Raw genomic sequence first — 56,988 nt, forward strand, 5'->3', positions numbered from 1 at the left:
CTGATTTAAATTTTAAACCGGCATTCAAGATAAACACACGAACTTTCGACTTGGATCGAAACCCACCATCCCCAAAATTTAGCTCATACAAGGATGGGTAGAGGCGCTAGCCGAAACCCATCAAAAACACCATCGACTACGCCAAATCCAATTCAGTATAGATGCCGCCCGCCCAATTTGCCGGGAGAATGCCGCGTTTGACGAAATCATGAAATGAAGAATGTCGTATCTGATTTATCGGGGCATTTCGTTTGATGGGTTTCACTTCGCTCTACCCATCCTACTGTCGGCAATTGACTCGCCCCCGGTCATTGGATAAGCCCTGTCGGTTGTCTCCTATCAGTCGAAACCCGCCATCCCCAAAATTCAGCGCGGCTCTATAACGACATCGGCGTAACTCACCGTTTATGTTACTCCTCCCGGTCCACCAAGCTCGGGCAGGCGGTAGCAGTATAGGCGGGTGCGGCGAGGATCGGCGAGTTCGACGACGGTTTCTGGCGGCCAATCCGGAATCGGGAACGATGAGGAAACGAACAGGCTGCCGGGGCGCATTTCGGCGCGGACTTTGCCGCCGATTTGGATCATCACGGCCGGGGACAGAAAGGCGTAACCCAAGTCGTATTCGGCCAAGGATTGTTGCCAGAGATTGCAACGTTGGACCGCGACATTGGACTGATGTCGGCAGCGCCAGCGGGCCAGCAGCCAGGGCAGTGGCGCTCGCTCCCAGGCGGCAATCCTCAGTTTGGGACACTGCCGCGCCAGCGGCAGCGCGACGCTACCGACGCCCGCGCCGATTTCGACGCAGGTTTTCGCCCCCTCTGTTTTTGCAATGTCCGCCAGCGCCAGCGCCACGGCCGGCGAGGACAAGAACAGCGGCACGTCGCCGCGAAACGTCCCCCAAAACACCAGCAGCATGACCAAAAATCCGGCCAAGTACCAGACCGGCGACAATTGTAGAGTCGTAGCGAGTACCAGCGCCGGCAGGAAGACCAAATGGATAGGCAACCACCACTTGGGTTGGCGAAGCAGGCGGGAGAATAGCCCGGCGGCGCCGGCCTGGATCAGTAACAGCCAGCCTAGCGGTTGCGGCCAATAGCGATTTAACGAAGCGGTCAGGACGAGTGCGGCGGCTTGGCAGGCCAGAGCTTTGAGCCATTGCATTGCGACCTACTTCAGCCGGATTTCGCGTGGAAAGTCAGGACGGGAACGACGCTTTGTCGAAATTGGGTGTTGTTCTTCGGCACGAAGCTTCATTTTCCGGGGCGATGCAGCGGCGTCATAACGGGTGGCCCTAAAAATCCGTTGCAATACACGGTTCGGCGCCGGAACGTCTTCGATCCCGGCTGAAGTCGCTTCGCCCCTCTTTTCATACTTCGGGACGAAAATCCGTTCGGCCGTCAGGAAGTCGGCCCGATCTTGGTATTTTGCTGTATCGCCGGAGATACATTTTGCAAGGCCGGCAGGTCCTCCGCGCCGTCGTGCAGCACCTGGTTTTCGGTCTTCTTGTTCATAACGATGATCGAAATACGCCGATTCATCGGATCGGTCGGGTCTTGCACGTTGTAGGAAATACTCGATGCCAGCCCCACCACCCGCAGTACCTTCTCCTCGCCCAGCCCCCCTTGGGTCAGCTCCCGGCGCGCCACGTTGGCCCGATCGCTGGACAGCTCCCAGTTGGAATAGCCGCTCCGGTTGCTGGGAAACGGCAAGGCGTCGGTGTGACCGTTGATCGTCACCTTATTGGGCAGTTCGTTGATCACCGGCGCCAATTCGCGCAGGATGGCCTGAGCATAGGTTTCAATCCCGGAACTGGCCAGCTTGAACATCGGCCGGTTTTGGGCATCGATGATCTGGATTTTCAGGCCTTCCGGCGTGGTTTCCAGTTTGATTTGATCCTTGTATTCGGCCAGTTTGGCGTTGGCATCCAGCATGGATTCGATTTTTTCCTGCAATTTTTCCAGCTTTTGCTTTTCCTGTTCCTCGGCCAGTTTTTCGATGTCCTCGGGCGAAGGCGGCGCCGGCGGTGGCGGCTTGTCCTCGCCCATGTGAACCTGACCGACATCCTTGGAGGCCAAATCCGAGCCGCCGGCCTTGATGATGTTGGCGCGGTCGCCGACGCCGGAACCGCTCATCGCCACGCCGAACGGGTTTTGGAAATACTCGGAAATCCCTTTCTTGGTGGCTTCGTCGGTCGAACCCAGCAACCACATCAACAAGAAAAACGCCATCATCGCCGTCACGAAGTCGGCATAGGCGATTTTCCAGGCGCCGCCGTGGTGGCCGCCGTGACCGCCTTTCTTGACCTTCTTGATGATTATCGGTTGTTCGGCCATCGCGGATTACCCTTTACTTGCCGGCTTTCAAGGCCGCTTCGAGTTCGGCAAAGTCGGGCCGAGAGTGGTGCGGAATCGTGGTCCGCATAAATTCGACGGTCATGGCCGGCGACGTGCCTTTCGCGCAATTCAGCAAGCCCTTCTGGGTGCATTTGTAGGCATTGCTCTCTTCTTCCAGGCGGGCTTCCATGACCGACGCCACCGGGCCGATAAAGCCGTAAGACACCAAGATACCGAGAAAGGTACCGACCAAGGCCGCCGCGATCAATTTACCCAGCTCGGCCGGCGGAATACCGACCGACTCCATCGTATGCACCACCCCCATCACCGCCGCGACGATACCGAAGGCCGGCATGCCGTCGCCGACTTTTTGGACGGCCTTGATCGGTTCGTTGCCTTCGGCATGATGGACTTCGATCTCGGCATCCATGATGTCCTCGAGCTGATTGACGTCGACGCCGGTCAGGATCAAGCGCAGTTTGTCGCAAATGAATTCCATCAAATGATGGTCGTGGACGATTTTTTCGCCGAAGATCGAGCTGCCTTCCGGATCGTCCACGACTTTTTCCAGGGATAACAAGCCTTCCTTACGGGCTTTTTGACTCAGCGCGTTAAAGCTCATCAGCAGCTCCATGTAATATTCCTTGGTATAGGTGCTGCCCTTCAAGGTGGCGGTACCGCCGGCCATGGCCGCCTTGCTGACCGTCAGCGAGTTGCTGGCCAGGAAGGCGCCAAACGCCGAACCGACGATGATCAACACCTCGACCGGCTGCCACAGCACCCCGAGATGTCCGCCGGCCATCAAGAAACCACCCAGTACGCAGCCCAGGATGATTACATAACCAATGATTACGAACATTGTTGCCCCTAAAAGTTAACTAGAACATTCAAGCGATGGATTTTGCCGGCTACGCGTTGGCCTCGCCCCGCTAAACCGATGGCGCCGGCAGCGGTTCGACCGGTTTCAACACCAATTTGCTGAGGGCCGGCAACACCACGAAGGTGCAGGTCATGATCCAAAAAATGCCTATCGTGATGACCAAACCCATGCTGGCGATGCCTTGATGCGGCGAAAACGCCAGACCGATGAAGCTGGAAATCGTCGTCAACGCACCGTAGAACATGCCGCGGGCGGTACTGGACTGATAAATGTTTTGCTCCTCGGACAAGGAGTGGTGCAGTTTCTCGACCATGTGTATTCCGTTATCGACACCCAAGCCCATTAATAAAGGCAGCGCGATGATATTGGCGAAGTTGATCGGCGTGCCGGTAAACACGGTGGTCGCCATCGTGAACAAGCCGGCCAAGACCAGCGGCGCCATGACCAGCAGCGTATCGACGATGCTGCGCCGAATAAACAATAGCAGCAACGCGATGGCGGTCAATGCGATGATGATGGCTTCCTGGAACGAAGCGATCACGGCCTTCATCGACTCCCAATACATCACCGGCAGGTCGGTGGCGTCGGGCGCGACGGCCTGCACGTCGGTGATAAAGGTTTGCAAAGCGTCGAGATCGTTCAAGTCTTCCTTCGGGAAAATCTGAATCCGGTACAGCCCATCCTTGCTCAGCCAGCGTTCGCCGATTTCCGGCGGAATGCTGGCCATCGTCACCGATTCGGCGTGAAAGCCGGTCAGCAACTGGTTCATCACGGTCGGCAAGGTCCCCAGCAGCGATGTCTGAATTTTTTCGATAAACACGCCCCGATCGGGCTGCAAGCGGGCATCCAGCTCGACCAACACGTCTTGCAACTCGCTTTTAAAGGTTTTTAGCGACTCGATTTCGGCGGGTTTGGTCTTCTTCGGCAAATTGGCGTCGATCGCCGCAATCATTCGCTTGATGGCCGGCAGCGGATCGGAGCCGACTTTCAATTGCGGAAAAGATTGGCTTTGCGGCCCCAAGGTCAGCACCATGTCGTCGATGATCGCCAATTTATCGTCCTGATCCTCCGGCACGAAATCGAACAGACTGACGGTCTTGTCGACGGTTTTCAGCGCGGTCAATTTCTTTTGCATGTCGCGGGCCTCGGCTTCGTTCTTGGCCAGCACGGTCAGCGTCATCGGCGAGGTATCGCGCTCCTTCATCAAATCCTTAAAGGCGATGACCGATTCGGTATTCGGGTCGCGCAAATTCAAGGGATTGAAATCGGTCTGCACCTGGAAGACGAAATAAATCGCGGCCGCCGCCAGAACCAGCGTCGCGAACGCGATAGGCTTGGCGTAATGCAGCGTAAAGGTTGCCAAGCTGGCGGACAGCTTGGAGGCGCCGGGTTGTTCGCCGTGCAGATCGTGGAACGGCGGCGCCGGAATGACTTTCAGCAAGACCGGCAAGACCGTCAGCGTCACGAACAAACAGATGAACAAACTGGTACCGGCCAACAAACCCAATTCCGAGATGCCTTGGTAGTCGGTCGGAATAAAGGCGTACAAACCGATCGAGGTCGTGCCGGCGCACAGCATCAGCGACGGACTGGTCGCCAGCAGCGCCGAGCGTATCGCCTGGGTCTTGTCCTTGCCGTGCAGGTCCAGATTGTCGCGGTAGCGCAGGCAGAAATGGATCGCGTATTCAACGCCCAAGCCGATGTTCGACACCGCGAAGGCCACCGAAATCAGGTTGAGTTGCTTGACCGCGACCGACGCGAACAATCCGCAAAACACCATGCCCAAGGCCAGCGTCGCCAGCGTCGCCAACATCAGCAGCCAGGAGCGGTAAGCCACCAGCAAGATGCCGCACACCAACACCACCGAGAAGATGCTGGCCGTGAACGTGCCTTCGCTCATGCCGGCCATTTCGTCGTGTTCCAGGCCGACTTCGCCGGTGATCCAAACCTTGACCTTGGGCAGATTGGGGTCCTGGATCTTGTCTACCGCCCGGCGTATCGTGTTGATGGCCGGCTCGACCGGCAGAATCTGGCTGAAATCGAATTTAGGCGTAACGAAGATGAAGGCCTTGTCCGATTGCTCTTCGCTGATCTTGTTTTCGGCGATCAATTTTTGCCAGGACAGCAGGTCGGTTTCGCCGTTCAGGGTTTTGTGCAGAGAGTTGCTGACCTTGTCGATCAATGAAACCAGGTCGATGGGCACTTCCTCGGTCTTGGTTTCGGCGTTCAGCGCGTCCTCGAAAATCGAGAAAAACCCGGTCAGGCTGGGATCGGTGGAAATTCGGCCGATGAAGGGCTGGGCCTGGGCCAAGGTGACCGAAAAATCCTGTAGCTTGTCGGTATCCAGATAGAGCAAGCCGTTGCGTTGGAAAAACGCGTTTTCGTCGGGCCGGTAAACCTTGGTGAAATGCTCGGTGTCGGACCGCAATTGACGCGCCAAACGCGCGGCGGCGGCCTTGGTCAATTCCGGGCTGGTGGACTCGACCACCAGCAGCATCGTATGAATTTCCTGACCGAAGGCCTTCTCGAAATTGCGGCGATTTTGCTGAAACCGCGACTCCGGCGCGATCAACTCGGCGGTATCGGTATTCACGCTCAAATGCGTGCTGGTGTATTCGATCGCGCAATAGGCCAACAGCACCGCCACCGTCAACAGCAGCCCCGGCGAATACATCAGCCAATTGCCCCAGCGGAACACCGCGTTGCGCAAACCTTGTTCCCAGTTCATATTCAAGCGCTCACCACGGTTTCGATCAGGTACAAGGTATAACCGACGTAAACGGCCAGCAACAAGCCGCCCTCGACCCGGTTGATACGACCCGAGCCGCGTTTGCCGGCGTAACCGAGCGCGAACAGCGACAACGTTAGCAAAGCCATGACCGGCCAATCGCGATTGACGATTTCGACCGGAATCGCCATCGGATGAATCGCGCCGGCCAAGCCGACCACGGCCAGGGTATTGAACAAGTTGGACCCTATGATGTTGCCGACCGCCAAGTCGTGCTCGCCCTTGCGAGCCGCGACGATAGACGAGGCCAACTCCGGCAGCGAAGTGCCGACCGCGACGATGGTCAAGCCGATAATCAAATCGCTGACGCCCAAATCGTGGGCGATCGACACCGCGCCCCACACCAGCAAGCGCGAACTGATCACCAACAAAATCAAACCGCTGACCAACCAAATCATGGCTTGAGCAAACGACATCCGGTGTTCGTCCAACTCGTCTTCGATTTCGCTTTCCAACACATCGGCCTGCCGGGATGGGTCCTTGGCGCTTTGCCACACCATCCAGCCCATCACCGCCGCGAATACCGCCAATTCCAGGAAGGCATCGCTACGCGACATGTCGCCGTCGTAAAGCTGGCCGAACGCAAACAAGGTCACGCAGAACAGAATCGGCAATTCCTTCTTGATGATTTGCGACTGAACCACGATGGGACTGATCAACGCGGTCACGCCCAAAATCAACGCAATGTTGGTGATGTTGGAACCGTAGGCGTTACCCAGCGCGATGCCCGGATTGCCTTGCAAGGCCGATAAGGCCGACACGCTCAGTTCCGGCGCCGAGGTGCCGAAGCCGATAACGACCATGCCGATCAGCAACGGCGACATGCCCCAAAACCTCGCCAGCGCCGCCGCGCCTTCCACGAACAAATCGGCGCTCCAAACCAATACGATCAGCCCGATGACTATCATCAACAACGGCAAAGCCATAAACTACCCTTATAAAGCAAACATTAAAACCAAGGACACGACCGATCAATCGACGGTCCAGTTGACCCAGCCGCCATAGGCGGTGGCGATGACGACGATACCGAACACGATCCGGTACCAAGCGAAAATGATGAAATCGTGGTGACTGATGTAACGCAGCAAGCCCTTCACCGCCAGCAGGGCGCTGAAAAACGCCGCGATCATGCCGACGCCGATCAAGGCCACGTCGCCGTCGGTTTTCAGCAAGTCGCGAAATTTGTAGAGTTTGTAGGCGCTGGCCGCGGTCAAGGTCGGAATCGCCAGAAAAAACGAAAACTCGGTCGCCGCCTTGCGCGACAAACCGAACAACAAACCGCCGATAATGGTCGCGCCGGACCGGGATGTGCCGGGAATCAACGCAAAGGCTTGGGCCAAACCCAGCTTCAACGCATCCAGCGGCCTAAGCTCGTCGACGCTCTCGACCCTCACCTTATGTTCGCGCTTCTCGGCCCAAATGATGACCAGGGCGCCGACGATAAAGGCCAACGCCACCGGCACCGGCCGGAACAACACCGCCTCGATTTGCTTGCCGAACAACAAGCCCAGCACCGCCAGCGGCATAAAGGCGATCGCCAGGTTCAACACGAATTTCTGCGAAGTTCGCTCGGTCGCCAGACCGGCGAATACCGAAACGATCTTAGCTCGATATTCCCAGCAAATGGCCAGGATGGCGCCCACCTGAATCACGATCGTGAACAGTTTGGCCTTGTCGTCGTTAAAGTCCAGCAGATCGCCGGCCAAAATCAAATGGCCGGTACTGGAAATCGGTAGAAATTCGGTCAACCCTTCGACGACGCCGAGAATCAGGGATTTGATGAGCAGGGTAATGTCCATGGTTTAATCAGGCTCCGCGCCTTGTCGACGCTAGAAAGGCTATCAGCATGTGGAAGGGATGTATCGAAAGACGACAAACGACTTTAAAAAAGCCACGCAAATGCGGCGGAATTATAGTCGAAAACTCCGCGGCGAGTCAGCACGGCTGCTCCGCCGCGCCGGCCGTGCGTTTCCAGATTTGGCGACCCGGTGGACCCGAGCGGCGAATTCGCGGTGCCGCGACTTTGCGCGGCGCCCGCCGATCTGCCAGAATGCGGCGTCGGCCGCTTCCGAGGCAATCCATGAACGCTACCCGCGAATACCCGCCGCTGATCGCCGCCTTGCTGAATCCGGCGATGTACCCGCATCCGGTCAAACGGGTAGCGATTCTGGAAACCCATATCTCGTGGGTCGTTCTGGCCGGGCGCTACGCCTATAAAATCAAGAAGCCGGTCGATTTCGGATTCTTGAATTTCACCGACTTGGCGCAACGCGAGTTTTTCTGCCGAGAAGAGTTGCGCCTGAACCGACGCCTGGCGAAATCGCTTTACTTGGACGTGGTGACGCTGGGCGGCACGCCGGGAAACCCCGGCTTTGGCCTGAGCCCAACGGTGGAATACGCGGTAAAGATGCGCCGCTTCGGCACCGGCAGACTATTGGATGAGTTGCTGAATCAAAATCGGCTCACGCCGACGCACATCGATCATCTAGCCGACATCATCGCCCAATTCCACGACGGCCTGCCGCCCGCGCCGGCAACATCCGCATTCGGCACGCCGGACGCCGTCGCCGGGCCAGCCCGGCAGAATTTCCAACAGTTGGCCGAAACGGCGGCGGGCCGGGAATTCGCCGATCTAACCCAGCTGGCGGCCGCCAGCGCGGCCGAATTCGCCGCCGACGCCGCGCTGTGGCCGCGCCGCCGCCAAGCCGGCCGGATTCGCGAATGTCACGGCGACCTGCATCTGGGCAATATCGTGTTGCTGCGCGACCGGCCGGTCGCCTTCGACGGCATTGAATTCGCCCCCGAACTGCGCTGGATAGACACGATCAACGACAGCGCGTTTTTGGTTATGGACTTGCTGCATCGCGGCCGCGCCGATCTGGCCTACCGGTTTCTGAACCGCTACCTGGAAACCGGCGGCGATTACCCCGGCTTGGCCGTGCTGCGTTTTTACTTAAGCTACCGGGCCACGGTGCGCGCCAAAATCGCCGCGTTCCGCGCAGAACCAAGCGGCGACCCGATCCACCAGTCCGAATGCCACGCCTACCTTAAGTTGGCCGAAGCCAGTCTGCGGCGGCGGCGGCCGGTACTGCTGATCACGCACGGCCTGCCGGGCTGCGGTAAGACCGCGATTTCGCAGCTGTTACTGGAAGGTTTCGGCCTGATCCGGCTGCGGTCCGATGTCGAGCGCAAACGCCTGTTCGGCTTAAGTCCCACCCAGGCCAGCGGTTCCGGGCTCGACGCCGGCCTGTACGCGGCCGAAGCCGGCCGGCAAACATACGTCAAACTTGCCGACACGGCCGGCGCGTTGCTGCGGCTGGGCTACCCGGTCATCGTCGACGCCGCATTTTTGAAACTGGAGCAACGCCGAGCGTTTCGCGATCTGGCCGCCGAACTCGGCGCCGCCTTCATGATCGTTGCGGTGACGGCGGAAACCAGCCTGGCGCGCAGCCGCATCGAACGGCGCCTGACAACAGGCGGCGACGCTTCCGAAGCCGATCCGACGGTGCTGGCCCATCTCAGCGCCTCCGCCGAGGCCCTGACCGACACCGAGCTCGAACATACGCTGGTCTGCCGCAACGACACCACCCCACCACAGCTCCCCGAAACCTTATCCGCCAGGCTGCGGACTTTACTGAACCCGGAGGCGACCCAACCATGAAAGCCATGATTTTCGACCGTCCCGGCCTGCCGCTCCGGGCCGCCGAGCGGGATATTCCGGAATGCGGCGCCGAACAAGTGTTATTGAAAGTCAGCGCTTGCGGCGTTTGCCGCACCGATCTGCATATCGTCGACGGCGAACTGACCGAGCCGAAACCGGGATTGATCCCCGGCCACGAAATCGTCGGCCGGGTCGTTGCCAAGGGCGCCAGCGTAGAACGTTTCGCGATCGGCCAGCGCCTGGGCGTGCCGTGGCTGGGCCAGACCTGCGGCCACTGTCGGTATTGCCTCGGCGGACGGGAAAATCTGTGCGACCAGGCTCGCTTCACCGGATACACACTGGACGGCGGCTATGCGCAATACGCGGTGGCCGACCAGCATTATTGCTTCGCGCTGCCGGACGATTACAGCGACGCCGAAGCCGCGCCGTTGTTGTGCGCCGGCTTGATCGGTTACCGGGCGCTGGTCGCGGCCGGCGATGCCGAAACGGTCGGCATTTACGGCTTCGGAGCCGCCGCCCACATCATCAGCCAGGTGATGGTCTGGCAGGGCCGCAGCTTGTTTGCGTTCACCAAGCCCGGCGACGACGCGGGCCAGCGCTTTGCCCGGCAATTGGGCGCGTCCTGGACCGGCGACTCGAATAGCGCGCCGCCGCGCGCCATGGACGCGGCCATCCTGTTCGCGCCGGTCGGCGCGTTACTACCACAAGCCCTGGCACATACGGTCAAGGGCGGCCGGGTGGTTTGCGCGGGCATCCATATGAGCGAGATCCCGGCGTTTCCGTATTCGATCTTGTGGGGCGAACGCAGCATTCAGTCGATCGCCAACCTGACCCGCCAGGACGGCGAGGCATTTTTCGAGATCGCGCCGCGCGCCGGCGTACGCACCAGCGTGGAAACCTTTGCGCTCGGCGATGCGAACCTAGCGTTGGCTAGCTTGAGAGCCGGATGCATTCAAGGCGCGGCGGTATTGACGATGCCGGATTGAACCGTTTCAACCAATCACGGCCTATAAACCAGCTATTCCCGACTTCGCCGAAATTTTCGTTTGGCGCTTGGCTAAGCGCGATTTCCGGGTAAATTAGCGGCCGGATAACCGCATTTCCTAGCAAGGGCCAACTTTGCTAAAATCACGCTCCCGCCTTCACGATAATAACTATTACTATTCAAGAGCCATGAACAAAAAGAAAATCATCATTTTCGCCGCCTGCCTCGCGGGCTTGCTGGCGATCCAAATCAAATTCTTCCTGCCCTTTATGTACGATATCGCCGCATCCGACCTGTTCTTGGTCGAAAGCAAGGACGCCGCCAACCCGATGCCGGTCAGCAACGATATGACCGCGGTAGCCTTTGCGCACTGCAACAACTACATCAAGGCCGACGCGGACGAAGATCAGAATTTTAATTTCGCCGGCCAACCCACCAACGTCTGGAGCTTGGGCAATTACGAATACATCGTCAACGCCGATGTCGAGATCAGCGGCAAGGACACCGCTCCGGTACTGCGTCACTACGCTTGCCGCATTCAATACACCAAGGGCGACGATACCTCCGACGCGGCCGACATCGAAAACTGGTCCTTGGACGGCATCAGCGGCTTGAAGGACTAAAACGTCGGTCTGGCCGCAATCCCCCCGCTTTAACCGTTTGCCCGACATTAAACCGGGCGAACGGTTGTTCAAGCTCCCCAACGACGGCGTTCGCCGTCAATCGATCCGCTTTAAGCCGACCCGCATCCGCCGATAGCTAAGCGGATAGTCGGAAATTACGTCGGCCCTTGCCAAAACGGCCGTCCGGCCGGTTCGACCGGAACAGTCCGCATAACCGACGAATAGAGACAGCGGCTCCGCTAACCGAAGTAGGCGGCGCTTAAACTGCTGCCGCCACTTGGAATCTCGGCTTAAGCCTTATTCAACGGCGGCTACCATCCGTGTCAACGAAACGGGTTCCCCAACCATCCCCAGCCGAATCCGCAAGACTCGACCGAGCGGCCGGGACCCGCTAAAAGTTGATCGTGATGGTGCCGCGTACCATGCGCGGCTCGACCGGATGCTTCAAAATGCCGGTGCCCGGATTATTGTAGGGATAGTTGTAATCGTAGGCGTAGGCGATGTCGTTGCTTTGCGAGCCGAGCAGGTTGAACACGTCGATTTCCAATTTATATTGCTTGCGCTTGATACCGGCGCCGAGATTGACGATGTTGGTATCGCCGGCCCAAAAGGTGCCGGACTCGTCCAGCGGTACGTGGCCGAAGTGGCGGAAGCGAAGCGTGCCGAACAAGCCGGTGCTGCCGGTCGGATCTTCGACGGTAATCCCGGTGCTAATCACCCGGCCAACCGAGTTGGGGACGAAGTTGTCGGTCGCGCCGTCCGGCCGCTCGGCGAAACGGGCCGTGGTCAACGCATAGTCGGCGTCCAGCGTCAGCCAATCGGTCGGCTTGTAGTAGTTGGTCCACTCGATACCATAGCGGTGCGACTTGCCGTTGACCTCGGTAGTGCCTTCGTCGCCGACGAACACCAGCTCCTGGCTGGACTCCAGCCACCACAACGCGAAGGTGCTGTTCAAGCCGGGAATGAAATTGCTGCGGATGCCGGCCTCGCCGCCGCGCGACCACGCCGCCGGCGTAATCCGCGCCGAGGAACCCGATAGCAAGGCGCCGCTGGTCGGCTCGTAATTGAGCGTCGTGCCTCTGGCATCGTTGGAATGGTAGCCGTAACCGATATTGAAGAAATACTCAGTGTTGTACCAGGGACCGATCACCAAGCTGAGTTTCGGGCTGATCATCGCCTTGCCGCGACTGCCGGAGTTGGCGGCGGCCACGTTGGCCGAACCGCTGCCGGTATCCAACACCTCGACGTCGTTATTGATGAAATCGCCGCGCAGGCCGGCAATCGTTCGCACTTTATCGTGCCAGTGGGTCGTGTTCTTGAAATAAGTGCCTATCGTGGTCACGCCGACATTACTTTTGCTGACGGTATTGACGATTTGGCGCGCTTCGGTTTCGTACAAGCCCAGGCCCATGATCTGATCGTTACGGAATTGCAAGCCGACGCTGTTATCCATATCGAAGCCGAACCATTTGTTGTAACGGGTATGTTCGAAATGACCGCCGGTCTGCACCCGGCGCTCGGTTTGCAGGATTTGATCGCCGCCGGGACCGCGTGTGAAACCGCTGAAGTTGGAATACAAATTCAAGTCGGTGTACAACACGTACAGATTGGCATCGTTTTTCCAGTCGCTGCCTTGGTTCCAAAAACTGCTGGAAACGCTGTAACGGTTGGTTTCGCCGCCGTCGGTCGGGTCCATGCTGCCGTAGAGTCCGATGCCGCCGTTGTCGACCGCCGCCTGCGGAATCTGGTTGGTCGCGGTCCAACTGTTCGAATACGCCTTGGCGTTCAAGGCCAGCCCCCAATCTTCGCCGCCCAATGAATAGCGCAGTTGGCCGTTGAATTTCTTGGAATCTTCCGGCACCTGCCAGACGCCGTTGTAAAGGTTGAACTCGCCGGCATACAGCAAGTCGCCGTCGCCCAGCTTCATCGAGTCGGCGACCAAGGTCCGATAGTAATCGTACTGGCCGGCGGTGAATTTCAATATGCCTTGCGACAATTTATCCATCGTGTACATCTTGGCGTAACCGGCCGCCGAGAAGTCGCCGACTTCCGCGTAGTAAGGCCCCTTGCCGTATTCGACTTTCTTAACCAACTCGGGAATGATGCTGTTGATGTCCATATAGCCCTGACCGTGGGCGTGGGTGGTCATGTTCATCGGGATACCGTCCACATAGGTCGTGAAGTCGGTGCCGTGGTCCAGGTTGAATCCGCGCAGAAAATATTGATTGGCCTTACCGGAACCGCTGTGCTGGGTGGCGACCGCCCCGGGTATGACTTCGACCAGCTCGCCGTTACGGGACAACGGACGATGCTCGAATTGTTTTTGGCTGACCTCGCCCTGCGAGGCCGATCCGGCAATGCCGATCAAATCCTTGGCGCGGCCGGGTTCCTCGACCTCGACGGCTTCCATCTCTTCAATCTTCTCCTGTTTGGCCTTGGCTTTGCGTTTGGCCGGCTCGGCGCGCGCCGGCACAGCCTCAGCGGTTTGCACGGTCTGGTCCGGTTCCGCCGCGAAGCCGAGCTCGGCAAGACCCAATCCTAAAACCAACTCCAGTCCGATGGCCAAACGGGTTGTTCCTAATTTTCTGTTGTAACACTTCATGTCAGCTCCGTGCATATTGCCGAGAATGTAGATTTGACGCCGGCCAATCCTGACCGGCGCGATGGGTGGCGCATGGCGCCAATGATTGCGAATGCTTCATCGTCTTCCTCAAGTGTCGAAAATTTCGTTATTTTTATGGTTTTGGTGTTGACCTTGGCCGGAACCGGCCAGAGTTTGGCTAACGCGAGCGGCGACTTGTCGAAAATGAGCCGGCGCGAACGAAACTGGGAAACCATCGATACGACGCGCTTCGGGACTACGAGAAGCTAGGTCCGGCGCGGTCGCGAAACGCAGCGATGGGACAGGCAGGAGATCGACAGGGCGATACCGGCTATCGGAAAATGTTACGAAGGTAAGGCCGCCGGATACGGCAAGCATTGCGCGAAAACAGTGGTTTTCGGCGGGAAAAAGCGGGAAGGTATCTAACGGGGCAAAAACGAAGCGAGCGGAAACGACGGGCAAGGCAGGCGGCGAAGTCAGGCCGACGCCGTTACTCAGCAGCGATTTGCCTGGCGTGTGATTAATGCTCGGAAAAAAATGCTTGAAGCGGATATGAGCGGAACCGCCGTCGTCCGGCGCAATCAGGGCTAAACCCGATTCGGGCCGCCCGCCACCGTCGGCGGTTTCGGCTAATCCGCGACGGAGTTCGCAATCCGCCACCGCTTGAGCCATGCCGCGCCGCGCCGATGCCGACACCGCCTCCGACACGCGTTCGACCGATTGCCAAGCCGGGAGATGCCCGGCCTCGAAGCCCTCGATTGCCAAGCTTTCGGCCGCGAAAGCAGGCGGTGCGGCTTTTGCGAGCGCTATGTTCGAGAAACAGGCCGTCAGCAGAAAGGCAGCAACCAGCACCGCCAGCTTGGCGACCAGGAAGCCGGCGCCGTGCAGCAGCAGGGTCGCCAACATGAAACCTGCGGTATAGGACAATAAGCTTGCCGAAGCCGAAATTTCCTGGCCGTGCGCAAGCCCGTGGAAAAAAGCGAAAAACGCCACGATGGCCAGATTGACAGTCGTGCCGTAACTGACCCGCCGCCCAATCAACACCGCAAATACCCCGCAGGACAGCAAAATCAGCCCTTCCATGCTGGGAATCGCCAACCCGGCCGCGCCGGCCAAACCGCCTAAACTCATCACGCCGACGAAGGCCAGCGGCAACATCCAGACGGCGCGGCCGCGTAGTTGCGCGGCCCAGACACCGACGGCCAGCATCGTCACCAAATGATCCCAACCCTTCCAGGGGTGGTTGAAGCCGCTGCTCCAGCCGCCGATGTCGGCGCCGGCGAATGGCCCCGCCCAAAACCCCAAGCCCACCGCCGACAACAAGCCCAACGCCAACCAACGCGCGAGCACGGGTCGCTGACGATAGGCGGCGGTTATGCGAGTAGTGGGCGACATCGGAGATACTCTGGGAGTGGTTAGGGCTTAAAAAATATTTGTAGGATGAATTGACAATCTATCATACGGCAGATCATACTGCTTTCCGAATATGAATTTTAAAAAAAACATCCTATCGCTACGGTAATCGAATGTTGCTGCTCGATTTACGCGCCACCAAAACTGTATCGCCTTCAACTATGCGGATGGAAATGGGTGTGGGTTTGCCCGTGATGGCTATGTTGATGCTGCACGGCCGCCAGTTTGACCGGCACCAAGTTCAGCGCGCTATGCCTAACGCCGGTTTCGGCGGAAAGTTTGTCGGCGAAACTGCGGATGCGCTGGGTCAAGCCGCGCAAAAACAAAGTCTCCAGGCAATCGTCGTGGTCCAGATGGACGTGCATCGACGACACCACCAAATCGTGGGCCTCGTGTTGATGACTGGTCAGGCGTTCGGACAAATTCCGCTCGTGATGGTTGTAAACGTAGGAAAGCGTCGCGATGCTGTAGATGGCTTCGTCTTCGATCAGGCGCTTGGTTTCGATTTCCTTGCGCAACAAATCACGCACGGCTTCCGAGCGGTTGGAGTAACCCCGAGCGCTTATCCATTGGTCGAATTCAACGGCCAATTCGTCGCTCAAAGAAATGGTAAATCGTTCCAAGACCGGCTCCTGTCGTTATTGTTATCGGAAACGCCCGATTATAACCCAAGCCGACCGGCGCCCGATCTGCAACCGGAAACACGCCGGCCTTGTCTCGTCAACGGAGCCTGAATGTCCTCCGGCCCCTACACTCACGATCATTTCAGCAAGATCTTGATTCGCGGCCAGGCGGCGATTGCACTGCTATTGCTGCTGCTACTGCCCGCCGCCAACTTTTTTTATCCCACCGCTTACAGCCTGAAGGCCGGCCTGCACGGCGTCTGCGCGATATTGGCAGTCGTCGCCGGCACCTATCTGACCCACCGCGCGCTGCCGCTGGTCCGAGGACTGCCTGTCGATCAGACCTCGCTGCGGTATTGGCTGCTGACCGCGACACTGCTAAATCTGGCAGGCGCGATTAGCGGCAACTGGATCTACATGCGCTATCGCGGCCAGCACGGTCCGCGCGACTGGATATTGCAACAGGTGCCGGCCTTCCACAACGTGTTGATGGAATTCAAGGAATTCGTTTCGCTGTTTCCATTTCCGCTAATGTTGTCGGCCACCTTTCTGTTGTATTACTACGGCCTGCCGAACGCGCTACGCCGCGACGTCGCCCGCTTTGTCGGCGTGACGATCTTGGTGTCCTGGAGTTTTCTGCTGCTGGGTTTCGCGGCCGGCCTAATCCTGGCGAAACTCCGCTTCGTTTGACCTTTACGAGCCGACCATGACAGACTCCACCGAAAACCGAACCTCATATTCCGGCCCGGCCGTCGCCGCCAGCCTGTCCTTGCTGCTGGCTTTTTTAACCTTGATGATCACCCACCACATCTCGCGCCTGACGCCAACGCTGGATAAATGGGTGCACGGTTACGGCTACTGGATACCCGGCTCTCGCGGCAGCGGACCGGACGGCAGTATAGGCTCCTATTCCGGCAAGGAAACCCTGGCCCTCGGGGTCTGGCTAGGCAGCTGGCTGATTCTGCATTTTCTGTGGCGCAGACAGGACCTCGCCCTGCAAGCGTGGACGCGCCTGTTCGTAATTGGCTTGGCCATGATCACCCTCGGCTTCTTTCATCCGCTCGCCGATCCCATCGTGTTGTTTATCGCCAGCTGGTTCGGCCTTCCTTAACCGCCATGCGGACAAAACTCATGCTTCGCTACACGCTTGCCGCCATCCTCGGCCTAGCAATCAATACCGCCAGCCAGGCCGAAGGTATCCTGCTGAAATCCGATCCCAAGAACGGCGCCGAAATCGGCGAGTTCGACGGCACCGTCAAATTTTGGTTTAGCGGCAATGTTGGCGGTCGCTCGCCCTCGGTCGTTGTCGTCGATAGCAACGGCCAGCGGGTCGACAACGGCGATGCCCGCTTGGTTCTCGGCGAACGGCATCGATTAACCGCCACCACCAAGCCCTTGCCGCCCGGCCCTTACGCGATGCGTTATCGGGTGATTACCGAAGACGGCCTGATCGTCAGCGGCGTGTCGAAATTCGTGATCGCCGCAACCCCATCCGCCCCGGAGAAACATCCATGAATCGCGCTCGACTGATTTTCGGTCTCATCCTGTGCGCGGGCGGCATCGAACAAGCCGCGGCGTCGGTGCCGCTCGGCGGCAACCGCAAGGGTGCCGGCGGCAGTTACGACCTGTACGGCTGCATGCTCAGCAACGATTACTACGTCGTCAATTTTGCCGCCTATCAGTTCGACCCGACCCAGGCCAAGGACAGCAAGGCCTTACCTCAAGCTGAATGCGTGGACATTCCGGCGACCGGCAAGACCCAGCTCAGCGTCGACTTGCTAGACCTGGACGTCCGCAAGAAACCGGTAGCCTTGAAAATTCTACGCGAGGACGGCCAAATCATCGCCGAGCTACCAATGACGGTCGCCAAGCAAGGCGTGCTGACCACCACCGTGGATTTCAAAACCCCCGGCAAATACCAAGCGATACTCAGTGTCGACGACACCGATCTAAATACCGCGCCCGAGGTCGGCGCGCTGCACATGCCGCTGACGGTCGGACTAGCCGTGGAAAGCACCGGCCCCGCTAGCCGCCTATCCGTTCTGATCGGCGCCGTCGGCATAGCCATTGCCGGCGCGGCCTATTTTGTGCCGCGCCTATTAAAACCTCGTCCGGCCGATTCGACCGGCTGACCCGCACTCATCATCCGGCCGACAAGGGTACCGCGAAAACCCGCTACGGCAGGGACATCCACCGCTTATCCAACCGTCACAGGAATCGACGATGAAAACCCTGATTTTTCCACTGAGCTTGGTCGCCGCCTCGGCCTTGCTGGTCGGCTGCGCCCATCGCCACGACGAACAGAGCTCCGAGCAAATCCAACAAAACTTCGTACCCGGCCTCGGCGAATTCATGGCCCAGACCGCCGCCCGCCACGCCAAACTCTGGTTTGCCGGCCAAGCCCGAAACTGGCCGCTGGCCGCCTACGAAGTGGAGGAACTGCACGAAGGTTTGGAAGATGCCGGCCGCTATCACCCGAGCCACAAACAGATCAAGGAGCCGATTCCAAGCCTGATTGCCGCGCATATGGATCAACCGTTAGCCAAACTGGAGCAGGCTATCGCCGCGCGGGACCCGCAAGCATTTATCGAAAATTACGATAAGCTGACCGAAGCCTGTAATAGCTGCCACCGGCAAACCGAGTTCGGTTTCAACGTGGTCGTCCGTTCCACAAGCAATCCGTTTACCAATCAGGCGTTCGGCACGTCCGAGTAATGACGAAGGTGGCGCCCTGCGTGGCGCTATCCCCCAAACGCTTTCTACCTCAAACCTGCCCGTTCAAGACAAGAATGCTAATCTCCGCCGGGCCCGGCAACACCTAAACAATAAAAAGCCGTCAGTCCAACGGACTTGACGGCTCAATACCAGGCATCGACCGAACATCGCTCGATGCCAAAAACTCCCTTTTATTGGTATTTCGGCAGATTCGCGAAACCTTCCTTGGCAGTCTTCAGCTCTTGTTCGGCGCCGGCGAAATCGGATTTCTTCACCAGCTCCCTGGACTTTTTCAGCTTGAGTACCACTTTGTCGCGTTCGAATTCGAATTTGTAGTTGGCGCTCAGTTCGCTGGCAATTTCAGACGCATCCTTGATATGGGTCGCGATTTCTTGAGCATTCCCGGAAGGTAGCGCGTCCAATGCCGCCTGAATTTTCACATCGACTTCTTTCAAAATCTCGGGGATCGGTTTTTTTACTTCTTTCGCGAACGTCGAGCCGGTAAAGCCCAATAGAGAGAAAAACAGCGCGAAGGCAACAAACATTTTTTGAAACGACATGGGGGTCTAAACCTCTAAATATAACTGACTGATAATTAAAATTATTGTTTCGGATACATCATTAATTACGCACTTACCTAAATACTCCTTTTTTATCAAACGTAAAAAATGGCGAATGGAACTCTCCGCTAACGATCTAACGCGCCATCGGCCTTGCTTGCCGATACTTTCGCACTAAATGACCGAAGCAATGCCCGGTCGCGACGCCAACAACCAGCAAGATCAACGTCGCCAGCGCAAAGCCCCCTGAATACGCGACGGCGTCGGCATCCAGCCACATGTCATAGGCATGCAAGTAACCGTGCAGCACTGCCACCAGCTCGACGCTCAACAGTCCGACGCCCACCGGCACTCTCGCGCCCAAAACCAACAACAAGCCCAGAATCGATATCGAAGCGACCATGACCGCTTCTGCAAAGGGAATTTCAACGGGGATCAGCGTCAAGCCGCAACCGACTGCCATAGCTGCCACAAACCCCAGCGGCAGTAAACGACTCCAAACACCAGGGGTTTGAGAAATCCACAATCCGACGGCCAACATCGTCAGCAGATGATCAGTGCCGGTCAACGGATGAAGTAAGCCACCGACAAAGCCGACGGATTCAGCCCCCCAGTGAAACGGATGGGCCTCGACAACCAGCGGCTGTAACAGAAGGACCGGAATCGTGCGTTGTAAAAAATCTGCCCTGCCATTCATCGCTACCTCCAATCCAGGCGGTTGAATACTGACCGATACCCCAGGCGTCTTGCCGGAAAAGGCGAAAAACTTGGCCCGGCCGAGCGGATTCAATCCGGGCAACCGCGCCAAGAGCGGACTATGACAACTGTGAAGACATGGCGGGGGTCGAGAAAACCGGCACTTGGACAGCAGTCCAAAATAGGCCGCCCCCCTAACCATTAGGGTATCGCTATGCCTTACCCAACCAAGCCTGGAATGCCTCAAGGCTGAGCGGATGAATAAGACGAGTTCATTTTAGCAGAGATAGGAATAAATAAAAATATTTCATAACAGTCTGATTTTTTTGCCGACCCAGCTCAACGCCGGCGTGCGAAGCGGCCTCAACCGGTCTCGGCGGATGCCGTCGGTACGCTTTACCAACCGGATTTACGATGGGAAATTAAGTTGAGCTGTTCTGCGACAATCCAATTGCGGCAACCACTTATTGACGATGGAGGAGTGGGAATTACGTCGATTTGCGGCGTAACTCCCTGTATCCGAACGCTAGAAACAATCGCAGTGACTGACCCGTGCGCTCGGCATTCCCGGTTTGGACACGAAAGTCAGCCTGAAGCTTGACGGCGATTATGGTCGCGGCGATTGATCAAATCGGCCGACAAATTCAGGACCACTCGCCGCAATGATCTGAAACGTCGGCGGTTAACATTAAGAAACTCAAGCTTAGTAACACGCCCCACTTGCCCGAGCACGGGACAAGCGAGGCCGCGAACAAACGCTACTCAGCGGGCGTCGAACCGATCCAAGTCCATCACCTTGGCCCAAGCCTTGGCGAAATCCCCCACGAACTTTTCCTTGGCATCGTCGGATGCGTAGACTTCCGCGACCGCCCGCAACTCGGAATTGGAGCCGAAGATCAAATCCACCGGCGTTGCAGTCCATTTAAGTTGGCCACTAGCCCGGTCCTTACCGTCGTAAACGCCTTCGGTCGTCGACTTGCTCCACTGAGTTGACATATCCAGCAAATTGACGAAAAAGTCGTTCGTCAAACTGCCCGGCTGGCCGGTGAATACGCCGTGTTTGCTATGGCCTGCGTTGGCATCCAGCGCGCGCATACCGCCGATCAACACCGTCATTTCCGGCACGCTCAGGGTCAGGTAGTTGGCGCGCTCGACCAGCATTTCCGCCGGCGAATGGGCGTTATCCTTGCCGAAGTAGTTACGAAAACCGTCGGCTTTGGGCTCGAGTACCGCCGCCGAGTTCACGTCGGTTTGTTCTTGCGACGCATCCATCCGGCCTGGTTTGAAGGGTACCTGTACTTTAAAACCGGCTTGCTTCGCGGCTGCTTCCACGGCTGCCGAACCGCCCAACACGATTACGTCGGCCAGCGAGACTTTCTTGCCGCCTTTCAAGGAACGGTTGAAGTCGGTTTGGATGGTTTCCAGGCGAGCCAGCACTTTGGTCAGTTCGGTGGGATCGTTGACTTCCCAGTCCTTCTGCGGCGCCAAGCGAATTCTGGCGCCATTGGCGCCGCCGCGCATGTCGGTGCCGCGAAAGGTCGCAGCCGATGCCCAGGCGGTTCTGACCAATTCCGGTATCGTCAAATCCGAGGCCAGGATGGTTGCTTTCAATTTGGCGGTGTCCTTGGCGTCGATCAGCTTGTGATCGACTTTCGGGATCGGGTCCTGCCAGACAAAATCCTCGGCCGGCACTTCGGCACCAACGTAACGGGCCTTGGGCCCCATGTCGCGGTGCAACAGCTTGAACCAAGCCCTGGCAAACGCGGCTTCGAATTCTTTCGGGTTATCCAGAAAGCGCTTAGAAATTTTTTGATACTCCGGGTCCATTTTCAGCGCAATATCGGTCGTGAACATGATCGGCGGGTGACGTTTGGTGGCATCGTGCGCATCCGGTACGAAATTTTCGCCTTTGTTATCCTTGGGAATCCATTGGGTGGCGCCGGCCGGACTCTTGGTTTGCTGCCAATCGAAGGTGTACAGCCAGGTCAGGTAATCGTGGGTCCAACGGGTCGGATTGGTAGACCAGGCGCCTTCCAGACCACTACTGACGGTGTCGGCGCCATGTCCGGTTCCGCATTTATTGGCCCAGCCCAAACCTTGCTGTTCTATGCCGGCGGCGGCCGGTTCCTTGCCGACGCATTCGTCGGGTTTATGAGCGCCGTGGGCCTTACCGAAGGTGTGGCCGCCGGCGATCAGCGCCACGGTTTCTTCGTCGTTCATCGCCATCCGGCCGAAGGCCTCGCGAATATGCTTGGCGGCCGCCAACGGATCGGGATTGCCGCCAGGACCTTCCGGATTGACGTAAATCAGCCCCATTTGCGTGGCGCCCAACGGTTTCGCCAGTTCGCCGTTGGCGTCATGGCGTTCGTCGGCCAGAAATTTCTTCTCCATGCCCCAGTTGACGACCTCGGTTTCCCAGTCGTCGGCGCGGCCGCCAGCGAAACCAATGGTCTTGAAGCCCATGTCTTCCAACGCCACATTACCGGCCAGCACCATCAAATCGGCCCAGGACAGCTTGGCACCGTACTTCTGCTTGACCGGCCACAACAAGCGGCGGGCCTTGTCCAGGTTGACGTTATCCGGCCAACTGTTGAGAGGCTCGAAGCGTTGCTGGCCGCCGGAAGCGCCGCCGCGGCCGTCGAAGATACGATAAACGCCGGCGCTATGCCAGGCCATCCGGATGAAGAACGGACCGTAATTGCCGTAATCGGCCGGCCACCAGGGCTGAGAGGTATGCAACACGTCGGCGATGTCTTTTTTGACCGCTTTCAGATCCAGGGTTTTGAATTGTTCCGCGTAGTTAAAGGCCTTGCCGAGCGGGTTGGACTCGGCCGCATTCTGGCGCAGCGGTTTCAAATCCAGTTGCTCCGGCCACCAGAAATTGTTGGTGGTGGGCTGTATGTCGGCCTGTACCGGCGCGACATGCAAGGCCGTGATAATAGCGACCGCCAAAGCGGAAGCCAGGAAGGTTTGTCGGGTTTTCATGATGCACCTCTAGTCCTGATGATGATTGGTCGAAAATGCTTGCCGTTGCCCGCTCGGTCAACTTCTCCGCTATCTGGCCAAACGAAGGCAAGCAAAATTGTAGAGCCGATGTCCGGAATTGACCGACTCGGCCTTCGGCGGCGACGGCATTGCCGAACCGGTTAAACGTTATGCAAGGACGTGCCATCGAATTTCGCGCTCGCCTTGTGATGTTGTCGGCGAGACTATTCAACCGAATTCCGCCATCGGACTGAAATTGATTTCTTGGATGGGCCGATAGTTCGCATCAATAGCAGCGGAACCCGCGCAATCATGGATAATGTTTCCGGCCGTCGGTTCCTTTCGGCACATCTTAAATACACAGGTCACCACGAATGAATTTGCGCGATTTAAGCTATCTGGTCGCGGTAGCGGATTTAAGAAACTTCAGTCAAGCCGCCGAACATTGTTCGATTAGTCAGCCCACCCTCAGCACGCAGATCAAGAAGCTCGAGGATTATCTGGGCGCGGACTTGTTCGTGCGGGAGAAAAACCATGTGGATTTGACCGAAGCCGGCCGCGAGGTTCTACCCCTCGCCCGCCGCATCCTGGACGATGCCCGCTCGATCCGGCAAATCGCCGCCCACGCCGGCGGACGGTACCGCAATCACTTATCGCTGGGCGCGTTTCCGTCGCTGGCAAGTTACGTACTGCCGGAATACGTGTTTCGCATCAAGCAACATTATCCGGAACTGAAGTTGCAGTTGGTCGAGGAAAAAACCCAGGCTCTGATCGCGCTTCTGCTGAGCAAAAAGCTGGACGCGGCGCTGCTGGCCCTGCCGGTGGCCATCGACGCTCTGGAACAACGCATCTTATTCGAAGATCCGTTCACGCTGGCGGTTTGCGCCGACCACCCGTTGGCCGAGTTGGACGAAGTGGAGTTGGGCATGGCGGCCCAAGAGAATCTGCTATTGCTGGACGAAGGCCACTGTCTGCGCGACCAAGCGCTGAAGCTGTGCGATCCGTCCCGATTCGTCGAACACGATTTCCGGGCCTCCAGCCTGGAAACCCTGCGCTACATGGTCAAGAACGGCGTCGGCGTGACGCTGATGCCGTCGGTAGCGGTGCAGCCGGACGACAAGGACATTCGCTACATCGCTATCCGCCAGCGGCCGAGCCGCACCATTGCGCTGGTGTGGCTGAAGGCCCATCCCCGCGCCGGCTTGCTCGAGGACTTGGCGGGACTATTGGCTTACAAACCGCTGGTCTGAGATTCGTTCCACTGCCTTCGCGCGCCGATCTGCCGCGCGGAAGTCCCGCGAGTGCCTCTTGCTCGACGCGCCCAATATGTGTTGACAAATTACCGCACTCGCACCACCGGGCTGGAAGTCTTTGCGTTGTAGGTAACGGCCAGCAGCGCGCCCTGAACCGGCAACCGCTAGTCTGGAATACGGCACCACGCGCCGGACTCGCTTCGTTATTACTACTCGCGTAGAATCTCGTCCGTCCGTAAGTCGCGGCGCTTGTGAATGACTGCTAACACTTCAATATGGGAGGGTTTGATCTCGTAAAGGATGGGGTAGGAGTAAAGTGAAAGTTCGCGTACTGCCTCGTCGCTCAACTCCGGTACGATGCGCCCAATACGGGGCAGTTGATCCAAGTCAAGCGCTTTAGCGACCAACGCTTCGGCCACCCGTTTGGCATAAATCGGTGAGTCCTGTGCGATGTAGTCGTGAATGTGGCGAAGCTAGCCCAATGCGTGATCGGTCCACTTCACCACGCTTGAATATCTCTCAGCACCTGTTCGGCGGGTACGGTTCTGCCCTGTTCGGCGTCTTTCCGGCCGCGACGGATATTTTCGCGCACATAGAGCCGGTACATGATTTCTTCCATGTCGGCGGTATCGGGTAAGCGCTGGATGATGGCAAGGGCTTCTTGTTTAGTGGTCCGTTGTCGTTGCATGGTGTACTTCTCCTTTGGTCGCTGACGGTTTTAGACTTATCCGGCATGGCCCGGAGCACTGATATAGTGTGCATTGGCGGCCACCATTCTACCGGTTGGACGCGGTAACCACCATCGTCGAGAAACAGGGCTCTTCAACACCGTCCGCGCAAGCCAGTTCAAGGTGAAGTGGAAGACAAGATACACAAGGTTGCGAGGTCGCCTCGCTAAAACTCGTACTTAAACCCCGCCTGCACCAAACGCGGCGCGCCGGGTTGGATGCCGCGCACCCGATCGACGATGTAGGTGTTGTCCAGCATGTTTTTCATCGACACGAACAGGGTCAAGTCTTTTCGCACCTTGTAGGAGCTGGCGAAGTTGACCACCACGTAATCGTTAATCTTGCCGAATTGGCCGGACTTGATCAGCGCGTTGCGTTGAGCGGTGGTGCCGACATCCAACGGCAGGTCGCCGGCGCTGTTCAGGTTCATGAAGTCGGCGAATTGCTCGCCGACGAACACCGCTTCCAAGTGTGCATCGAAGCCGCTGGCATGCGAGTAGCCCAGCGTCGCGGTCAGCAGGTTTTCCGGCGCGTAGGGCGCGCGTTTGCCTGCCGCCGAGCCGAATACGTTCCCGCCCGGACAGAATCGGGTGAAGGTCGCGTTCTGGCTGGAGCCGGTCGCCTGGCCGCTGTCGGTCAGGCAATGAAACGGCGACGTGGTTTCGGCGGTCGGCAGCCAGGTGTAGGCGACTTGCGCGTAGGGATTGTGCGCCCAGCCGAACACGTCGCCGAGATCGGCCCGCGCCATCAATTCTAAACCTTCATACAGCGCTTTGCCCTGCGCCACCGGGGTATCGACGCCGCCAACCGTACCCAAGGCAGTCAGGGTATCGAAATCGTTGTGGAAATAGGTTGCTTCGGCTTTAACGCCGCGCGCCGGTCTGGCCCGGACGCCGAATTCGGCGTTCCAACTAATTTCCGGGCCAATCTCCACCGCCGCGCCGTTGGCATTGTTGACGCTGTCCTCGACGCGCGGCGGCGCGAAGCCGCGATGAATACCGAAAAACAACGTGGCCTGATCGATTGGACTGTAGGTCACCGCGAACGACGGCAGGATTTCGGTCATGCCGTTGCCGCCGGCGATCCCGGTTCGCACATCCTTACGCTGGTAACTCACCGACTCGACCCGAACGCCGGGGGTCGCCGTCCAGTTTCCCCAAATGAATTGATTTTGGAAAAAACCGGAATAGGCATCGGCGAAACGCTGATTGTTTTCCAGCAAGGTGCCGTCGCGCGCGGTCGGCGAGCTGCCCTGGATTTGCCGACGGTACTGGTTCTCGAAGTGCGCGCGAAAACCCGCATCCAAATGGCTTTCGACGCCGAACAGATCGTGCTTGGCATGTAGAGTCGGGGCAATGCCCCAGGTTTCGTAATTGCGCTTGCGACCGATGTTGTAGTTGCAGTCGTTCATATCCACCGCGATACCGTTTTCGCGATTTTGCACGTAATTGGCGATGCCGCGGCTGCTGCATTGGTTTTCGGTCGGGAACTGATTCTGCTGCCGCCACCAGTTGCGTTCGTAGGCCGACCAGTAAAAGCTGGTTTCCAAGGTCACGTCCTTATTGAAGCTGTGCTCGTAGGTGGCCGAGGTGGACCAGCGGTCGTTGATGAAGCTGGCGTTCTTGTCCGGATTGTAACGAGCGCCCAGCTTGCGGTATTCGGCGTCGGTCAAGCCGAAGGCCGCGCCTTGCTCGTCCTGGTGGTAAAAATCGCCGCGTAGCGTCAGGCGATTGCGCGCGTCAAAGTCGATGATGCTTTTCAGGTTGGCGTCGTCCACCACGGCGAAGGTGTTGTCGCGATTTTCCATGCCTTCCTTGTGAATGTAATCGACCACGCCGCCGACCGCATCCAGGCCTTGCACGTTCTTGACCATGCCGCCGTAACGGGCATGGCCGTTCAGATAATCGCGGTTGCCGCCGGTAAAGCTGACGAAACCGCCGGGCGTGGTCGGTACCTTGGGCGTCAGATAATTGATCGCGCCGTTGATGGTTTGTGGGCCGAATTGGGTCAAGTCGGCGCCCTTGTAAATTTCGATGCCGTCGTAGCGCTCGATCGGCGGATGGTAGTAGATGTCGTTATCGCCGTAGGGCGCGAAGTTGAACGGAATGCCGTCCTCCAAAAACAACACCTTGGTGGAGCGAAACGGGTTTTGGCCGCGAAAGGCGATGTTCGGCCGCAAACCAAAGCCTTCCTCGTCGCGGACATAAACGCCGGGGGCCTTGCGCAAGGCCTCGTTGACGGTGAATACCTGGTCGCGCTCCAGGGTTTGCTTGTCGATCACCGAGGTGGAGCCGGAGAAGGTCGCGGCCTTCTCGACGCTTTCGGCGACTTCGACGCTGGGCAAGGCCTCGCTTAGATCGGCCTCCGCCGTTTGATTTCGAGTCGACTCGGCGGTTTCGCCGGCAAACACACCTTGGGCCAGCGCGCCGACGATCAGCGCCGGCCATACTCCGCATTTATTTCGCATTTCGTTCAGTTCCCGTTCGAATTTGAGTTGGCACATCCTCCGCCCCGGCCGGCTTTCCCGCCGGAATCCACCAACTGAAGCGAAGGATGCTTAACGCAATTTAACGAACACGCGTGAATCGAAACTGAAAATCGGCTCCGGATTTAGCGGCTCAACGGTAGACGCACCGTCGCCAGAAATCCGCCCAATGCCTTGCTGCGGCCGAGTTGCAGGCTGCCTTTGTAACTATCGACGATGTCGGCGACGATACCCAAACCCAGGCCGTGACCTTGCACCGACTCGTCCAGGCGTGCCCCGCGCCGGGTTAACCCCGCCAATTCGGTTTCGGCGCAGCCCGGCCCGTCGTCGGCGACCCGCAACAACACCTCGTCGGCAAAGGCCAATTCGACGTCGATGCGCCGCCTGGCCCATTTGCAGGCGTTGTCCAGTAGGTTGCCGAGCATTTCCATCATGTCTTCCCGGTCGAAATGCACCGATGCGTCCGGGGCGGTGATCTGAATATCCAGGTCCTTCTCGGCATGGATCGCCCGCAGGGTTTTTTTTAACGCCACCAATTCCTTGCGGGGATTGAACGCGGCGCTGGCCTGCTGGTCTCCGGCGATCCGGGCACGTTTCAGTTCCCGCTCGATGCAGCGCCGGATGGTTTCGGTTTGGCCCTGCACTTGCTCGCGCAAGTCGGGATGGTCCAGAAACGCCGGTTCTTCGGCAACCCGAAACAGCAAGGCCAGCGGCGGCTTCAGCGCGTGCGCCAGATTGCCGATCGCGGTACGGGACTGCTGCAAGCGCCGGGCAACCAGTTCCAGCAAATGATTGATCTCGTTCACCAGCGGTTTGATCTCGTCCGGCACGTCCAATTCGATACGCTGGCGCCGACCGGCGCAGACTTGTTCCAGTTCGCCGCCGACCAGCGTCAGCGGCCGCAACGCGCGCCCGACATCCCAGCTCAGCACGCCGATCGCAGCCATCAGAATCGTCAGCGTCAACGCAAAGTAGGCGGCGCGTATCCAGGTGATATCGTGATCGACCGCCGACAAATCCTCGGCGATATGAATGTTGATTCTATGGCCAAAGCGCACCGCGCCCAGGCTCAACACCAGTAACGGCCGGTTTTCCGGACCGGACAGATGATAAAGCGTCTGCTGTTCCGGCCCAACGGCTTGAACCGGTAACGGAAAATCCAGCAGCGACGGCGACGGATGGGCTTCGGCGTCGACTTTGACCAGATAGTAATGGCCGGACAGCGGCCGGCTGTAGACCGAGCTGATGCGCAAGCGGTTGAACGAGAGTTTATCGTCGTCGGCGTAGGCCAGCGATTCCAGCAAGGAATAACCGTCGTCGGCCAATCGATTCGCCATCTGACCCTCAGCGACGGTGCGGATGACCCAATCCGCCGCGATCCAATGCACGACGAAAATCACGCACAGCGCGGCGATCAGGCCGCGGCCCAGGCGCTCGCGCAACGCCATCATGGCCGGCTTCCGAACACGTAACCCTGGCCCCGGCGAGTCTGGATCAAATCGCTGCCGACGATCTTGCGCAGGCGCTTGACGTAGACTTCGATGACATTGCTGTCTGGCTCGTCCGATTCGCTGTAGATATGTTCGCCTAATTGCGACTTGGTCAGGACTTTGCCGGCGTTCATCATGAAATAGCGCAACAGCCGAAATTCGATCGCGGTCAGCGGGTAAGCCTCCCCGCCATTGACCGCTGCGGTTTGCTCGTCCTCGTCGAGCAGGACGCCCAGTACCTGCAACGTAAACTGATTATGGCGGTGAACCCGTTTCAAAATGGCTTGCAGCCTGACCAGCAATTCTTGCGGATGAAACGGCTTACCCAAATAATCGTCGGCACCGGCCTTGAAGCCGTCCACTTTCTCGTACCAAGCATCGCGGGCGGTCAAGACAATCACCGGCGTGGTATTGCCGGCATCCCGCCAGCGTTTCAAAACATCGAGGCCGGCCAATTTGGGCAAGCCTAAATCGAGTATCGCCGCGTCGTAATCTTCGGTAGCGCCGAGAAACTCACCGTGCTCGCCGTCCGCGGCCGTATCGACGACGTAGCCGGCCCGCTCCAAGTCCATCTTTAGCGGCGCCGCTAATGCAACGTCGTCTTCAACCAACAGCAATTTCATCGCCTAAGCTCCATGCTCCGCGTTTGCCGGGACAAGCGCCGACTCGGCGCGCGCCGATCACTGAATCCGCAATAAATACCCGTCGGTTTTCTCGCAACCCGGCTTGCTGTGCGCGGTGACGTTGAGCCGCGCGAAACCGTGCTCGATCGGCCGAGGCAATTTGCCCCTGACTTCGGTCTGACCATTTTTCAGCGGAAAAAACTTCAACTCCTTGGCGGATAAATGGTATTGAATAGACCCCGAACTGATATTGGCGACGATGGACGTCGTCGTGGTATTGGACGAAACGATAAAGCTGAACTCGGTAAACGATTGCAGGTATTTATTCGGCGCCGGTTGAAACTCAGTGAATATCGGTTTGTCGCAATGGCCGGAACTGGAAGAACTGCCGTATGCCAGCGCATCGCCGGCCGCCAAGCCCAACGCCAACGCGATAACGGTCTTGATTGAAGCCTTCATGTCTTACTCTCCCGTTTAGTTATTATTTTGGACATAGCTTATCAACAAATTCGCGACGAGCGGATGAATTCGACCCTGCTGCCCTTACAGTATTTTAGCGACTCAATACCATGCCAGCCCTAGCCTTTGTCGATTTGGAGACCACCGGCGCCTCGCCGCGACAAGACCGGATAACCGAAATCGGTATCGTCTTGGTCGATGCCGACGGCGTCCGGGAATGGAGCCAACTGGTCAACCCGCAAATGCGCATTCCGCTGTTCATCGAACAAATGACCGGCATCAGCAACGAGATGGTCTCAGGCGCGCCGCCGTTCTCCGCGATCGCGCGCCAAGTCTGGGAACTGTTGGAAGATCGAGTATTCGTCGCTCATAACGCCCGTTTCGATTACAGCTTTCTGAAAAACGAATTCAAGCGCCTGGACCTGCCGTTTCAGCCACAAGTGCTTTGTACGGTCAAATTGTCGCGCGCACTCTATCCCCAATACCACCACCATAATCTGGACAGTCTGATCGAACGGCATGGCCTGACCGCCAACGATCGGCATCGCGCCTTGGCCGACGCCCAATTGATTCATCAGTTTTGGGAGCATCTGCATCGCGAATTCCCGGCCGAGCGTTTGACCGACACGGCGGCCGGTTTGCTCGGCAAATCCAGCCTGCCCTCGGGGATCGACCCGCTGTTGACCCACGAATTGCCCGACGGACCGGGCGTCTATTTGTTTTACGGCGAAAACGATTTGCCGCTCTACATCGGTAAAAGCGTGAATATCCGGCAACGGGTACTCGCCCACTTCGCGGCCGACCACCGCCACGACAAGGAAATGAATCTTTCGCAACAACTTAGGCGCATAGACTGGCTAGAAACGTCCGGGGAATTGGGCGCGCTGCTGACCGAAGCCAAGCTAATCAAACAAATGATGCCGGTCTATAACCGCCGTCTGCGCCGCAAGAATGCGCTGGGCGCTTGGCGGCTGGCGCAACACGGCGAACAAGTGCGCCCCGAACTGGTCTGGGCGGACGCGCTGGATTTCGGCGGTCAGGACAATCTGTACGGCCTGTACCACAGCCAGCGCGACGCCCAAAAAGCCTTGCGCGGTCTGGCCGAGCAACACGGCCTTTGCCTGAGCGTGCTGGGCCTGGAGAAAACCGTGCCGGGACGACCCTGCTTCGGCTATCAATTGAAAAAATGCGCGGGCGCCTGCGTCGGGGCCGAACCACCCTTGGCGCATGCCGGCCGCTTATTCGTTGCGATGCAAAAACTTAAATTGGCGACTTGGCCCTATCCCGGCCCGATAGGCGTTCGGGAAGGCGACGACATGCACGTCATCGACCGCTGGTGCTACCTGGGCAGCGCCCGCACCGAAGCCGAAGTTGCCGAACTGCTCGAGGCCGGCCGGCCGGCTTTCGATCGCGATACCTATACCTTGCTCGCCAAGATGCTGAAAAAGGCCCGGATTATTCCGCTGGCAAGCCGCTCACCCGCTGGGCTCGATCTGGCCGACAACGTCTAAACTACTGCCCACCGAACCGCCGCCCGGCACGAGAATAGAACCAATAAAAAACACTTGTTCTTGATTTGTTTTGTTTGTATAGTCTTTCAAAACAAACACAGAACAACCATGACACTGACCCGTAAACAACAAGCGCTTTTCGACTTTCTGCTGCAAAACCAGGACAGCTTCGCCCATCCGCCGACGCTGGAAGAACTGTGCGCGGCAATGGGCTTGAAATCGCGCGGTTCGCTGCATAGCCAAATCAAGGCCCTGATCGAGGCCAATCTGGTCGAAGCGCCGGAACGCAAGCAGCGCGGCATCCGCCTGACCGATTACGCCAAATCGTTGGCCGCCCCAACCCAGGATTCCAGTCTGCTGCCGCTAGTCGGCTATATCGCCGCCGGCCGGCCGATCGAAGCCGTCGAAAACATCGCCTACATGGCGGTGCCCGAACCGCTGAAAACCGACAAACCTTGTTACATCCTGCGGGTCAAGGGCGACTCGATGCAGGAAGCCGGCATCTTCGACGGCGACTGGGTCGTGATCGAGCAACGCAGCCACGCCCGCAACGGCGAAATCGTCGTGGCCTTGGTCGACAAGGCCGAGGCCACCTTGAAATTTATCGAGCAATACCCCCACGAAACCCTGCTGGTTCCCGCCAACTCTCAGATGCAGGCCATGCGTTTTCGGCCCGAGCAAGTGGAGATACAAGGCGTACTGGTAGGCCAGATGCGCAGTTACACCCACCCTTAAAACCGGAGGCAATCATGATTCGTCACACCGTCCATATGCGCGACCAAAAAGCCAACCAAGTCGCGATGCTGAACCGGGTCGCCCGCCAGTCGGCGATCAATATGCTGGAAGAAATCACGTTGGTGATCGTATTGTGGGGTGTGTTTTTGCTGGCGACCGGTTGACGCCAGCCTACGGATATTGACGATGTATAAGCTGTGCTTTTTCGTACCCGCCAGCCATCTGGAGCCGGTCAAAAGCGCGGTGTTCGCCGCCGGCGCCGGCCATGTCGGCGATTACGACCGATGCTGTTGGCAAACCCTAGGCATCGGTCAATTTCGGCCGCTACCGGGTAGCGTCCCCTATTCCGGCCGAACCGGCGAGGTGACGCAAGTCGAGGAATACAAAGTCGAAATGGTTTGCAGCGCGTCCGCGATACGTCCGGCGCTGACCGCGCTGCTCGCCAGTCACCCCTACCAGCAACCGGCTTACGAAATCCATCGATTGATCGATCCCGACGCGCTACCCGCAGCCGATTAGGCGACTCGCCAACCAGCCTCGCTCCTGCTCGAGGCGTCGCCAACGCCGCATTTTTCGATTTTAAAACGGCTTGAAGACGTTGCCGGCGTTTTTTCAGACTTCCGGCACAGCCGCCCGCGCTTCCGCCGACGGTTATCGTATGCTAAACCGTCCCGACCGGATATAAAAATCTCCGGAAGGCAGTTACCGGAGTCTCGACCACACCCGCGCCACCCTCGGTGGCACGCTCAACATCGGCCACGGCGCCGCAGCAACCGGGGGTAGCCCCGCCGAAGCTGCTGGAAGTAGGGTCCGGCGCGTTTTGTACGCCTCCGGCCTGGACTGATATCCAGTCCATGTCAATGGAAGTATGGTCCAAGCGAATTTTGAGCTGTTATTCGTCGTCAAGCACGCGGATTCCGCGACCTTAAGCTTCGTCCGGCGCGGACTTCGGCTCCTTCTCGCAAAAGGGTAGCCCAACCAAAACACGAAGATCGTTGCCATCCGTTATGCTGCACGGCGTTAACTCTTTCCCGGCTCAAGCTTCTTGGCCTTTCAGGCTTTCCGCGGATGGATGGCGCCCCCAGTCCTAACCGAATTGGACACTTCTCCGAGGCGGATCGATAGCGGGGCTATCTGGGGAAAACCGGTCTTCAATGAATTTCATTGAGCACATCGTCAACGATGTAAAAACGGTTTTCGGTAATCACATCCGCCGCGATTCGACTGTTTAGCAGGTTGTCCACATCATCCAGCACGCGGTCGAGTACGCTCGGGAGTTCGGCGCGTTCGGCCGATTTGCGCAAGGCTTCGCCCCATATCGCGATATGCCGGGTCGTGATGCGGCGCACCGTATTATCCTTGGCCCACTCCGCCGCGATGGCGGCTCCCAAACGCTCCAGTTTTGCTTGCGTCTGGTGTTTTAGCGAGGGATCGGCAAGCTTGGTCGTCAAATCCCGGCTAATTTCAATCCAGCCCGTCGGATGCAGCTCCCAACCCCGGTAAAAACGTTCGACCCAGGTCAGATATTCCTGCAAACTTTGCAACTCGGCATTTTGGCGGTCTCGCTGGTAATGTTCGGCAAATCCGACCGGCGCCGGCATGCCCTCGGGCCAAGCGGATCGGCGGAAATCGGCTGTCGAGCAACCCCAAAGCAAACCCATCGTCAAGCAAATCAGAACGCGGACTTTCATTGCATTGCTTCCAGTTCGGAAAGGAATGCGGGGATTGTAGAGCGGCGCCGATGACAGGACGATTAAGGTCCGGTTACCGCAATTTGACGACAGCGCCGCCAGCCCGACTCAGAACAGCTCGAATCGAGCCAAGTAGCCGAAGTGGTCCGACACCGTGGGATAAAATTCGTCGTTGAAGATGGGTGTCATCTCGCGGATGCGCAACGGATGCCCGTTACGTTTGAAGATGTAATCGATACGCCGGGGCGGACTATGCCGCCAGCCGTCGATCTGCCCGCGAAAGGTCGGTTCGTGAAACCGATGCGGATGCAACTCGTAATATTGATCGACGTATTCGCCATTGCCGACGATATGGCAATAGGCGTGGTCGCCGGCCGGCGCATTGAAATCGCCAACGATCAAATCACCTCTGACGCCGAAATGCCGGCGGGAAGCGATCAACTGTTTCAAGCGGGCGTATTCCTCGTGGAAACCGTGATGCGCCCAACTCAGATGCACGTTGGCAACGTGCAGCAAGCCAAACCGAGGCAGGTCGATGCAGCTGACGGTCACATTGCGCGACATATAGTTATCTTTGCCGCGATCGTGAGACACGTAAGCGGCATAGTTATGATGCAACGGATAGCGGCTCAGGATGGCCGTGCCCTCCCGCCATAGCTGAAAGCCGATATGACTCCAGTCCTGGTGGATATGAAACCACTGCCCCCATTCCCGCAAACGCCGGCAAATTCGAAATGCCATATTCGACGGCGACTCGCCGTACGGGCGCGTTATCGGATCGTACCGGTATTCGCCGACTTCCTGAAAACAGACAGCGTCGATACGCTGCTGAGCGATGGCTTCGGCGATGATTTGCACTTCTCGCTCGTGCAAATGCATGGTTTCGAAACAGTTTTGCCGTGGATGTTGCTGATAGGTATGCAGATTCAGCGTTAACAGCGTGAACGCCATGGTTCTGGACGGCGGCCGATGCCGATGGCGTTAACCCAATTTGGCGAATTCGGCCTGCAAGGTGGCGAGAAAGGTTTCCCGCGCGACCTGGGCGATGCCCAACTGTTGTTGCAGCCGTTGGATTTCGGCGTCGACGATTTGCAGATTGGACAATTGAGTCTTGGCGATGTCGCTAAGGCTGTCGATCGGGTGAGTTTTGTCGCCTATCGTCAAGGTTGGAATGCTGGTGTTTGGATCGGCCATCGAATATTTCCGGAATAGATCAAAGTGAGCGGTTCGGCCCGCACGGCCGACCGTATGCGAGTTTAATCGGCGAATATGACAAATTCGTTTCGACGGCGCCGCCATTCCGGGAGTCAAACCGCCGATCAATGCCCGCCCTCGTCTTCATTTTCCTCAGGCTTGACGATTTCCTGCAACGACAAGGTATCGGCCAGGCTGGGTTTGTCGTCGCCGGTCGCCGAACCCAGGCCTTCGCTGAGATTGATTTTGAGTTTCAAATTGTTCGGCGAGTCGGAGTTGCGCAATGCTTCGTCCAGCGAAATCACGCCGCTTTTGTAGAGCTTGAGCAAATGGCTGTCGAAGGTTTGCATGCCGATGTTTTCCGATTTTTCCATCGCTTCCTTGATCGCGTGCACATCGCCTTTCTGAATCAAATCGCTGACCAGTTTGCTGCCCAACAAAATCTCGATCGCCGCCACCCGCTTGCCTTCCACGGTCGGCACCAAGCGTTGCGACACAAAGGCCTGCACGTTCAGCGACAAATCCATCAACAATTGCGGACGGCGTTCTTCCGGAAAGAAATTGATGATCCGGTCCAAGGCCTGATTAGCGTTATTGGCATGCAAGGTGGACAGACACAGATGGCCGGTTTCGGCGAAGGCCAGCGCGTGCTCCATCGTCTCCTGACTGCGTATCTCGCCGATCAAAATCACGTCGGGCGCTTGGCGCAGCGTGTTTTTCAGCGCGTCTTCATAGCTGAGCGTATCGACGCCGACCTCGCGCTGATTCACCAGCGATTTCTTGTGCGGATGGACGAACTCGATCGGATCTTCGATGGTAATGATGTGGCCGGACGCATGGCTGTTGCGGTAATCGATCAAGGCCGCCAGCGAGGTGGATTTGCCGGAGCCGGTGCCGCCGACGAACAAGATCAGGCCGCGCTTTTCCATAATTTTGTCTTTCAGCACCTGCGGCAAGCCCAGGGTGTCGGCGTTGGGAATATCGACCTTGATGTTGCGGATCACCAGCGCGTAATTGCTGCGTTGCTTGAAAATATTCACCCTAAACCGGCCCACGCCTTCCTCGGCGATGGCTAGATTCATTTCCGGTACCTGTTCGAAGGCCGCGCGCTGATCGGCATCCATGATGGCATGGGCTATCTCTTTAAGTCTTTCGTTGGTCAGTCGAATGTTTTCCAGCGGCCGCAGCGTGCCGTGAAATTTAGCAGCCGGCGGCGCGCCTGCGGTCAGATATAAATCCGAACCGTCTTGTTGAACCAAAATTTTCAGGTAATCTTTAAATTCCATTGCACAGCCTCGCGTCGGGAAATCCGCCAAAGTGTAGGCCAAGCCCTCAACAAGTTGAAGCCCCGCAGCCCCGAACCGGTATAATGCCCGGCTTTTTCTCGATTAGACGTTTGCGGTTATGAGTCAACAACGTAAGGCAGTAGCGTTGATTTCCGGCGGCCTGGATTCCATGCTGGCCACCAAGGCTATCCTCGAGCAGGGCATTCATGTCGAGGGCATCAACTTTTTCACCGGATTTTGCGTCGAAGGCCATACCCACGCCATCCGTAAACAGGACGAAGCCAAAACCAAGCGCAACAATTCGCTGTGGGTCGCCGAGCAACTGGGCATCAAGCTGCATATCGTCGACATCATCGAAGAATACAAGCAAGTTCTGCTGAATCCCAAGCACGGCTACGGCGCCAATCTGAACCCCTGTCTGGACTGCAAGATTTTCATGGTCAACAAGGCCAAGCAATGGATGGCGGAAAACGGTTTCGACTTCATCATCACCGGCGAAGTCGTCGGCCAACGGCCGATGTCGCAACGCAAGCAAACCATGCCCATCGTCGCCGCCGAATCCGGTGCCGACGACTTGCTGGTAAGGCCCTTGTCCGCGCAAAACCTGCCGGCTACGCTACCTGAACGCGAAGGCTGGATCAGCCGAGAAGCATTGTTCGGCTTCAGCGGCCGCTCGCGCAAACCGCAGATGGCGCTAGCCAAACAATACGGCTTCAGCGATTACGCCCAACCGGCCGGCGGCTGCTGTTTTTTGACCGACGCCGCCTATTCGCAAAAATTGGCCGACTTGTGGCAGGCACGCGGCAAACGCGACTACGACTTGGATGACGTGATGCTGTTGAAAGTCGGCCGGCATATTCGGCCCAAGCCGCATTTCAAGCTGATCGTAGCCCGCGAGGACGGCGAAGCCCGCTTCATGAGCGGCTATAAAAAAGAATTCGTCAGCATGAACTGCGCGAGCCATCGCGGCCCGTTGGTGCTGATCGACGGCACCCCGGACGAAGACGATCTGCATTTGGCTGCCCGCATCCTGGCCCGTTACGGCCAAGGCCGCGATGCCGAGAACGTGGACGTAACCATCCGCGACCGGCAGGGCAACGAACGCCAAATCAGCGTGGCCCCGTTGGCGGCCGATCAAATCCCCGAGGCTTGGTTCGTATGAACGAATTCACGCTAAACGCCCGCCGCCTGCTCTGCCCGTTGCCGGTGATTCGCACCCAGGATAAAGTCAAAACCCTGCAAAGCGGCGACGTCCTGACCGTGGAATGCACCGATCCCGGCGTGATGCAGGACATCCCGGCCTGGTGCCGGATCAATGGGCATCGGGTGTTGGAGACTCGGGCGGAGAGTGGCGAGTATGTTATTGTTTTACAAGTGGGCTAAGTTCCACGTCAGAGTTTTCGGACCACAGTGTTAACAGGATAGAAAATGGCAGTAGGTCACACCGAATTTCCGATCATGCACGCCATACAGGGCGTCAAACTCGGCACCTGCAACGCGGGGATCAAGCAAACCGTGCGCGACGACATTCTGGTCGTCGAAATGGCCGACGGCGGCAGTTGCGCGGCGGTATTCACCCAGAACGCCTTTTGCGCCGCGCCGGTTCAATTAGCCAAATCCCATTTGAGCATGGCGCCGCGCTGGCTGCTGGTGAACTCCGGCAACGCCAATGCCGGCACCGGCAAGCAAGGCCTGCAAGACGCCTTCGCCTGCTGCGCCGGCCTGGCCGGCGAAGTCGAGGGAATCGCCCAACAAGTGCTGCCGTTTTCTACCGGCGTCATCGGCGAGCCGCTACCGGTCGCCAAGTTGACCTCCGCGCTGCCCAAGGCGGTCGCCGACCTGGCCGAGGCCCACTGGGACCAAGCCGCCCGCGCGATCATGACCACCGATACCTTCCCGAAAGGCGCCTCGACCGTCGTCGACATCGGCGGCCACCCGGTCGCGATCACCGGCATTTCCAAGGGCGCCGGCATGATCCAACCCAATATGGCGACGATGTTGGGCTTCATCGCCACCGACGCGACCATAGACCAAACTCTGCTGCAACAATGCCTAGCGGCGGCGACGGAAGTCTCGTTCAACCGGATTACCGTCGATGGCGACACCTCGACCAACGATGCCTGCGTACTGCTGGCCAGCGGCACCAGCACGGCGCCGGAGATTCTGGCCGACAGCGAGCACTACGCAAAATTCGCCGACGCAGTCACCGCCGTGTGCAAGCGGCTGGCCGAACTGATCATCCGCGACGGCGAAGGCGCCACCAAATTGATCCGCATCCGGGTCGAACAAGCTTCGAGCGCAGCCGAAGCGGTACAAGTCGCCAAGACCATCGCCCACTCGCCGCTGGTCAAAACCGCGTTCTTCGCCAGCGACCCCAACTGGGGGCGCATTCTGGCGGCGGTCGGCCGGGCCGGCGTCGTAAACCTGGTACTGGAAAACATCGAAATTTATCTGGGCACCGTCTGCATCGTCGAGAACGGCGGCCGCTCGCCGCTATATACCGAGCAAGACGGCCAACGCGTGATGAACCAGCAAGAGATTCTGGTCACGGTCCGATTGGGCCGGGGCGAGGCGTGCGAGGAAGTGCTGACCTGCGATTTCTCCTACGATTACGTCAAGATCAACGCCGAATACCGGACCTAATATGCTTGGCGCCAGCCGCCTCCTGCATGTCGCAGTCGGCGTGATTCGCGGCGGCGACGGCCGCATCCTGATCGCCGAACGCGCCAAGACCGCTCACCAGGGCGGACTTTGGGAGTTTCCGGGCGGTAAGGTCGAAGCCGGCGAAACGGTGCTGGAAGCCTTGTGTCGCGAGTTGTACGAAGAAGTCGGCATCCGCGTTGCCGACGCTACACCTCTGATCAAAATCGCTCACGATTACGGCGACCGCCAGGTGTTGCTCGATGTGTGGGATATTCGGCGATTCGAAGGTCAAGCCCACGGCCGCGAAGGTCAGGCCATGCAATGGGTCGCCGCCGAACGACTGAACGAATTCGCCTTTCCGGCCGCTAACCGCCCCATCATTGCCGCCGCGCGACTGCCCAGACACTATGCCATTCTGGAAGCCGCCACCCAACGACAAGCCTTGGACCGCTACCGCCTGTTGATCGACCAAGGCCTCCGGCTGATTCAAATCCGGCTGAAATCGCTGCCGACGGCCGAATTGGCCGCCACTCTGGAAGGCATCGCATCGGAAAGCAGCGGCACCGACACCACGTTGATGATCAACGCCGATCTGCCGATATCCGACGCCGGCTACGCTGGTTTGCACCTGAGCAGCCGGGCATTGCGCGCCTGCAAGGCTCGGCCGGCCGGCTATCGCTGGGTCGCTGCGTCGTGCCACGATTTGGCCGAGCTGCGCTTGGCGGAAGATTTGGGCTTGGATTTCGCGGTGCTGGCACCGGTCCAACCGACCTCCTCGCATCCGGGTGCTGCTGCGTTGGGTTGGGAACGCTTCGAAGCGTTGGTCGAGCGGGCCGGTTTACCGGTTTACGCGCTGGGCGGCTTGCAACGTGAAGATGGCGCCCGTGCCGCCCACGCCGGCGCGCAAGGCATCGCCGGCATCGGCGCGTTTTTGAACGCCGCTCAATCGCCGGGATAAGCGTCGTCGTCGGACGGGTCGTCGACTAGCGGTTCGCCTGGAATCTTATGGGCCTCGGTGGCCCAATCGCCCAAATCGATCAGCTTGCAACGCTCGGAACAGAAGGGCTTGAATGCTTCGGCGGCCACCCAGGCCACCGGTTTTCGACACGTGGGGCAAGCCACTGTCGTCGTGGAACGAGTGCTCATCAGAACATGCAGCGGGTCAATTGGAAATCGATATCGTCGAGAATTTGGTTGGGGCGGTTTTCGTCGGTGGACGGCTTCATGAAGCGAATGCTGAAACGGTGTTTGCCGCCGCTGATTTCGGCGAAACACGGCAAGGCGGCCGCAATGCCGACCCGCAGCAATTGCACCGGATGGCTTTTGTCCAACGCCAACTGAAAGAATCCAGCCTTGGCGACTTCCTGAGTCGGCACGTGGCTTTGACGAATGAAACCCAAGATCAGGTCTATCGCTATCCGGATCGCAACGAAAGGCTGGGTCCAACGCTCCAGGTCCTTTTGTTGCTCGGCCTCGTCCTGCTCCAACCAATAATGAAACGCTGGCAGATCGAACGAACAACTGCCCCCCGGTATCGAGTTGCGCTGGGAAATGCTTTGAAACAAATCGCTTTCCATGACACTGATGCCGATCTTGCCGTTAGCGCTGTACAGGCTACGGCTGGCTTGGCTGACCTCAGCCAAAATCTCCTGGAGTTTTTCGCCGTCGACACCCTGGCTGTTGGCCAGCTGATTCAAAACCTTGGTATGCCTGTCCAGCTCCTTAAGCAATTCGGATTTTAGATCGCTACGGCTAAAGATGGTCAATATATCCAACAGGACGGAGATCGCGGCGCGTTTGTCGAACACCGAGGCGCCCAACATAAAGTGACTGAGTTGTTGAAAGAGCTGCTCCAAGCGCATAAACACACGAATTCGTTCATTCAGAGGGAATTCGTAGATGGTGAGTGTATTCAAGCCGTGGGTGTCCTAACAGAGGCTAATAAATTATAGGAATTGTGCAGGCTTTTAACTTGTTCTGCAAGCCGGTCGGGATCGCCGCCGTTGTCCAAAACGTCGTCGGCCCGCGCCAGGCGCGCCTCTCGGGAAAGCTGACTGGCGATAATCGCCCGCGCCTGATCGATTGCCAATCCGTCCCGAGCCAACACCCGTTGCAGTTGATTCTCCGGCGGGCAATCGACCACCAACACCCTATCCACCCGACGATCGCCATCGGTTTCCAGCAATAAGGGCACCGCGACGATGACGTAGGACCCAGTCAAACCCTCGACTTGTCTAGCGATTTCGGTATAGACCAAGGGATGCAATATGGCTTCCAAACGGCGCTTTTGCTCGGGATCGGCAAACACCTTGGCCCGCAATGCGGCTCGGTCCAGCGAGCCGTCGGCATGTAAAACCGCGCTTCCGAACGCCGCGACGATGTCTTGCAAGGCCGGCTGACCGGGTTCGACCAATTGCCGGGCAATCAGATCGGCATCGACGATGGGCACGTCCAGCGCCTCGAACAGCCGGCAAACCGTGGATTTGCCGCAGCCGATGCCGCCGGTCAAGCCGATCGTCAACATCAATTCAATCCGGCAAAATGCAGATACCAGCGGTTGATGTCGTCGCCCCACAGCATGGCGATCCAACCGGCCGCCGCCAGATAAGGCCCGAACGGAATCGGCTTGGACGCTTCGCGCCGCCCGGTCGCGATCATCGTCACGCCGACCAACGCGCCCAACAGCGACGACAGCAACACAATCTGCGGCAGATACTGCCAACCGAACCAGGCGCCAAGTAGGGCCAATAACTTGAAATCGCCGAAGCCCATCCCTTCCTTGCCGGTCAGCAGTTTGAAGCCCTGGTAAACGCTCCACAGTACCCAATAGCCAGCCGCCGCGCCGATGATCGCATCGCGCGGTTCGGCATAGACACCGAACAAACTCAGCAACAAACCCAGCCACAACATCGGCAAAGTGATGCTGTCGGGCAACAATTGATGGTCGAAATCAATGAAACTCAACGCAATCAAGCTCCAGGTCAACAACAAACCGAATGCCAACCCCAGCCCGAAGCCCAACTTCCAGGCCACCAGCGCGGAACACAGTCCGGTAAACGCCTCGACCAATGGATAGCGCCAAGCGATAGGGGTAGCGCAGTTCGCGCACCGGCCAGCCAACAGTAAATAGCTCAACACCGGAATGTTCTGATAGGCCTTGATCGGCGCGTTACAGGCCGGACAATGCGAAGCCGGCCACATCAGATTGAAAGCCTCGGTGGGCTCCGAATACGGCAGTTGTAAAAACTCGTGGCAATCGCGCCGCCAATCGCGTTGCAGCATCACCGGCAAACGGTAAATCACCACATTCAAGAAACTGCCGACCAGTAGACCTAGCAGTAGCGCCACGCCAATCAGCAGCGGCGGAAATTGTTCCAACATCGTCAGCATAAAATCTCGCGGAAATCCCGCCCGGCCAAACCGATCAGCGGAGGACGCCTACATCGCGGCGCCGAGCTTGAAGATGGGTAAATACATCGCGATGATCAAGCCGCCGACCAATACGCCCAAGATGGCCATGATGATCGGCTCCATCAGGCTGCTGAGGTTGTCGACCAGGTTGTCTACCTCTTCTTCGAAGAAATCCGCCACCTTATCCAACATCGCATCGATAGAGCCGGATTCCTCGCCGATGGCGACCATTTGCACCACCATATTCGGAAACATGCCGGTTTGTTCCAACGCCACCTTCAACTGCTGACCGGTGGATACTTCGTCGCGGACGCTCATTACCGCATCATGAAACAGAATATTGCCGCAAGCGCCGGCCACCGACACCAAGGCCTCGACCAGCGGCACGCCGGCCGCCGACATCGTCGATAGCGTGCGAGCAAAACGGGCGATCGCCGATTTTTCCAAAATCATGCCGACCACCGGAATCTTCAACAGCGTTCTATCGAGAAAATGGTTAAACGCCTGCGAGCGTTTCTTGAAGTAGACAAAGGTATAACCGCCGCCGCCGATCACCAGCAACACCGCCCACCACCATTCCTGTACCCAGGCAGACAAGCCGATCACGAATTGAGTGAAGGCCGGCAGGTCGGCGCCGAAACTTTTAAACAAGTCCTCGAACACCGGCACCACGAAAATCAGCAAAATCGCGGTCACGATGAAGGCAACCACCAACACCGCGACCGGGTAGGTCAGTGCCTTTTTGACCTTTTTCTTGATCGACTCGGTTTTTTCCTTGTAGGTGGCAATCTTGTCCAGCAAGGTTTCCAACACCCCGGCATGCTCGCCCGCGGCGACCAAATTGCAGAACAAATCGTCGAAATAGATAGGCCGTTTCGCCAAGGCCTGGGCCATGGTGTCGCCGCCTTCGATGTCGGCCTTGATCGCCAGCAACAGCTCGGCCATGCTGGGATTGTCGTGGCCGCGGCCGATAATGTCGAAGGACTGCACCAGCGGCACGCCGGCTTCCAACATCGTCGCCAACTGTCTGGCAAATATCGCGATATCCGCGCTGGTGATTTTCTGCACCTTGGCGCCGAATAGCGGCTTAGCCTTGCGCTTGATGCCGACGACGCGTATCCCCATCCGCCGCAGCTCGGTTCGGGCAATCACTTCGCTTTTGGCCATGATCGTACCCTTGGTTTTTTTGTTTTGCTTATCGAAACCGTCCCAATTGAACTCGATTTGCTCGTCTTGCTTTGCCATGTTTATTCCTTGGTGACGCGGTCGATTTCTTCGAGCGACGTAATACCCTGCCGTATTTTTAATAAGCCGGAAGCCCTAAGGTCGTTGATGCCTTCGGTTTTGGACAGCGCGGCCATGTCCATGGCATTGCCGCCACGCAAAATCAACGCGCGCATCGCTTCGCTGATCGGCATCACCTGATAGATACCCACCCGCCCCTTGTAGCCATTGTTGCAATGCTCGCAACCGACCGGTTCGTAAATTTTGAAGGTGCCGATTTCTTCCTTACTAAAGCCGGCCGACAACCAGATGTTTTCCGGAAAGTCGGCCTCCTTCTTGCAATGCTCGCAAAGCCGCCGCGCCAAGCGCTGGGCCATGATCAGATTCACCGCCGACACGATATTGAACGGCTCTATCCCCATCTGCACCAAGCGATTGATGGTTTGCGGCGCGTCGTTGGTGTGGAGGGTCGACAATACCAAGTGACCGGTTTGCGCTGCCTTGACCGCGATGCTGGCGGTTTCCAGGTCGCGGATCTCGCCGACCATGATGATATCCGGGTCTTGCCTCAAAAAAGCCCGCAAGGCTTCGGCGAAGGTCAAGCCGGCTTTGGCATTGACGTTGACCTGATTGATACCTTCGACCGTGATCTCGACCGGATCTTCGGCGGTCGAAATGTTCCGCTCGACGCTGTTCAGAATGTTCAAGCCGGTGTACAGCGACACCGTCTTACCGCTACCGGTTGGCCCGGTCACCAACACCATCCCGTAGGGCCGGTGAATGGCGTCCAAAAAGTTTTTTTGTTGAACAGGCTCGAAACCCAATTTTTCGATACCGATCTGGGCGCTGGTGGGATCGAGTATCCGCATCACCACTTTTTCGCCGAACAGCGTCGGACAGGTATTCACCCGGAAATCGATGGCCCGATTCTTGGAAATTTGCATTTTGATCCGGCCGTCCTGGGGCACCCGCCGCTCGGCGATGTCCATTTTCGACATGACCTTGATCCGGGATATGATCCGATTGGCAATACCGACCGGCGGACTGGCGACTTCGGACAAAATGCCGTCGGCCCGAAACCGGATCCGGAACTTCTTCTCGAACGGCTCCATGTGAATATCCGAAACGCCGCGCTTGATCGAATCGAGCAGAATTTTGTTGACGAAACGGACGATGGGCGCATCGTCGATGTCCGAACCGCCGACTTCCTCGGCCGGCTTGGCTTCGTCGCCGGCGGAGATATCGATGTTGTCCAGGTCGTCGTCGAGCAAATCCTTCATTGATGTATCGGCCGCTTCCAGCGCGGTATCGATCATCTTCATCAATTTGTCTTCTTCGACCAGAATGTTCTCGGTATTGTGCCGAGTATGGAACTTGATCTCGTCCAGCGCCTGGAAATTGGTCGGATCGGCGGTGGCGACGAACAAGCGGTTACCGCGTTTGAACAGTGGCAGAGCGTGATGTTGGCGGATCAGCTTTTCGCTGACCATTTTGATAGGCAACGACGCCACATCTATCGCATCCAAATCGAAAAACGGCACGCCGAACTCGGCGGAAGCGATGGAGGCCACGGTCCGACTGTCGAGCACTTTATGCTCGACCAGATAACTGACGAAGGCTTGCTTGCGTTTTTGGGCTTCTTGCAGATAGGCGGCGGCAGTCTCTTCAGTCAACAGGCCTTTTTGGATCAGGCACTTGGCCAAGCCGCTGAAATGAATATTGGAAGGAGCTGTCGCCATGAAATCGAGTCGGGAATGGATTTACTGGAAGTTTAGGCTGCAACTATAGATGATGTAAGGATTTAATCCAAACTCCACGTCGCGCCTAAATCGACTCCGCAGGCATCGGCACTGCCGGCCCGACTGGCCGGCAGTGCCTAAAGAGCCTTAAACTTCGTGGTAAATTGCCGCGCCTTCCTTCAGGAATTGCTCGGACTTTTCTTCCATGCCTTTTTTCAGCGCCTCTTCTTCTTCCAGGCCTTTTTGCTCGGCGTAGTTGCGCACGTCCTGGGTGATTTTCATCGAGCAGAAATGCGGGCCACACATCGAACAGAAGTGAGCAACCTTGGCCGATTCCTTGGGTAAGGTTTCGTCGTGGAAGGAGCGGGCTTTTTCCGGGTCCAGCGCCAGGTTGAACTGGTCTTCCCAGCGGAATTCGAAACGGGCCTTGGACATGGCGTTGTCGCGAATTTGCGCGCCGGGGTGGCCTTTGGCCAAGTCGGCGGCATGCGCGGCGATTTTGTAGGTGACGATGCCTTCGCGGACGTCCTGTTTGTTGGGCAGGCCCAGGTGTTCTTTCTGAGTCACATAGCACAGCATCGCGCAGCCGTACCAGCCGATGTTGGCGGCGCCGATCGCCGAGGTGATGTGGTCGTAGCCGGGAGCGATGTCGGTGGTCAGCGGGCCCAGGGTATAGAACGGCGCCTCGAAGCAGTCTTCCAGCTGTTTGTCCATGTTGACTTTGATCATTTGCAGCGGCACGTGACCGGGACCTTCGATCATGGTTTGCACGTCGTGTTTCCAGGCGATCTGGGTCAGTTCGCCCAGGGTTTCCAGCTCGCCGAATTGCGCAGCGTCGTTGGCGTCGTAGATCGAGCCCGGACGCAAGCCGTCGCCCAAGGAGAACGACACGTCGTAGGCCTTCATGATTTCGCAGATTTCTTCGAAATGGGTGTAAAGGAAGCTCTCGGTGTGGTGCGCCAAACACCATTTGGCCATGATCGAGCCGCCGCGCGAAACAATGCCGGTCAAACGCTTGGCGGTCAACGGTACGTGCTGCAGGCGCACACCTGCGTGTATCGTGAAGTAATCCACGCCTTGTTCGGCCTGCTCGATCAGCGTATCGCGGAAGATTTCCCAGGTCAGTTCTTCGGCCTTGCCGTCGACTTTTTCCAGCGCCTGGTAGATAGGCACGGTGCCGATCGGTACCGGCGAGTTACGCAAGATCCATTCGCGGGTTTCGTGGATGTTCTTGCCGGTGGACAAGTCCATGATGGTATCGGCACCCCAACGGATGCCCCACAGCATTTTCTCGACTTCTTCCTCGATCGAAGACGTGATCGCCGAGTTGCCCAAGTTACCGTTGATCTTGACCAAAAAGTTGCGGCCTATGATCATCGGCTCCAATTCCGGGTGGTTGATGTTGGCCGGAATGATGGCGCGGCCCCTGGCGACTTCGGAACGCACGAATTCGGGCGTGATGAAGGACTGAATATTGGCGCCATAGGAAAAGCCCGGATGCTGGCCTTGGTAACGGTCGCGCATCGCTTCCAGGTTCTGGTTCTCGCGGATCGCGATGTATTCCATTTCCGGCGTGATGATGCCTTTGCGGGCATAATGCATCTGTGAAACGTTGTGGCCGGCTTTGGCGCGGCGCGGATTGCGGGTTAGCTCGAAACGCAGGTGCGCGGTTTTGGGGTCGTGCAAACGTTCATGGCCGAATTTGGAGGTTGGTCCGCTCAGCAATTCGGTATCGCCGCGTTCTGCTATCCATAATCCGCGTACCGAGTTCAAGCCTTGGTGCAGGTTAATGTCGACGTTGGGGTCGGTGTAAGGGCCGGAAGTGTCGTAGACGAAGATCGGCGGATTCTTCTCGGCGCCGAAATGCGCCGGGGTATCCGACAGGTTGATCTGGCGCATCGGTACTTGCATATCGGGTCGGCTGCCGGCGATATAGACTTTTTCCGAAGCCGGGTAGGAATCGATCCGGATGCTACTGCCGGTATCGGTCGTAATTTCGTTGCGGACAGCGCTCATGCTTATCTCCAAAAATCAGAATAAATCGCGAGCGCAGGGAAAAGATTTGGGCTTTCCTACGCCGGCATTAACCGGTTCAGGTTCGAAGGGTTTTTCTCAGCTTTCCGGATTAAAGTTTCGACGGAAAGCACCCCTAGCCTTTCAGGTGGTCGCTTACGGTATATGATTATGTTTGGAAATGCAAGTCCGCCAAGGACTAATCCCAACACAAAAAGCTTATAAAACAATGGGTTTTAGCCTTTTGCACCCAACAAGCCAGCTAAATTTAACCGCCTCGATGACTTCGCCCGAAACGCCTCACGACAAGCTGGCCAGCCACTTCGCCGACTTCCTGACCTCGCGCAGCGTTGTCTCAAGCGCCGACAACACCCGCCTTTACGCGCTGGCGAAAACGCTGGCCGAACAACAAGCCGCCGGCCATAGCTGTATCGAGCTGGACCCGGCCGACGCCAATTTGCTGCTGGCGTCCGGCCTAGCCTCAAATAACGCATTGACGCCGTTGATCGTTGAATCCCAGCGTCTCTACCTGCGCCGATATTGGCAGTACGAATCCCGACTGGCCATGCAACTGGCAACGCTCGCCGCCATTCAATTCGACATACTCGACCCGGAACCCGCGCTGGCGCGGCATTTCCCGACGGACCGACAGGAGTCCGACGCGCAGCAACAGGCGGCGCGCGCGGCGTTAACCCAAGCATTGACGGTCGTCACCGGCGGACCCGGCACCGGCAAGACCACCACGGTTTTGAAAATCCTCGCCTTATTGCTGGAACTGAACCCAAACCCGCCATTCATCGCCTTGGCGGCGCCGACCGGCAAGGCGGCGATGCGTCTGCAACAAACAATCGTTGCCAATAAAGCCCATCTGAATTGCCCGGAAACGATCAAACAAGCCGTACCGGAAAGCGCCTGCACACTACACCGCCTACTCGGCGCCAAACCGCCATCCCCGTACTTCCGTCACAATGCCGACTTCCCGCTACCCTACGACGTGGTCGTAGTCGACGAAACGTCGATGGTCGACCTCGCCTTAATGAGCAAACTGGTCGACGCGCTAAAACCGGGCGCGCGCCTGATTCTGCTCGGCGACAAGGACCAACTCGCGTCGGTCGAAGCCGGCGCGGTGTTGGCGGACATTGCTCGCGGACTACCGGAGCAAACCGTCGAGCTGCGCCACTCGCACCGTTTTCAAGGGCAAATCAAGGCGCTGGCCGAGGCCGTCCATCGCGGCGACGCCGAACAAGCCTGGCAATTGCTGCTGACCGGCGACGACGCGATCCACCGACTAAAACACGACGCGATCAGCTATATCGGCGAGCGCTATCGCCGCTATTTCGAACTGATAGCGGCCGGGGCCGGGCTGAACGAAATCTTCACCGAGTTCCAGCGTTTCCAGGTGCTATGCGCCAATCAACAAGGTCCGTACGGGGCAGAAGACATCAACCGTCGCGTGGAACGCGCCGCCGCCCAAGCATGGCCGCAGAGCATCGGCCATACCTGGTACCCCGGCAGGCCAGTGATGATTTCCCGCAACCACGCGGCTACCCAACTATACAACGGCGATATCGGCATCTGCCTGCCGGACCCCGCCGACGGCCAACCGCGCGTCTATTTTCCGGACCGTGACGGATTTCGCGGTCTGCGCCCTGCTCGGCTGCCCGCGTGCGAAACGGTTTACGCAATGACCATTCATAAAAGCCAGGGCTCCGAGTTCGACGAGGCAATGCTGGTACTGCCGGAACGCGCCAATCCGGTGCTCAGCAGGGAATTGCTGTACACCGGCATCACCCGGGCGAAACACCGAGTAAGCGTGTTCGCCGAGCGCGACATCTTCGAAACCTGCGTCGCCCGCCCAAGCGTCAGACACAGCGGCTTGGGCGAAAAGCTAATCGCGACCGGGAGCCAAGCATGAAAACGACCAAAAAACGCTGCAAACAACTATTGAGAGACATTGAGGGACAAGCCGGCGAATTGGCGATGCTGACCGACGGGCTGAGCTTGCTGAGCGAACTCCACACTCTGGCGCGGCGGGTCTTGGAATTGGCGAACACACTGACCTTGCAAACCGAAGATCTGAAGAAGAAACACTACCTAAGCGCGCTAATCTCGTCCGAGGCCTTAGGCGAACTGGCCGAAATCGCCGACACCGACGCCGCCAGCCAACTCGAAGACCGGCTGTTTGCGGCAAACGCGGACTCGCCGGTGGCAAGCGACCGATTTTTTCAGGAGTTATTGGAGAAAATCGACGCGCGTTTCGCGCGTCTGACCGATGCGATACAGGATTTACTACATCTGGCCGAGCTGGATCCAGACCGGGAAGACGATTAGAAGGCTATCCCCGTCCGGAATAGCCGTACGGCCTGACTGGGACAGCCCGCCCTCAAAACCAGGCCAACAACCGAAAAACTAGCAGCCGGAAAGATTCATCGCCGCGCAACCTTAATGACTGCGCTGCACCGAGAAATGAGCCAAGGCTTCCAAAGCGCGCTTGTAGTCCGAATCCGGCAAGCATTGCAGCGCCTCAATGGCGGCCGCGGCGGCTCGATCCGCGCAACGCTCGGTGTATTCGATCGCGTTCGTAGCCTTGACGACTTCGTAAACTTCATTGAAAGCGTCCCGAGAGCCCTGCCGAATCGCATCTACCACCACTTTGGCCTGACGCTCGTCGCCATGTTGAATTGCGTAGATCAGCGGCAAGGTCGGTTTACCCTCCGCCAAATCGTCGCCCAGGTTTTTACCCAGTTCCTCACTGTTAGCCTTGTAGTCCAGTGCATCGTCGATCAATTGAAATGCCACGCCCAATTGTTGCCCATAGACCGCCAAGCCGTTTTCGACGACAGCGTCGGCGGCCGAAACCACCGCCGCCAACCGAGTCGCCGTGCTGAACAGGATCGCGGTTTTGCGGGCAATCACTTCGAGATATTTAGCTTCGCTGGTTTCGGGATTGTTGCAATTCAACAGTTGCAACACTTCGCCCTCGGCGATAGCCGTGGTAGTTTTGGACATGATGTCCATCACCCGCATGTTGTTGGTGCGGACCATCATTTCGAACGCACTCGAATACAGATAATCCCCGACCAAAACGCTGGCGGCATTACCCCAGACCGCGTTGGCGGACTCCTTGCCGCGTCGCATCGCCGATTCGTCGACAACGTCGTCATGCAATAGCGTCGCGGTATGGATAAATTCGATGACCGCCGCCAGTGTCAAGTGATGATCGCCAACCTCGCCCAACGCCTTCGCGGCCAACAACAACAACATAGGCCGCAAACGCTTACCGCCGTTACCTATGATGTAATGCCCGATTTGATTGATCAGGACGACATCCGAACTTAATTCTTGCAAAATTAAGCGGTCGACAGCTTGAGACTCCTCGCTGGTCAAATTTTTGATCGAATCAAAATCTATGGCACCGCTAGTCGGCGCTGAATCTGTGGCTATCATGGAAAGAGTCTGAACGCTGATCACTACGGCAAATTTTGTCTGGTTAGCCGGTCATGCTATGAATAATACCGAATAGTGTCAATAGTACCAGTCCGAACATGGCTTTAAACCGTTAGTGCTAAAAGCATTTTTTGTTTGACGTAACTTGCCTCCAAACATATAATCCGCTGTTCACTATTAACAGTTTATGCTTGATGGAGCTTACGCCGATGTATGCGGTAATTCAAACAGGTGGCAAACAGTACCGTGTCGCAGAAGGTACTACCTTAAAAATCGAAAAACTGGAACTAGGCGCGGGCGACAGCGTGGAGTTCGACAAGGTATTGATGGTTCAATCAGGCGACTCTGTAAAAGTTGGTCAGCCTTACGTTGAAGGCGGAAAGGTCACCGCAACCGTGGTTTCTCAAGGTCGCCACAAAAAAGTCCGTATCATCAAATTCAGAAGACGCAAGCACCACATGAAAAAACAGGGGCATCGTCAATATTACACGGAAGTCCAGATCACTGGTATTTCCGCATAACATTCACAGAGGTTAGATCATGGCTCACAAGAAGGCAGGCGGTAGTACCCGCAACGGTCGCGATTCCAATGCACAACGCCTGGGCGTCAAACGTTTTGGCGGCCAAGTGGTTAAAGCGGGCAACATTCTGGTTCGCCAACGCGGCACTCAATTTCACCCTGGCACCAATGTCGGCATCGGTAAAGACCACACCTTGTTCGCGACCGCGGACGGCAAAGTGGTTTTTGAAGAAAAAGGCCCGAAAAACCGCAAATACGTTAGCATCGCAGCAGCGTAACATCGCCAGCAGTGCTGCAAGGCACCACTGAAAGGAAAAGCCTCGTTGTTTAGCGGGGCTTTTTTGTTTATACCGGTACATTATGAGATTTGTTGACGAAGCGGAAATCCGCGTGGAAGCAGGCGACGGCGGCAACGGCAAGGCGTCGTTCCGCCGAGAAAAATATATTCCGTTGGGCGGCCCCGACGGCGGCGACGGCGGCGACGGCGGCAGCGTTTATCTGGTGGCCACGGAGAACGTTAACACCCTGGTGGACTTTCGCTATCACTCGGTGCACCGCGCCCAACGCGGCCAAAACGGCGGCAGCCGCGACTGCACGGGTAAAAAAGGCGATGATTGCTTCGTCCCGGTACCGCCCGGCACGATCGTTTACGAAGCCGACACCGGCGAGAAAATCGGCGACCTAACCAAGCCCGGCCAACAACTTCTGGTTGCCAAGGGCGGCTTTCACGGCTTGGGGAACACCCGCTTCAAAAGCAGCATCAACCGCGCGCCTCAGCAAACCAGCAAGGGGACGCCGGGCGAACACCGCATGCTGCGTCTGGAATTGATGGTGATTGCCGACGTGGGCCTGCTCGGCATGCCCAATGCCGGCAAATCCAGCCTGATTCGGGCCGTCTCGTCGGCGCGCCCGAAAGTAGCCGACTATCCGTTCACGACGCTACATCCCAATTTGGGCGTCGTTCGGGTCGACGACATGCGCAGCTTCGTGATCGCCGATATTCCGGGCGTCATCGAAGGCGCGGCCGAGGGCGCCGGGCTAGGCCTGCAGTTTCTAAAGCACTTGTCGCGTACCGGCCTGCTGCTGCACATCCTCGACATTGCCCCCTACCAGAGCGACGAAACACCGGTTTCCGCCGCCCGGAAAATCATTGCCGAAGTCGAAAAATGGAGCGACGAACTGGCCGAAAAGCCGCGCTGGCTGGTACTGAACAAAATCGACAACGTCCCGGACGACGAGCTCGACGCCCACTGTCAAGCCATCCTCGACGAACTGGACTGGGATGGCCCGGTATACAAGATTTCCGCGCTGAAAAACCAGGGCACCCAAGAACTGATGTACGCGATCATGGATTTTCTGGAAGCGCAACGCAATTCGCTGGAGCCCATCGCCGATGAGCCGGTCTGATTTCTCTAAAGCTAAACGCGTCGTCGTCAAAATCGGCAGCTCGCTGCTGACCGACGGCGGCCGCGGCCTAAACAAGCCCGCGATCGCCGGCTGGGTCGAGCAAATGGCGGCGCTGCGCAAACACGATGTCGACGTGGTATTGGTCTCGTCAGGATCGGTGGCGGAAGGCATGAGCCGCCTGAAATTAAAAACCCGTCCGAAAACGCTGCACGAACTGCAAGCCGCCGCCTCGGTCGGCCAGATGGGCCTGGTGCGCCGCTTCGAAGACGAATTCCAGACTCACGGCCTGCTGGCGGCCCAGGTCTTGCTGACCCACGACGACCTATCCGACCGGCAACGTTACCTCAATGCCCGCAGCACCTTGCTAACCCTGTTGGATTTCGGCGTTGTTCCGGTCATCAACGAAAACGACGCGGTGGCCACCGAAGAGATCCGTTTCGGCGACAACGACACCCTGGGCGCGCTGGTCGCCAATCTGGTCGAAGCCGATTTGCTATTGCTATTGACCGACCAGCTTGGTCTGTTCGACGCCAATCCCAGCCTGAATCCCGCCGCCCAATTGATTTCCGAAATCAGCGTCAACGAAAGCCTGCTCGACGAAGTGGCCGGCGGTAGCATTAGCGGCCTAGGACGCGGCGGCATGTTCACCAAGGTTCGCGCCGCCCGGTTGGCGGCCAGATCCGGCGCCGCCACCGTCATCGTCTCTGGCAAGCTGGAGCAAGTCGTCAATCGCGTGTTTGCCGGCGAAGCGCTCGGCACCTATATGATACCGAACATCGCCCCGCTGGCGGCCCGCAAGCAATGGCTGGCCGGGCAATTGCAGCTCAAAGGCAGCGTTACGCTGGACGACGGCGCCGTCAAAATTCTGAAAGCCGCCGGCAAAAGTTTGCTGGCCGTCGGTGTCAAGACGGTGAGTGGCTCATTCCAACGCGGCGACTTGGTATCTTGCCTGGACGCCCACGGCCAGGAAATTGCCCGCGGCCTGATCAACTACGGCGCCGACGATGCCGCCAAAATCGCCGGCAAACCCAGCAGCGAGTTCGAGGCCTTGCTGGGCTATGCCGATGACGACGAACTCATCCACCGGGACAATCTAGTACTGGTCTAGCCGGCCCGAGCTCCGGATCAAGTATTCTGAATCACGATATTCGGGAATCGGCCGCTGAAATCCTTGGCTCTCAGCGCCAGTTTCGCGGCCATTTTGCGGGCGATGGCCTTGTAGATTTGCGCCGGCCGCCCGTCCGGATCGGCAACTACCGTCGGTCGGCCACTGTCGGCAAACTCCCGGATTTTAATATCCAACGGTAACGCACCCAACAGATCCACCCCGTTTTTGGCGGCCATCGCCACGCCGCCGCCTTGACCGAAAATAGCCTCTTCGTGACCGCAGTTGCTGCAAATATGCAGACTCATGTTTTCGACCAATCCCAGTATCGGAACGTTGACCTTTTCGAACATGCCCAAGCCACGCTGAGCGTCTATCAACGCAATGTCTTGCGGCGTGGTCACGATGACCGCGCCGCTGACCGGAATCTGCTGAGCCAGCGTCAATTGAATGTCGCCGGTACCCGGCGGCAAATCGATGATCAAATAATCGATGTCGTGCCACTGCGTCTGCCCCAACAACTGCTGCAGAGCGCCGGTTACCATCGGGCCGCGCCAAATCATCGGTTGATCGGGATCGACCAGATAACCGATCGACATGGTCTGGACGCCGAAAGACAACTTGGGTTGCAATATCTTGCCGTCCTCGCTGTCCGGCTGACCGGACAAACCCAGCATGGTAGGAATGCTGGGGCCGTATATATCGGCATCCAAAATACCGACCTGAGCGCCTTCGGCCGCCAACGCCAAGGCGAGATTCACCGAGGTCGTCGATTTACCGACGCCTCCCTTGCCCGACGCCACCGCGATAATATTTTTCACATTCGGCAAGGGCTTCAAGGTCTTTTGCACGGCGTGCGACACAATCTTGAAGGACACTTCGACCTCCAGCTTCCCAAGCCCCGGCAACGCGCGCAAGCGTTGCTCCAACTCGGCGCGCAGCTCGCCAACGTAACTCTTGGCCGGATAGCCCACTTCGACGACGACGCTGACCGCGTCGCCGTCCACCGTAATCTTCTTGACGGCCTTAGCCGACACCAAATCGGTCTCGACATTCGGGTCAATGAAATTTTTCAATATATTTTCGACAGCCGCTTTTTCAATAGCCATTCACAACTCCTACAATAAGCCAATAACCAAGCAAAATAGTGGGGGAAGATACCATCTTCCGGGAAGCCAAGAAACCCGGACAACCAAATCCACGGGCTTTCTTGCCAGGCCGCGTCAAACGCGCTACTCTCCGGGCGGAAACAACCATCCGACGCCCCAGTCCCGTCACCGTCATGATCGCCTTAACCCGTCCGCCTATCCGCCATTCCCCGGTCCACTCTCCGTTGCTTATACCATTCGCGCTGATACTGGCGTCGTTGCTAAGCGGCTGCCAAACCTTAGCCTTCTTTTCCGAGCCACAATCGGAAAAAGTCACCTGGACGGTCAAACCCAACGAAGTCGTCGAGACTCACCAATTCAGCCTCTCCGCCGACTTGAACATCGTCGGAGGCCTGGCCACTCTCTCCAGCCGGGAAAACGATACGCTCTCGGACATTGCTCGCCATTACGGCCTGGGATACAACGACATTACCCTCGCCAATCCCGGCCTGGATCCCTGGAGCTTACAGAACGACAGCACGATATTGCTGCCCTTGCAATTCATAATCCCCGACGCGCCGCGCCAAGGCATCGTATTGAACCTGGCCAACATGCGCATGTTTTACTTTCCGAACACCCGATCGGTCTTGACCTATCCGGTCGGCATCGGACGAGAAGGCTGGAATACACCGCTGGGTCAGACGCAAATCGTCGCCAAGAAAGCCAATCCGGCCTGGACCGTGCCGGAATCGATCCAACGCGAACACCAGGCGCTGGGCGACCCTCTCCCCAAAGTCATCCGCTCCGGCCCGGACAATCCTCTCGGCTATTACGCAATGCCGCTGGGCTTTAAGGGCTATTTGATACACGGAACCAACAAGCCCTACGGGATCGGCATGCAAGTCAGCCACGGCTGCGTACAGCTCTACCCGGAGGACGTGGAAAACCTGTTCAAGCAAGTCGACATAGGCACACCAGTACGCATCGTCCACCAACCCTTCTTAGCCGCCTGGGCGGGAGACACGCTGTATCTGGAGGCCCACCAACCGTTGGATAAATGGGAAAAGCAACGCAAGCAACTGGAAAAAGACCTGCGCGGCAAATTGAAGCAGCTCGCCGCGGAACGGCAAGCCACACTGGATTGGCCCAAGGTGGAAGCCACGCTCAAGCGCGCCGACGGCGTGCCGACACCAGTACTCGTCAACAGTCCGAACCTTGCCGAACTAAGCGCCGCCGCGCCGCAGCTCGAACATCCGGAACGACTGTTCGGCCAACCGGAAATCGGCGAACTGGACGCCGACGCCTGGTCGACGATCATCGCCGATGTGTTCCAGAGCGAAACCGAAGCGCAAAAGCTGGCGGCCATGCTCAATCACCAAGGCCCGCCGATCCCGGCCCGCAAGATTGCCAGCAACGGCAATTACCGCGTCTTGGCCGGGCCTTTCAAAACCAAGTCCGAAGCCAGGGCGGCGGCAAAACGCATCAAACAGAACTTCGATATCGACGCGATGCCGCAAGCACCTTCGGCAAACTAAGCCGCCGTCATTCCGACAAGGCCCCCGGCTTCAGCAACGCGGTGGCTTGCTCCACCGGCACCGGCTTGCTGAAGTAATAGCCTTGGCCGTAATTGCAACGCTGTCCGGACAGGAAGACCAACTGCTCCAAGTCCTCTATGCCCTCCGCGACCAACTCCAATTTCAACTGGCCGGCCATCGCGGTAATCGCGGCCACGATCGCCCGGTCGCTGTCGTCGGTGGAAACGTCCTTTACAAAGGCCTTGTCGATTTTCAACGTGTCGAGCGGAAACCGCTTTAAATAGCTCAGCGACGAATAACCGGTACCGAAATCGTCCACCGAGATCCGCACGCCCAAGCGCTTTAAGCCTTGCAGAGTGGCTAACGTGGTGTCCACATCGCGCATCATGATGCTTTCGGTGATTTCCAACTCCAATAATTCAGCCGGCAAGCCGGTTTCGGCCAACACGGTCGCAACCACGTCCAACAAGCCGCGTTGATGTTGAAAATCCTGGAACTGCCGACCGGATAGATTGACGGCGACGCGCACCGGCGTAC

At 57.9% G+C, this 56,988-nt stretch carries 56 protein-coding genes and 1 riboswitch (1 of these 57 only partly in view); of the genes, 24 read left to right on the top strand and 32 right to left on the bottom strand.

The window, feature by feature from the left end:
• Positions 1-405 precede the first annotated feature (405 nt).
• From A1355_RS19190 to A1355_RS19215, 6 genes are all read right to left on the bottom strand, one after another.
• On the bottom strand, positions 406-1,161 hold the full coding sequence (locus tag A1355_RS19190) for a hypothetical protein (protein ID WP_064030894.1): 756 nt from the start codon (positions 1,159-1,161) through the stop codon (positions 406-408).
• A gap of 236 nt (positions 1,162-1,397) precedes the next feature.
• Positions 1,398-2,333 (bottom strand): flagellar motor protein MotB, encoded by a 936-nt coding sequence (gene motB / locus A1355_RS19195; RefSeq protein WP_064030895.1) that lies wholly within the window; start codon positions 2,331-2,333, stop codon positions 1,398-1,400.
• A gap of 13 nt (positions 2,334-2,346) precedes the next feature.
• Positions 2,347-3,192 carry a flagellar motor stator protein MotA gene (gene motA, locus A1355_RS19200; protein WP_064030896.1) on the bottom strand — a complete coding sequence of 282 codons (846 nt, stop codon included), beginning with the start codon at positions 3,190-3,192 and terminating at the stop codon, positions 2,347-2,349.
• A 70-nt stretch (positions 3,193-3,262) separates the two neighbouring features.
• Positions 3,263-5,941, bottom strand: a complete 2,679-nt coding sequence (locus tag A1355_RS19205; protein ID WP_064030897.1) for an MMPL family transporter — start codon at positions 5,939-5,941, stop codon at positions 3,263-3,265.
• 2 nt (positions 5,942-5,943) lie between these two features.
• A complete protein-coding gene (locus A1355_RS19210; RefSeq protein WP_064030898.1) occupies positions 5,944-6,927 on the bottom strand; it encodes a calcium/sodium antiporter in 984 nt (327 codons plus the stop codon).
• Between the two features lie 45 nt (positions 6,928-6,972).
• On the bottom strand, positions 6,973-7,800 hold the full coding sequence (locus tag A1355_RS19215) for an undecaprenyl-diphosphate phosphatase (protein WP_064030899.1): 828 nt from the start codon (positions 7,798-7,800) through the stop codon (positions 6,973-6,975).
• Between the two features lie 281 nt (positions 7,801-8,081).
• On the opposite strand from A1355_RS19215, the gene A1355_RS19220 reads away from it, so the two are divergent.
• From A1355_RS19220 to A1355_RS19230, 3 genes are all read left to right on the top strand, one after another.
• Positions 8,082-9,662, top strand: a complete 1,581-nt coding sequence (locus A1355_RS19220) for an AAA family ATPase (protein ID WP_064030900.1) — start codon at positions 8,082-8,084, stop codon at positions 9,660-9,662.
• On the top strand, positions 9,659-10,648 hold the full coding sequence (locus tag A1355_RS19225) for a zinc-dependent alcohol dehydrogenase family protein (RefSeq protein ID WP_064030901.1): 990 nt from the start codon (positions 9,659-9,661) through the stop codon (positions 10,646-10,648). The genes A1355_RS19220 and A1355_RS19225 overlap by 4 nt, the downstream gene beginning before the upstream one ends.
• Before the next feature lie 187 nt (positions 10,649-10,835).
• The gene (locus A1355_RS19230; protein ID WP_064030902.1) at positions 10,836-11,270 is read left to right on the top strand and encodes a hypothetical protein; all 435 of its coding nucleotides are present in this window, start codon (positions 10,836-10,838) and stop codon (positions 11,268-11,270) included.
• 391 nt (positions 11,271-11,661) lie between these two features.
• On the opposite strand, the gene A1355_RS19235 is transcribed toward A1355_RS19230, so the two are convergent.
• From A1355_RS19235 to nikR, 3 genes are all read right to left on the bottom strand, one after another.
• On the bottom strand, positions 11,662-13,836 hold the full coding sequence (locus A1355_RS19235) for a TonB-dependent receptor (protein WP_231883728.1): 2,175 nt from the start codon (positions 13,834-13,836) through the stop codon (positions 11,662-11,664).
• A 144-nt stretch (positions 13,837-13,980) separates the two neighbouring features.
• Complete coding sequence (locus tag A1355_RS19240) at positions 13,981-15,267, bottom strand: HupE/UreJ family protein (RefSeq protein WP_064030904.1); 1,287 nt, start codon at positions 15,265-15,267, stop codon at positions 13,981-13,983.
• A 173-nt stretch (positions 15,268-15,440) separates the two neighbouring features.
• Complete coding sequence (gene nikR, locus A1355_RS19245) at positions 15,441-15,908, bottom strand: nickel-responsive transcriptional regulator NikR (RefSeq protein ID WP_064030905.1); 468 nt, start codon at positions 15,906-15,908, stop codon at positions 15,441-15,443.
• A 111-nt stretch (positions 15,909-16,019) separates the two neighbouring features.
• On the opposite strand from nikR, the gene A1355_RS19250 reads away from it, so the two are divergent.
• From A1355_RS19250 to A1355_RS19270, 5 genes are all read left to right on the top strand, one after another.
• Positions 16,020-16,598, top strand: a complete 579-nt coding sequence (locus tag A1355_RS19250; RefSeq protein WP_064030906.1) for a hypothetical protein — start codon at positions 16,020-16,022, stop codon at positions 16,596-16,598.
• A 16-nt stretch (positions 16,599-16,614) separates the two neighbouring features.
• Complete coding sequence (locus A1355_RS19255) at positions 16,615-17,019, top strand: hypothetical protein (protein ID WP_064030907.1); 405 nt, start codon at positions 16,615-16,617, stop codon at positions 17,017-17,019.
• A gap of 20 nt (positions 17,020-17,039) precedes the next feature.
• Positions 17,040-17,423, top strand: coding sequence for a copper resistance CopC family protein (locus A1355_RS19260; protein WP_231883729.1), 384 nt, complete (start codon positions 17,040-17,042; stop codon positions 17,421-17,423).
• Complete coding sequence (locus tag A1355_RS19265; RefSeq protein ID WP_064030909.1) at positions 17,420-18,040, top strand: hypothetical protein; 621 nt, start codon at positions 17,420-17,422, stop codon at positions 18,038-18,040. Before A1355_RS19260 ends, A1355_RS19265 begins: the two co-directional genes overlap by 4 nt.
• 91 nt (positions 18,041-18,131) lie before the next feature.
• Entirely contained in the window at positions 18,132-18,623 is a 492-nt protein-coding gene (locus A1355_RS19270) for a hypothetical protein (protein WP_064030910.1), read from the top strand.
• 191 nt (positions 18,624-18,814) lie between these two features.
• Here A1355_RS19270 and A1355_RS19275 read toward each other — a convergent pair whose 3' ends face one another.
• The 3 genes from A1355_RS19275 to katG all read right to left on the bottom strand — a co-directional run bounded on the left by A1355_RS19275 (position 18,815) and on the right by katG (position 22,864).
• The gene (locus A1355_RS19275) at positions 18,815-19,183 is read right to left on the bottom strand and encodes a hypothetical protein (protein ID WP_064030911.1); all 369 of its coding nucleotides are present in this window, start codon (positions 19,181-19,183) and stop codon (positions 18,815-18,817) included.
• A gap of 136 nt (positions 19,184-19,319) precedes the next feature.
• Positions 19,320-19,880: a HupE/UreJ family protein gene (locus tag A1355_RS19280; RefSeq protein WP_197471854.1), complete on the bottom strand. Its 561-nt coding sequence runs from the start codon at positions 19,878-19,880 to the stop codon at positions 19,320-19,322.
• Between the two features lie 761 nt (positions 19,881-20,641).
• The gene (gene katG, locus A1355_RS19285) at positions 20,642-22,864 is read right to left on the bottom strand and encodes a catalase/peroxidase HPI (protein WP_064030913.1); all 2,223 of its coding nucleotides are present in this window, start codon (positions 22,862-22,864) and stop codon (positions 20,642-20,644) included.
• A 374-nt stretch (positions 22,865-23,238) separates the two neighbouring features.
• Here katG and A1355_RS19290 point away from each other — a divergent pair, with 374 nt between their 5' ends.
• Positions 23,239-24,114: a LysR substrate-binding domain-containing protein gene (locus tag A1355_RS19290; protein ID WP_064030914.1), complete on the top strand. Its 876-nt coding sequence runs from the start codon at positions 23,239-23,241 to the stop codon at positions 24,112-24,114.
• Positions 24,115-24,326: 212 nt separating this feature from the next.
• Here A1355_RS19290 and A1355_RS26650 read toward each other — a convergent pair whose 3' ends face one another.
• The 6 genes from A1355_RS26650 to A1355_RS19320 form a co-directional block, all read right to left on the bottom strand.
• Positions 24,327-24,581: a type II toxin-antitoxin system RelE/ParE family toxin gene (locus A1355_RS26650; RefSeq protein WP_064030915.1), complete on the bottom strand. Its 255-nt coding sequence runs from the start codon at positions 24,579-24,581 to the stop codon at positions 24,327-24,329.
• 35 nt (positions 24,582-24,616) lie between these two features.
• Positions 24,617-24,805 carry a hypothetical protein gene (locus A1355_RS19300; protein ID WP_064030916.1) on the bottom strand — a complete coding sequence of 63 codons (189 nt, stop codon included), beginning with the start codon at positions 24,803-24,805 and terminating at the stop codon, positions 24,617-24,619.
• A gap of 206 nt (positions 24,806-25,011) precedes the next feature.
• Entirely contained in the window at positions 25,012-27,348 is a 2,337-nt protein-coding gene (locus A1355_RS19305; protein WP_231883730.1) for a TonB-dependent receptor family protein, read from the bottom strand.
• A 107-nt stretch (positions 27,349-27,455) separates the two neighbouring features.
• The gene (locus A1355_RS19310) at positions 27,456-28,781 is read right to left on the bottom strand and encodes a sensor histidine kinase (RefSeq protein ID WP_064030917.1); all 1,326 of its coding nucleotides are present in this window, start codon (positions 28,779-28,781) and stop codon (positions 27,456-27,458) included.
• Positions 28,778-29,443 (bottom strand): response regulator transcription factor, encoded by a 666-nt coding sequence (locus A1355_RS19315; protein ID WP_064030918.1) that lies wholly within the window; start codon positions 29,441-29,443, stop codon positions 28,778-28,780. Before A1355_RS19315 ends, A1355_RS19310 begins: the two co-directional genes overlap by 4 nt.
• 57 nt (positions 29,444-29,500) lie before the next feature.
• Positions 29,501-29,902, bottom strand: coding sequence for a hypothetical protein (locus tag A1355_RS19320; RefSeq protein ID WP_064030919.1), 402 nt, complete (start codon positions 29,900-29,902; stop codon positions 29,501-29,503).
• Positions 29,903-30,012: 110 nt separating this feature from the next.
• Here A1355_RS19320 and A1355_RS19325 point away from each other — a divergent pair, with 110 nt between their 5' ends.
• From A1355_RS19325 to A1355_RS19335, 4 genes are all read left to right on the top strand, one after another.
• On the top strand, positions 30,013-31,413 hold the full coding sequence (locus tag A1355_RS19325; RefSeq protein WP_064030920.1) for a 3'-5' exonuclease family protein: 1,401 nt from the start codon (positions 30,013-30,015) through the stop codon (positions 31,411-31,413).
• A 108-nt stretch (positions 31,414-31,521) separates the two neighbouring features.
• Entirely contained in the window at positions 31,522-32,148 is a 627-nt protein-coding gene (gene lexA / locus A1355_RS19330) for a transcriptional repressor LexA (protein WP_064030921.1), read from the top strand.
• A gap of 14 nt (positions 32,149-32,162) precedes the next feature.
• Positions 32,163-32,312 (top strand): hypothetical protein, encoded by a 150-nt coding sequence (locus A1355_RS25360; RefSeq protein WP_157197959.1) that lies wholly within the window; start codon positions 32,163-32,165, stop codon positions 32,310-32,312.
• A 22-nt stretch (positions 32,313-32,334) separates the two neighbouring features.
• Positions 32,335-32,667, top strand: a complete 333-nt coding sequence (locus A1355_RS19335) for a hypothetical protein (RefSeq protein WP_064030922.1) — start codon at positions 32,335-32,337, stop codon at positions 32,665-32,667.
• 632 nt (positions 32,668-33,299) lie between these two features.
• On the opposite strand, the gene A1355_RS19340 is transcribed toward A1355_RS19335, so the two are convergent.
• From A1355_RS19340 to A1355_RS19355, 4 genes are all read right to left on the bottom strand, one after another.
• Positions 33,300-33,839, bottom strand: coding sequence for a hypothetical protein (locus A1355_RS19340; RefSeq protein ID WP_064030923.1), 540 nt, complete (start codon positions 33,837-33,839; stop codon positions 33,300-33,302).
• A 108-nt stretch (positions 33,840-33,947) separates the two neighbouring features.
• Complete coding sequence (locus A1355_RS19345) at positions 33,948-34,790, bottom strand: endonuclease/exonuclease/phosphatase family protein (protein ID WP_064030924.1); 843 nt, start codon at positions 34,788-34,790, stop codon at positions 33,948-33,950.
• A 30-nt stretch (positions 34,791-34,820) separates the two neighbouring features.
• Complete coding sequence (locus A1355_RS19350) at positions 34,821-35,033, bottom strand: DUF6447 family protein (protein ID WP_064030962.1); 213 nt, start codon at positions 35,031-35,033, stop codon at positions 34,821-34,823.
• Between the two features lie 125 nt (positions 35,034-35,158).
• On the bottom strand, positions 35,159-36,319 hold the full coding sequence (locus A1355_RS19355; RefSeq protein WP_064030925.1) for a PilT/PilU family type 4a pilus ATPase: 1,161 nt from the start codon (positions 36,317-36,319) through the stop codon (positions 35,159-35,161).
• Positions 36,320-36,437: 118 nt separating this feature from the next.
• Between A1355_RS19355 and A1355_RS19360 the strand changes: the two genes are divergently transcribed.
• The 4 genes from A1355_RS19360 to A1355_RS19375 are packed head-to-tail and all read left to right on the top strand — an operon-like array spanning position 36,438 to position 39,920.
• A complete protein-coding gene (locus A1355_RS19360; RefSeq protein WP_064030926.1) occupies positions 36,438-37,481 on the top strand; it encodes a tRNA (5-methylaminomethyl-2-thiouridylate)-methyltransferase in 1,044 nt (347 codons plus the stop codon).
• Complete coding sequence (locus A1355_RS19365; RefSeq protein ID WP_064030927.1) at positions 37,478-37,702, top strand: sulfurtransferase TusA family protein; 225 nt, start codon at positions 37,478-37,480, stop codon at positions 37,700-37,702. Before A1355_RS19360 ends, A1355_RS19365 begins: the two co-directional genes overlap by 4 nt.
• 45 nt (positions 37,703-37,747) lie before the next feature.
• On the top strand, positions 37,748-38,962 hold the full coding sequence (gene argJ / locus A1355_RS19370; protein ID WP_064030928.1) for a bifunctional glutamate N-acetyltransferase/amino-acid acetyltransferase ArgJ: 1,215 nt from the start codon (positions 37,748-37,750) through the stop codon (positions 38,960-38,962).
• A gap of 1 nt (position 38,963) precedes the next feature.
• Positions 38,964-39,920 carry a Nudix family hydrolase gene (locus tag A1355_RS19375; protein ID WP_064030929.1) on the top strand — a complete coding sequence of 319 codons (957 nt, stop codon included), beginning with the start codon at positions 38,964-38,966 and terminating at the stop codon, positions 39,918-39,920.
• On the opposite strand, the gene yacG is transcribed toward A1355_RS19375, so the two are convergent.
• From yacG to thiC, 7 genes are all read right to left on the bottom strand, one after another.
• Positions 39,905-40,108 carry a DNA gyrase inhibitor YacG gene (yacG, locus tag A1355_RS19380; protein ID WP_064030930.1) on the bottom strand — a complete coding sequence of 68 codons (204 nt, stop codon included), beginning with the start codon at positions 40,106-40,108 and terminating at the stop codon, positions 39,905-39,907. The genes A1355_RS19375 and yacG overlap by 16 nt on opposite strands.
• Entirely contained in the window at positions 40,108-40,878 is a 771-nt protein-coding gene (gene zapD / locus A1355_RS19385; protein ID WP_082885650.1) for a cell division protein ZapD, read from the bottom strand. Before zapD ends, yacG begins: the two co-directional genes overlap by 1 nt.
• Positions 40,875-41,486 carry a dephospho-CoA kinase gene (gene coaE, locus A1355_RS19390; protein ID WP_064030932.1) on the bottom strand — a complete coding sequence of 204 codons (612 nt, stop codon included), beginning with the start codon at positions 41,484-41,486 and terminating at the stop codon, positions 40,875-40,877. The genes zapD and coaE overlap by 4 nt, the downstream gene beginning before the upstream one ends.
• Complete coding sequence (locus A1355_RS19395) at positions 41,486-42,352, bottom strand: prepilin peptidase (RefSeq protein WP_064030933.1); 867 nt, start codon at positions 42,350-42,352, stop codon at positions 41,486-41,488. The genes coaE and A1355_RS19395 overlap by 1 nt, the downstream gene beginning before the upstream one ends.
• A gap of 48 nt (positions 42,353-42,400) precedes the next feature.
• Positions 42,401-43,618: a type II secretion system F family protein gene (locus tag A1355_RS19400; RefSeq protein WP_064030934.1), complete on the bottom strand. Its 1,218-nt coding sequence runs from the start codon at positions 43,616-43,618 to the stop codon at positions 42,401-42,403.
• Between the two features lie 2 nt (positions 43,619-43,620).
• A complete protein-coding gene (pilB, locus tag A1355_RS19405) occupies positions 43,621-45,336 on the bottom strand; it encodes a type IV-A pilus assembly ATPase PilB (protein WP_064030935.1) in 1,716 nt (571 codons plus the stop codon).
• Between the two features lie 147 nt (positions 45,337-45,483).
• A complete protein-coding gene (gene thiC / locus A1355_RS19410; RefSeq protein WP_064030936.1) occupies positions 45,484-47,352 on the bottom strand; it encodes a phosphomethylpyrimidine synthase ThiC in 1,869 nt (622 codons plus the stop codon).
• Positions 47,353-47,388: 36 nt separating this feature from the next.
• Positions 47,389-47,497: riboswitch (TPP riboswitch) on the bottom strand.
• 132 nt (positions 47,498-47,629) lie between these two features.
• Between thiC and recD the strand changes: the two genes are divergently transcribed.
• Both recD and A1355_RS19420 read left to right on the top strand, forming a co-directional pair.
• A complete protein-coding gene (recD, locus tag A1355_RS19415) occupies positions 47,630-49,264 on the top strand; it encodes an exodeoxyribonuclease V subunit alpha (RefSeq protein WP_064030937.1) in 1,635 nt (544 codons plus the stop codon).
• Positions 49,261-49,680, top strand: coding sequence for a hypothetical protein (locus A1355_RS19420; protein ID WP_064030938.1), 420 nt, complete (start codon positions 49,261-49,263; stop codon positions 49,678-49,680). The genes recD and A1355_RS19420 overlap by 4 nt, the downstream gene beginning before the upstream one ends.
• Before the next feature lie 111 nt (positions 49,681-49,791).
• On the opposite strand, the gene ispB is transcribed toward A1355_RS19420, so the two are convergent.
• Entirely contained in the window at positions 49,792-50,796 is a 1,005-nt protein-coding gene (gene ispB / locus A1355_RS19425; protein ID WP_064030939.1) for an octaprenyl diphosphate synthase, read from the bottom strand.
• 209 nt (positions 50,797-51,005) lie between these two features.
• Here ispB and rplU point away from each other — a divergent pair, with 209 nt between their 5' ends.
• From rplU to proB, 4 genes are all read left to right on the top strand, one after another.
• Positions 51,006-51,317 carry a 50S ribosomal protein L21 gene (rplU, locus tag A1355_RS19430; RefSeq protein ID WP_064030963.1) on the top strand — a complete coding sequence of 104 codons (312 nt, stop codon included), beginning with the start codon at positions 51,006-51,008 and terminating at the stop codon, positions 51,315-51,317.
• 19 nt (positions 51,318-51,336) lie between these two features.
• Positions 51,337-51,594 carry a 50S ribosomal protein L27 gene (rpmA, locus tag A1355_RS19435; protein ID WP_064030940.1) on the top strand — a complete coding sequence of 86 codons (258 nt, stop codon included), beginning with the start codon at positions 51,337-51,339 and terminating at the stop codon, positions 51,592-51,594.
• An 82-nt stretch (positions 51,595-51,676) separates the two neighbouring features.
• Entirely contained in the window at positions 51,677-52,723 is a 1,047-nt protein-coding gene (gene cgtA, locus A1355_RS19440; protein WP_064030941.1) for an Obg family GTPase CgtA, read from the top strand.
• Positions 52,710-53,831: a glutamate 5-kinase gene (gene proB / locus A1355_RS19445; RefSeq protein ID WP_064030942.1), complete on the top strand. Its 1,122-nt coding sequence runs from the start codon at positions 52,710-52,712 to the stop codon at positions 53,829-53,831. The genes cgtA and proB overlap by 14 nt, the downstream gene beginning before the upstream one ends.
• Before the next feature lie 17 nt (positions 53,832-53,848).
• Here proB and apbC read toward each other — a convergent pair whose 3' ends face one another.
• Positions 53,849-54,937: an iron-sulfur cluster carrier protein ApbC gene (gene apbC / locus A1355_RS19450; RefSeq protein ID WP_064030943.1), complete on the bottom strand. Its 1,089-nt coding sequence runs from the start codon at positions 54,935-54,937 to the stop codon at positions 53,849-53,851.
• A 224-nt stretch (positions 54,938-55,161) separates the two neighbouring features.
• Between apbC and A1355_RS19455 the strand changes: the two genes are divergently transcribed.
• Positions 55,162-56,451, top strand: a complete 1,290-nt coding sequence (locus tag A1355_RS19455) for a L,D-transpeptidase family protein (protein WP_231883731.1) — start codon at positions 55,162-55,164, stop codon at positions 56,449-56,451.
• A 7-nt stretch (positions 56,452-56,458) separates the two neighbouring features.
• Here the strand turns inward: A1355_RS19455 and A1355_RS19460 are convergent, their stop codons facing one another.
• Positions 56,459-56,988, bottom strand: the 3' portion of a protein-coding gene (locus tag A1355_RS19460) for an EAL domain-containing protein (RefSeq protein ID WP_064030945.1). Its footprint extends 1,741 nt past the window's final position; 530 of the gene's 2,271 nt are visible here — the last part of the coding sequence; its start codon lies off the right edge, out of view; the stop codon is at positions 56,459-56,461.

It is taken from the genome of Methylomonas koyamae, assembly GCF_001644025.1.
In the GTDB taxonomy this organism is placed as follows: Bacteria; Pseudomonadota; Gammaproteobacteria; order Methylococcales; family Methylomonadaceae; genus Methylomonas; species Methylomonas koyamae_A.

Coding starts and splice junctions, on each gene's coding strand:
- A1355_RS19190 (WP_064030894.1), bottom strand. CDS start 1,161: ATGCAATGGCTCAAAGCTCTGGCCTGCCAAGCCGCCGCACTCGTCCTG.
- motB (WP_064030895.1), bottom strand. CDS start 2,333: ATGGCCGAACAACCGATAATCATCAAGAAGGTCAAGAAAGGCGGTCAC.
- motA (WP_064030896.1), bottom strand. CDS start 3,192: ATGTTCGTAATCATTGGTTATGTAATCATCCTGGGCTGCGTACTGGGT.
- A1355_RS19205 (WP_064030897.1), bottom strand. CDS start 5,941: ATGAACTGGGAACAAGGTTTGCGCAACGCGGTGTTCCGCTGGGGCAAT.
- A1355_RS19210 (WP_064030898.1), bottom strand. CDS start 6,927: ATGGCTTTGCCGTTGTTGATGATAGTCATCGGGCTGATCGTATTGGTT.
- A1355_RS19215 (WP_064030899.1), bottom strand. CDS start 7,800: ATGGACATTACCCTGCTCATCAAATCCCTGATTCTCGGCGTCGTCGAA.
- A1355_RS19220 (WP_064030900.1), top strand. CDS start 8,082: ATGAACGCTACCCGCGAATACCCGCCGCTGATCGCCGCCTTGCTGAAT.
- A1355_RS19225 (WP_064030901.1), top strand. CDS start 9,659: ATGAAAGCCATGATTTTCGACCGTCCCGGCCTGCCGCTCCGGGCCGCC.
- A1355_RS19230 (WP_064030902.1), top strand. CDS start 10,836: ATGAACAAAAAGAAAATCATCATTTTCGCCGCCTGCCTCGCGGGCTTG.
- A1355_RS19240 (WP_064030904.1), bottom strand. CDS start 15,267: ATGTCGCCCACTACTCGCATAACCGCCGCCTATCGTCAGCGACCCGTG.
- A1355_RS19250 (WP_064030906.1), top strand. CDS start 16,020: ATGTCCTCCGGCCCCTACACTCACGATCATTTCAGCAAGATCTTGATT.
- A1355_RS19255 (WP_064030907.1), top strand. CDS start 16,615: ATGACAGACTCCACCGAAAACCGAACCTCATATTCCGGCCCGGCCGTC.
- A1355_RS19260 (WP_231883729.1), top strand. CDS start 17,040: ATGCTTCGCTACACGCTTGCCGCCATCCTCGGCCTAGCAATCAATACC.
- A1355_RS19265 (WP_064030909.1), top strand. CDS start 17,420: ATGAATCGCGCTCGACTGATTTTCGGTCTCATCCTGTGCGCGGGCGGC.
- A1355_RS19270 (WP_064030910.1), top strand. CDS start 18,132: ATGAAAACCCTGATTTTTCCACTGAGCTTGGTCGCCGCCTCGGCCTTG.
- A1355_RS19275 (WP_064030911.1), bottom strand. CDS start 19,183: ATGTCGTTTCAAAAAATGTTTGTTGCCTTCGCGCTGTTTTTCTCTCTA.
- A1355_RS19280 (WP_197471854.1), bottom strand. CDS start 19,880: ATGAATGGCAGGGCAGATTTTTTACAACGCACGATTCCGGTCCTTCTG.
- katG (WP_064030913.1), bottom strand. CDS start 22,864: ATGAAAACCCGACAAACCTTCCTGGCTTCCGCTTTGGCGGTCGCTATT.
- A1355_RS19290 (WP_064030914.1), top strand. CDS start 23,239: ATGAATTTGCGCGATTTAAGCTATCTGGTCGCGGTAGCGGATTTAAGA.
- A1355_RS19300 (WP_064030916.1), bottom strand. CDS start 24,805: ATGCAACGACAACGGACCACTAAACAAGAAGCCCTTGCCATCATCCAG.
- A1355_RS19305 (WP_231883730.1), bottom strand. CDS start 27,348: ATGTGCCAACTCAAATTCGAACGGGAACTGAACGAAATGCGAAATAAA.
- A1355_RS19310 (WP_064030917.1), bottom strand. CDS start 28,781: ATGATGGCGTTGCGCGAGCGCCTGGGCCGCGGCCTGATCGCCGCGCTG.
- A1355_RS19315 (WP_064030918.1), bottom strand. CDS start 29,443: ATGAAATTGCTGTTGGTTGAAGACGACGTTGCATTAGCGGCGCCGCTA.
- A1355_RS19320 (WP_064030919.1), bottom strand. CDS start 29,902: ATGAAGGCTTCAATCAAGACCGTTATCGCGTTGGCGTTGGGCTTGGCG.
- A1355_RS19325 (WP_064030920.1), top strand. CDS start 30,013: ATGCCAGCCCTAGCCTTTGTCGATTTGGAGACCACCGGCGCCTCGCCG.
- lexA (WP_064030921.1), top strand. CDS start 31,522: ATGACACTGACCCGTAAACAACAAGCGCTTTTCGACTTTCTGCTGCAA.
- A1355_RS25360 (WP_157197959.1), top strand. CDS start 32,163: ATGATTCGTCACACCGTCCATATGCGCGACCAAAAAGCCAACCAAGTC.
- A1355_RS19335 (WP_064030922.1), top strand. CDS start 32,335: ATGTATAAGCTGTGCTTTTTCGTACCCGCCAGCCATCTGGAGCCGGTC.
- A1355_RS19340 (WP_064030923.1), bottom strand. CDS start 33,839: ATGAAAGTCCGCGTTCTGATTTGCTTGACGATGGGTTTGCTTTGGGGT.
- A1355_RS19345 (WP_064030924.1), bottom strand. CDS start 34,790: ATGGCGTTCACGCTGTTAACGCTGAATCTGCATACCTATCAGCAACAT.
- A1355_RS19350 (WP_064030962.1), bottom strand. CDS start 35,033: ATGGCCGATCCAAACACCAGCATTCCAACCTTGACGATAGGCGACAAA.
- A1355_RS19355 (WP_064030925.1), bottom strand. CDS start 36,319: ATGGAATTTAAAGATTACCTGAAAATTTTGGTTCAACAAGACGGTTCG.
- A1355_RS19360 (WP_064030926.1), top strand. CDS start 36,438: ATGAGTCAACAACGTAAGGCAGTAGCGTTGATTTCCGGCGGCCTGGAT.
- A1355_RS19365 (WP_064030927.1), top strand. CDS start 37,478: ATGAACGAATTCACGCTAAACGCCCGCCGCCTGCTCTGCCCGTTGCCG.
- argJ (WP_064030928.1), top strand. CDS start 37,748: ATGGCAGTAGGTCACACCGAATTTCCGATCATGCACGCCATACAGGGC.
- A1355_RS19375 (WP_064030929.1), top strand. CDS start 38,964: ATGCTTGGCGCCAGCCGCCTCCTGCATGTCGCAGTCGGCGTGATTCGC.
- yacG (WP_064030930.1), bottom strand. CDS start 40,108: ATGAGCACTCGTTCCACGACGACAGTGGCTTGCCCCACGTGTCGAAAA.
- coaE (WP_064030932.1), bottom strand. CDS start 41,486: ATGTTGACGATCGGCTTGACCGGCGGCATCGGCTGCGGCAAATCCACG.
- A1355_RS19395 (WP_064030933.1), bottom strand. CDS start 42,352: ATGCTGACGATGTTGGAACAATTTCCGCCGCTGCTGATTGGCGTGGCG.
- A1355_RS19400 (WP_064030934.1), bottom strand. CDS start 43,618: ATGGCAAAGCAAGACGAGCAAATCGAGTTCAATTGGGACGGTTTCGAT.
- pilB (WP_064030935.1), bottom strand. CDS start 45,336: ATGGCGACAGCTCCTTCCAATATTCATTTCAGCGGCTTGGCCAAGTGC.
- thiC (WP_064030936.1), bottom strand. CDS start 47,352: ATGAGCGCTGTCCGCAACGAAATTACGACCGATACCGGCAGTAGCATC.
- recD (WP_064030937.1), top strand. CDS start 47,630: ATGACTTCGCCCGAAACGCCTCACGACAAGCTGGCCAGCCACTTCGCC.
- A1355_RS19420 (WP_064030938.1), top strand. CDS start 49,261: ATGAAAACGACCAAAAAACGCTGCAAACAACTATTGAGAGACATTGAG.
- ispB (WP_064030939.1), bottom strand. CDS start 50,796: ATGATAGCCACAGATTCAGCGCCGACTAGCGGTGCCATAGATTTTGAT.
- rplU (WP_064030963.1), top strand. CDS start 51,006: ATGTATGCGGTAATTCAAACAGGTGGCAAACAGTACCGTGTCGCAGAA.
- rpmA (WP_064030940.1), top strand. CDS start 51,337: ATGGCTCACAAGAAGGCAGGCGGTAGTACCCGCAACGGTCGCGATTCC.
- cgtA (WP_064030941.1), top strand. CDS start 51,677: ATGAGATTTGTTGACGAAGCGGAAATCCGCGTGGAAGCAGGCGACGGC.
- proB (WP_064030942.1), top strand. CDS start 52,710: ATGAGCCGGTCTGATTTCTCTAAAGCTAAACGCGTCGTCGTCAAAATC.
- apbC (WP_064030943.1), bottom strand. CDS start 54,937: ATGGCTATTGAAAAAGCGGCTGTCGAAAATATATTGAAAAATTTCATT.